Annotated in this window: 56 protein-coding genes and 1 tRNA gene (1 of these 57 cut by a window edge); 34 read left to right on the top strand and 23 right to left on the bottom strand. The window is 70.6% G+C overall.

From position 1 onward, the window contains the following. The 3 genes in view from rsmA to DJ010_RS19060 are tightly spaced (each overlapping or abutting the next) and all read left to right on the top strand, a layout consistent with a single transcriptional unit that may run on beyond the window. Positions 1–463, top strand: partial view of a 16S rRNA (adenine(1518)-N(6)/adenine(1519)-N(6))-dimethyltransferase RsmA gene (gene rsmA / locus DJ010_RS19050; RefSeq protein WP_109696750.1) — the 3' portion only. It extends 419 nt beyond the left edge of the window; 463 of the gene's 882 nt are visible here — the last part of the coding sequence; the start codon falls outside the window, past its left edge; the stop codon is at positions 461–463. Then, the gene (locus tag DJ010_RS19055; RefSeq protein ID WP_245927712.1) at positions 460–1,398 is read left to right on the top strand and encodes a 4-(cytidine 5'-diphospho)-2-C-methyl-D-erythritol kinase; all 939 of its coding nucleotides are present in this window, start codon (positions 460–462) and stop codon (positions 1,396–1,398) included. Before rsmA ends, DJ010_RS19055 begins: the two co-directional genes overlap by 4 nt. Beyond that, positions 1,395–3,236, top strand: a complete 1,842-nt coding sequence (locus DJ010_RS19060) for an ABC-F family ATP-binding cassette domain-containing protein (protein ID WP_109696752.1) — start codon at positions 1,395–1,397, stop codon at positions 3,234–3,236. Before DJ010_RS19055 ends, DJ010_RS19060 begins: the two co-directional genes overlap by 4 nt. 110 nt (positions 3,237–3,346) lie before the next feature. Here DJ010_RS19060 and DJ010_RS19065 read toward each other — a convergent pair whose 3' ends face one another. Continuing rightward, the gene (locus DJ010_RS19065) at positions 3,347–3,841 is read right to left on the bottom strand and encodes a MarR family winged helix-turn-helix transcriptional regulator (protein ID WP_109696754.1); all 495 of its coding nucleotides are present in this window, start codon (positions 3,839–3,841) and stop codon (positions 3,347–3,349) included. Positions 3,842–3,908: 67 nt separating this feature from the next. Here DJ010_RS19065 and DJ010_RS19070 point away from each other — a divergent pair, with 67 nt between their 5' ends. The 3 genes from DJ010_RS19070 to DJ010_RS19080 all read left to right on the top strand — a co-directional run bounded on the left by DJ010_RS19070 (position 3,909) and on the right by DJ010_RS19080 (position 6,381). Then, entirely contained in the window at positions 3,909–4,841 is a 933-nt protein-coding gene (locus DJ010_RS19070; protein WP_109696951.1) for an alpha/beta fold hydrolase, read from the top strand. Continuing rightward, entirely contained in the window at positions 4,838–5,614 is a 777-nt protein-coding gene (locus DJ010_RS19075) for a methyltransferase domain-containing protein (RefSeq protein ID WP_109696756.1), read from the top strand. The genes DJ010_RS19070 and DJ010_RS19075 overlap by 4 nt, the downstream gene beginning before the upstream one ends. Positions 5,615–5,904: 290 nt before the next feature. After that, entirely contained in the window at positions 5,905–6,381 is a 477-nt protein-coding gene (locus tag DJ010_RS19080) for a hotdog fold domain-containing protein (protein ID WP_109696758.1), read from the top strand. A gap of 4 nt (positions 6,382–6,385) precedes the next feature. On the opposite strand, the gene DJ010_RS19085 is transcribed toward DJ010_RS19080, so the two are convergent. From DJ010_RS19085 to DJ010_RS19110, 6 genes are all read right to left on the bottom strand, one after another. Beyond that, positions 6,386–7,252, bottom strand: coding sequence for an amino acid ABC transporter permease (locus DJ010_RS19085; RefSeq protein ID WP_109696760.1), 867 nt, complete (start codon positions 7,250–7,252; stop codon positions 6,386–6,388). Next, the gene (locus DJ010_RS19090; protein WP_109696762.1) at positions 7,249–7,944 is read right to left on the bottom strand and encodes an amino acid ABC transporter permease; all 696 of its coding nucleotides are present in this window, start codon (positions 7,942–7,944) and stop codon (positions 7,249–7,251) included. The genes DJ010_RS19085 and DJ010_RS19090 overlap by 4 nt, the downstream gene beginning before the upstream one ends. Before the next feature lie 13 nt (positions 7,945–7,957). Beyond that, positions 7,958–8,851 carry a glutamate ABC transporter substrate-binding protein gene (locus DJ010_RS19095; protein WP_109696764.1) on the bottom strand — a complete coding sequence of 298 codons (894 nt, stop codon included), beginning with the start codon at positions 8,849–8,851 and terminating at the stop codon, positions 7,958–7,960. A 30-nt stretch (positions 8,852–8,881) separates the two neighbouring features. After that, entirely contained in the window at positions 8,882–9,610 is a 729-nt protein-coding gene (locus DJ010_RS19100) for an amino acid ABC transporter ATP-binding protein (RefSeq protein ID WP_211318888.1), read from the bottom strand. Positions 9,611–9,749: 139 nt separating this feature from the next. After that, entirely contained in the window at positions 9,750–9,923 is a 174-nt protein-coding gene (locus tag DJ010_RS22815; protein ID WP_245927714.1) for an N-acetyltransferase, read from the bottom strand. A gap of 301 nt (positions 9,924–10,224) precedes the next feature. Beyond that, positions 10,225–11,499 carry a phospholipase D-like domain-containing protein gene (locus DJ010_RS19110; RefSeq protein ID WP_245927721.1) on the bottom strand — a complete coding sequence of 425 codons (1,275 nt, stop codon included), beginning with the start codon at positions 11,497–11,499 and terminating at the stop codon, positions 10,225–10,227. Positions 11,500–11,745: 246 nt separating this feature from the next. Here DJ010_RS19110 and miaB point away from each other — a divergent pair, with 246 nt between their 5' ends. From miaB to DJ010_RS19125, 3 genes are read left to right on the top strand one after another with little or no spacing between them, the layout of a single operon-like run. Then, a complete protein-coding gene (gene miaB, locus DJ010_RS19115) occupies positions 11,746–13,290 on the top strand; it encodes a tRNA (N6-isopentenyl adenosine(37)-C2)-methylthiotransferase MiaB (RefSeq protein WP_109696769.1) in 1,545 nt (514 codons plus the stop codon). A gap of 14 nt (positions 13,291–13,304) precedes the next feature. After that, the gene (locus DJ010_RS19120; RefSeq protein WP_109696771.1) at positions 13,305–14,036 is read left to right on the top strand and encodes a Type 1 glutamine amidotransferase-like domain-containing protein; all 732 of its coding nucleotides are present in this window, start codon (positions 13,305–13,307) and stop codon (positions 14,034–14,036) included. Beyond that, positions 14,036–14,935: a phosphotransferase family protein gene (locus DJ010_RS19125; RefSeq protein ID WP_109696773.1), complete on the top strand. Its 900-nt coding sequence runs from the start codon at positions 14,036–14,038 to the stop codon at positions 14,933–14,935. Before DJ010_RS19120 ends, DJ010_RS19125 begins: the two co-directional genes overlap by 1 nt. Positions 14,936–15,145: 210 nt before the next feature. Here the strand turns inward: DJ010_RS19125 and DJ010_RS19130 are convergent, their stop codons facing one another. Then, positions 15,146–16,270 (bottom strand): helix-turn-helix domain-containing protein, encoded by a 1,125-nt coding sequence (locus tag DJ010_RS19130; protein WP_109696775.1) that lies wholly within the window; start codon positions 16,268–16,270, stop codon positions 15,146–15,148. 211 nt (positions 16,271–16,481) lie between these two features. Here DJ010_RS19130 and DJ010_RS19135 point away from each other — a divergent pair, with 211 nt between their 5' ends. Beyond that, positions 16,482–18,038 carry a sigma-70 family RNA polymerase sigma factor gene (locus DJ010_RS19135; protein ID WP_158283066.1) on the top strand — a complete coding sequence of 519 codons (1,557 nt, stop codon included), beginning with the start codon at positions 16,482–16,484 and terminating at the stop codon, positions 18,036–18,038. Between the two features lie 12 nt (positions 18,039–18,050). On the opposite strand, the gene DJ010_RS19140 is transcribed toward DJ010_RS19135, so the two are convergent. Beyond that, positions 18,051–18,542, bottom strand: a complete 492-nt coding sequence (locus DJ010_RS19140) for an NUDIX domain-containing protein (RefSeq protein ID WP_245927715.1) — start codon at positions 18,540–18,542, stop codon at positions 18,051–18,053. After that, positions 18,539–18,742 carry an antitoxin gene (locus DJ010_RS19145; protein ID WP_109696778.1) on the bottom strand — a complete coding sequence of 68 codons (204 nt, stop codon included), beginning with the start codon at positions 18,740–18,742 and terminating at the stop codon, positions 18,539–18,541. Before DJ010_RS19145 ends, DJ010_RS19140 begins: the two co-directional genes overlap by 4 nt. 85 nt (positions 18,743–18,827) lie before the next feature. On the opposite strand from DJ010_RS19145, the gene miaA reads away from it, so the two are divergent. The 8 genes from miaA to DJ010_RS19185 all read left to right on the top strand — a co-directional run bounded on the left by miaA (position 18,828) and on the right by DJ010_RS19185 (position 28,232). Beyond that, complete coding sequence (miaA, locus tag DJ010_RS19150) at positions 18,828–19,748, top strand: tRNA (adenosine(37)-N6)-dimethylallyltransferase MiaA (RefSeq protein ID WP_109696780.1); 921 nt, start codon at positions 18,828–18,830, stop codon at positions 19,746–19,748. 348 nt (positions 19,749–20,096) lie between these two features. Next, positions 20,097–21,023 carry a helix-turn-helix domain-containing protein gene (locus DJ010_RS19155; protein WP_109696783.1) on the top strand — a complete coding sequence of 309 codons (927 nt, stop codon included), beginning with the start codon at positions 20,097–20,099 and terminating at the stop codon, positions 21,021–21,023. Continuing rightward, positions 21,020–21,598: a dihydrofolate reductase family protein gene (locus DJ010_RS19160; RefSeq protein ID WP_109696784.1), complete on the top strand. Its 579-nt coding sequence runs from the start codon at positions 21,020–21,022 to the stop codon at positions 21,596–21,598. The genes DJ010_RS19155 and DJ010_RS19160 overlap by 4 nt, the downstream gene beginning before the upstream one ends. A 33-nt stretch (positions 21,599–21,631) precedes the next feature. Beyond that, positions 21,632–23,488 carry a gamma-glutamyltransferase gene (gene ggt / locus DJ010_RS19165; RefSeq protein WP_109696786.1) on the top strand — a complete coding sequence of 619 codons (1,857 nt, stop codon included), beginning with the start codon at positions 21,632–21,634 and terminating at the stop codon, positions 23,486–23,488. 179 nt (positions 23,489–23,667) lie between these two features. Further along, the gene (locus DJ010_RS19170; RefSeq protein ID WP_109696788.1) at positions 23,668–24,294 is read left to right on the top strand and encodes a pyridoxamine 5'-phosphate oxidase family protein; all 627 of its coding nucleotides are present in this window, start codon (positions 23,668–23,670) and stop codon (positions 24,292–24,294) included. 18 nt (positions 24,295–24,312) lie between these two features. Continuing rightward, positions 24,313–25,155, top strand: a complete 843-nt coding sequence (dapF, locus tag DJ010_RS19175; protein ID WP_109696790.1) for a diaminopimelate epimerase — start codon at positions 24,313–24,315, stop codon at positions 25,153–25,155. Between the two features lie 132 nt (positions 25,156–25,287). Beyond that, on the top strand, positions 25,288–27,408 hold the full coding sequence (locus DJ010_RS19180) for an EAL domain-containing protein (RefSeq protein ID WP_109696792.1): 2,121 nt from the start codon (positions 25,288–25,290) through the stop codon (positions 27,406–27,408). A gap of 47 nt (positions 27,409–27,455) precedes the next feature. After that, positions 27,456–28,232 carry an SDR family NAD(P)-dependent oxidoreductase gene (locus tag DJ010_RS19185; RefSeq protein WP_109696794.1) on the top strand — a complete coding sequence of 259 codons (777 nt, stop codon included), beginning with the start codon at positions 27,456–27,458 and terminating at the stop codon, positions 28,230–28,232. A 127-nt stretch (positions 28,233–28,359) separates the two neighbouring features. Here DJ010_RS19185 and DJ010_RS19190 read toward each other — a convergent pair whose 3' ends face one another. The 3 genes from DJ010_RS19190 to DJ010_RS19200 all read right to left on the bottom strand — a co-directional run bounded on the left by DJ010_RS19190 (position 28,360) and on the right by DJ010_RS19200 (position 30,734). Beyond that, a complete protein-coding gene (locus DJ010_RS19190) occupies positions 28,360–29,022 on the bottom strand; it encodes a vWA domain-containing protein (RefSeq protein ID WP_109696796.1) in 663 nt (220 codons plus the stop codon). Positions 29,023–29,058: 36 nt separating this feature from the next. Then, a complete protein-coding gene (locus tag DJ010_RS19195) occupies positions 29,059–29,466 on the bottom strand; it encodes a hypothetical protein (RefSeq protein WP_109696798.1) in 408 nt (135 codons plus the stop codon). Positions 29,467–29,528: 62 nt separating this feature from the next. Beyond that, complete coding sequence (locus tag DJ010_RS19200; protein WP_211318885.1) at positions 29,529–30,734, bottom strand: oxygenase MpaB family protein; 1,206 nt, start codon at positions 30,732–30,734, stop codon at positions 29,529–29,531. A gap of 63 nt (positions 30,735–30,797) precedes the next feature. Here DJ010_RS19200 and DJ010_RS19205 point away from each other — a divergent pair, with 63 nt between their 5' ends. From DJ010_RS19205 to DJ010_RS19230, 6 genes are all read left to right on the top strand, one after another. Beyond that, complete coding sequence (locus tag DJ010_RS19205) at positions 30,798–31,454, top strand: TetR/AcrR family transcriptional regulator (protein WP_109696801.1); 657 nt, start codon at positions 30,798–30,800, stop codon at positions 31,452–31,454. A gap of 69 nt (positions 31,455–31,523) precedes the next feature. After that, the gene (gene hflX, locus DJ010_RS19210; RefSeq protein ID WP_109696803.1) at positions 31,524–33,035 is read left to right on the top strand and encodes a GTPase HflX; all 1,512 of its coding nucleotides are present in this window, start codon (positions 31,524–31,526) and stop codon (positions 33,033–33,035) included. A gap of 10 nt (positions 33,036–33,045) precedes the next feature. Further along, positions 33,046–33,945, top strand: a complete 900-nt coding sequence (locus tag DJ010_RS19215) for a calcium-binding protein (RefSeq protein WP_109696805.1) — start codon at positions 33,046–33,048, stop codon at positions 33,943–33,945. A 41-nt stretch (positions 33,946–33,986) separates the two neighbouring features. Further along, entirely contained in the window at positions 33,987–34,679 is a 693-nt protein-coding gene (locus DJ010_RS19220; RefSeq protein ID WP_109696807.1) for an SGNH/GDSL hydrolase family protein, read from the top strand. Next, positions 34,661–35,155 carry an anthrone oxygenase family protein gene (locus DJ010_RS19225; protein WP_170124667.1) on the top strand — a complete coding sequence of 165 codons (495 nt, stop codon included), beginning with the start codon at positions 34,661–34,663 and terminating at the stop codon, positions 35,153–35,155. The genes DJ010_RS19220 and DJ010_RS19225 overlap by 19 nt, the downstream gene beginning before the upstream one ends. Before the next feature lie 56 nt (positions 35,156–35,211). Further along, positions 35,212–37,218 (top strand): ATP-dependent DNA helicase, encoded by a 2,007-nt coding sequence (locus DJ010_RS19230; RefSeq protein WP_109696809.1) that lies wholly within the window; start codon positions 35,212–35,214, stop codon positions 37,216–37,218. 31 nt (positions 37,219–37,249) lie between these two features. Here DJ010_RS19230 and lexA read toward each other — a convergent pair whose 3' ends face one another. After that, on the bottom strand, positions 37,250–37,945 hold the full coding sequence (lexA, locus tag DJ010_RS19235) for a transcriptional repressor LexA (protein WP_109696812.1): 696 nt from the start codon (positions 37,943–37,945) through the stop codon (positions 37,250–37,252). Between the two features lie 246 nt (positions 37,946–38,191). Here lexA and DJ010_RS19240 point away from each other — a divergent pair, with 246 nt between their 5' ends. Continuing rightward, the gene (locus DJ010_RS19240) at positions 38,192–38,548 is read left to right on the top strand and encodes a LysM peptidoglycan-binding domain-containing protein (RefSeq protein ID WP_109696814.1); all 357 of its coding nucleotides are present in this window, start codon (positions 38,192–38,194) and stop codon (positions 38,546–38,548) included. Between the two features lie 310 nt (positions 38,549–38,858). Here DJ010_RS19240 and DJ010_RS19245 read toward each other — a convergent pair whose 3' ends face one another. Further along, complete coding sequence (locus DJ010_RS19245; RefSeq protein ID WP_109696816.1) at positions 38,859–39,626, bottom strand: PKD domain-containing protein; 768 nt, start codon at positions 39,624–39,626, stop codon at positions 38,859–38,861. Beyond that, on the bottom strand, positions 39,626–40,162 hold the full coding sequence (locus tag DJ010_RS19250) for a DUF6318 family protein (RefSeq protein ID WP_109696818.1): 537 nt from the start codon (positions 40,160–40,162) through the stop codon (positions 39,626–39,628). Before DJ010_RS19250 ends, DJ010_RS19245 begins: the two co-directional genes overlap by 1 nt. Positions 40,163–40,772: 610 nt before the next feature. Between DJ010_RS19250 and DJ010_RS19255 the strand changes: the two genes are divergently transcribed. After that, entirely contained in the window at positions 40,773–41,711 is a 939-nt protein-coding gene (locus tag DJ010_RS19255; RefSeq protein ID WP_109696820.1) for a DUF559 domain-containing protein, read from the top strand. Between the two features lie 64 nt (positions 41,712–41,775). On the opposite strand, the gene DJ010_RS19260 is transcribed toward DJ010_RS19255, so the two are convergent. Together DJ010_RS19260 and DJ010_RS19265 are read right to left on the bottom strand one after the other, a co-directional pair. Next, the gene (locus DJ010_RS19260) at positions 41,776–42,105 is read right to left on the bottom strand and encodes a hypothetical protein (protein ID WP_146207407.1); all 330 of its coding nucleotides are present in this window, start codon (positions 42,103–42,105) and stop codon (positions 41,776–41,778) included. A 121-nt stretch (positions 42,106–42,226) separates the two neighbouring features. After that, a complete protein-coding gene (locus DJ010_RS19265) occupies positions 42,227–42,733 on the bottom strand; it encodes a hypothetical protein (RefSeq protein WP_109696825.1) in 507 nt (168 codons plus the stop codon). Positions 42,734–43,174: 441 nt separating this feature from the next. Here DJ010_RS19265 and nrdR point away from each other — a divergent pair, with 441 nt between their 5' ends. Beyond that, a complete protein-coding gene (nrdR, locus tag DJ010_RS19270; RefSeq protein WP_109696827.1) occupies positions 43,175–43,645 on the top strand; it encodes a transcriptional regulator NrdR in 471 nt (156 codons plus the stop codon). Positions 43,646–43,766: 121 nt separating this feature from the next. Beyond that, a complete protein-coding gene (locus DJ010_RS19275) occupies positions 43,767–46,721 on the top strand; it encodes a vitamin B12-dependent ribonucleotide reductase (RefSeq protein ID WP_109696829.1) in 2,955 nt (984 codons plus the stop codon). A gap of 72 nt (positions 46,722–46,793) precedes the next feature. Here the strand turns inward: DJ010_RS19275 and DJ010_RS19280 are convergent, their stop codons facing one another. From DJ010_RS19280 to DJ010_RS19295, 4 genes are all read right to left on the bottom strand, one after another. Next, entirely contained in the window at positions 46,794–47,237 is a 444-nt protein-coding gene (locus DJ010_RS19280; protein WP_109696831.1) for an RtcB family protein, read from the bottom strand. Between the two features lie 99 nt (positions 47,238–47,336). Further along, positions 47,337–48,143, bottom strand: a complete 807-nt coding sequence (locus tag DJ010_RS19285; RefSeq protein WP_245927717.1) for an RtcB family protein — start codon at positions 48,141–48,143, stop codon at positions 47,337–47,339. 67 nt (positions 48,144–48,210) lie between these two features. Next, positions 48,211–48,284, bottom strand: a tRNA-Arg gene (locus tag DJ010_RS19290). Between the two features lie 67 nt (positions 48,285–48,351). Beyond that, a complete protein-coding gene (locus tag DJ010_RS19295; RefSeq protein WP_109696833.1) occupies positions 48,352–49,320 on the bottom strand; it encodes an MOSC domain-containing protein in 969 nt (322 codons plus the stop codon). A 167-nt stretch (positions 49,321–49,487) separates the two neighbouring features. Between DJ010_RS19295 and DJ010_RS19300 the strand changes: the two genes are divergently transcribed. From DJ010_RS19300 to DJ010_RS19325, 6 genes are all read left to right on the top strand, one after another. Beyond that, entirely contained in the window at positions 49,488–50,321 is an 834-nt protein-coding gene (locus DJ010_RS19300; RefSeq protein ID WP_109696835.1) for a nuclease-related domain-containing protein, read from the top strand. 126 nt (positions 50,322–50,447) lie between these two features. Continuing rightward, complete coding sequence (locus DJ010_RS19305; RefSeq protein WP_158283067.1) at positions 50,448–51,158, top strand: thermonuclease family protein; 711 nt, start codon at positions 50,448–50,450, stop codon at positions 51,156–51,158. A gap of 62 nt (positions 51,159–51,220) precedes the next feature. After that, positions 51,221–52,402: a hypothetical protein gene (locus tag DJ010_RS19310; RefSeq protein ID WP_109696838.1), complete on the top strand. Its 1,182-nt coding sequence runs from the start codon at positions 51,221–51,223 to the stop codon at positions 52,400–52,402. A gap of 392 nt (positions 52,403–52,794) precedes the next feature. Continuing rightward, the gene (locus tag DJ010_RS22520; protein WP_211318886.1) at positions 52,795–52,980 is read left to right on the top strand and encodes a hypothetical protein; all 186 of its coding nucleotides are present in this window, start codon (positions 52,795–52,797) and stop codon (positions 52,978–52,980) included. 25 nt (positions 52,981–53,005) lie between these two features. Beyond that, a complete protein-coding gene (locus tag DJ010_RS19320) occupies positions 53,006–53,983 on the top strand; it encodes an ERCC4 domain-containing protein (RefSeq protein WP_109696840.1) in 978 nt (325 codons plus the stop codon). 157 nt (positions 53,984–54,140) lie between these two features. Then, positions 54,141–54,746, top strand: coding sequence for an AMIN-like domain-containing (lipo)protein (locus DJ010_RS19325; protein WP_211318887.1), 606 nt, complete (start codon positions 54,141–54,143; stop codon positions 54,744–54,746). A gap of 152 nt (positions 54,747–54,898) precedes the next feature. Here the strand turns inward: DJ010_RS19325 and DJ010_RS19330 are convergent, their stop codons facing one another. After that, complete coding sequence (locus tag DJ010_RS19330; protein WP_109696842.1) at positions 54,899–55,345, bottom strand: MarR family winged helix-turn-helix transcriptional regulator; 447 nt, start codon at positions 55,343–55,345, stop codon at positions 54,899–54,901. Between the last annotated feature and the right edge of the window lie 14 nt (positions 55,346–55,359).

The following is a 55,359-nucleotide window of genomic DNA, read 5'->3' on the forward strand; positions in this document are numbered from 1 at the left end:
GCCGGTGCTGCTGCACCTGCTCGCGCTGCTGCCGACGCTCGAGCACGGACTGGTGATGGTGCAAGCAGAGGTCGCCGACCGGCTCGCAGCCCCGCCCGGCTCGAAGACCTACGGCGTGCCGTCGGTCAAGGCCGCCTGGTACGCCGACGTACGACGCGCCGGCGCGATCGGGCGCAACGTCTTCTGGCCCGCGCCGAACGTCGACTCCGGGCTGGTCGCCTGGACCCGGCGGGACCCGCCGACCACCACGGTCAGCCGCGAGCAGGTGTTCGCGGTCGTCGACGCCGCGTTCTCCCAGCGCCGCAAGGCCCTGCGCGGCGTGCTGCGCGGGCTGGCCGGCTCCGGCGAGGCCGCCGAGGCGGCGCTGGTGGCTGCCGGCATCGACCCGCTGGCGCGGGGCGAGTCGCTGACGGTCGACCAGTTCGTGCGGATCGCCGAGGAGTTGGCAGGATCGGTTCCGTGAGTGCTGCGCTGTTGCCCGATCCGGTGTCGGTGACCGTGCGCGCGCCCGCCAAGATCAACGTCTACCTGGGCGTCGGCAAGCCCCGGCCCGACGGTTTCCACCCGCTCGAGACCGTCTACCAGGCCGTGTCGCTCTACGACGACGTCACGGTCACCAGCGCCGATGAGTGGTCGGTGACCACGGTCGTCGACGTGCCGCACGTCGACGGGAGCTCGGTGCCCGACGACGAGACCAACATCGCGATCCGCGCCGGCAAGGCGCTGGCGGCGCACCACCGGCTCGATGACCGCGCGGCGGCGATCGAGGTCCGCAAGAGCATCCCGGTCGCCGGCGGGATGGCCGGCGGCTCCGCCGACGCTGCCGCGACGCTGGTCGCCCTCGACCGGCTGTGGAACCTCGACACCTCCGACGACGAGCTGCTCGCCCTCGCGGCCGGGCTCGGCTCCGACGTACCGTTCGCGCTCGTCGGCGGCACCGCCACCGGCACCGGTCGTGGCGAGGTCGTCACCCGGGTCGAGGACAACGGCGCCTGGTGGTGGGTCGTGGTCTTCGACGACGAGGGCCTGTCGACGCCGTCGGTCTACGGCGCCTACGACCTGCTCGAGGGCGGCGGCCACGACTACCGGATCCGCCCGCAGATGCTCGAGGCGATGCGCACCCCGCACCGCGGTGTCGAGATCATGGTCCACCTCTACAACGACCTCGAGGACGCGGCCTTCTCGCTGCGACCCGAGCTGCAGACCGTCGCCGAGGTGGCGCTGGAGTGCGGTGCGGTCTACTCCCTGATGTCCGGCTCCGGTCCGACGATCCTCGCTCTGGCCGACGGCGCCGACGACGCCCGCGCGATCGCCGGCCGGCTCGCCGAGCGCGGCTACGAGCGGACGACCGTCGTGCACGGCCCGGTCGCCGGCGCGCACGTGGTGGCCTATTCATGAGCAACCTGCTGAACCTGGAGCGCGTCTCCAAGTCCTACGGCGTGCGCCCGCTCCTCACCGACGTCTCGCTCGGCGTCGGGGCCGGTGAGCGGATCGGCATCGTGGGGCGCAACGGCGACGGCAAGACCACGCTGCTGCGGGTGATGACGGGGGAGGAGGAGCCCGACGACGGCCGGGTCTCCCGGCAGCGCGGGCTGCTCACCGGCTACCTGCGCCAGACCGACGACTACTCCGATGCCCACACCGTCCGCGAGGTGGTGCTCGGCGGCCGGTCCGACCACGAGTGGGCCGCAGACGCCGCGCTGCGCGAGATCGTCGAGGTGCTGCTGGCCGGGGTTGAGCTCGACCGCGCGGTCTCCGGGCTCTCCGGTGGCGAGCGCCGCCGCTGCGGGCTGGCCGGTCTGCTCATCGGCGAGCACGACCTGATCGTCCTCGACGAGCCGACCAACCACCTCGACGTCGAGGCGGTCGCCTGGCTGGCGTCGCACCTGGCGGCGCGGTCCTCGGCCCTCGTCGTCGTCACCCACGACCGCTGGTTCCTCGACGCGGTCTGCCAGCAGACGTGGGAGGTCCACGACGGGGTGGTGGACGCCTACGAGGGCGGGTACGCCGCGTTCGTGCTCGCGAAGGCCGAGCGCCAGCGCCAAGCCGCCGCCTCGGAGGCGCGGCGGCAGAACCTGGTCCGCAAGGAGCTGGCCTGGCTGCGTCGCGGCGCCCCGGCCCGCACGTCGAAGCCGAAGTTCCGCATCGACGCGGCCAACGCGCTGATCGAGGACGTCCCGCCGCCGCGGGACCGGCTGGAGCTGCAGCGCTTCGCCACGCAGCGGCTCGGCAAGGACGTCGTCGACGTCGAGGACGTCGACTTCTCCCGCGGCGAGCGGAAGCTGCTTGACCACGCCACCTGGCGGCTCGGGCCCGGCGACCGGGTCGGCATCGTCGGCGTCAACGGAGCCGGCAAGACCTCGGTGCTGTCGCTGCTCTCCGGTGAGCTGGCGCCGCAGCACGGGCGGGTGCGGCACGGGCGCACCGTCGTACTCCGGCACTTGTCGCAGAACGTGGAGGTCGAGGACCCCGACGCCCGCGTCCTCGCCACCGTCGAGTCCATCCGCCGCATCACCCGCACCCTGGACGGGGAGGTGTCGGCGTCCTCGCTGCTCGAACGGTTCGGCTTCACTGGCGACAAGCTGACTGCCCGCCTCGGCGACCTGTCCGGCGGCGAGCGTCGCCGCTTCCAGCTGCTGCGGCTGCTCCTCACCGAGCCCAACGTCCTGCTGCTCGACGAGCCCACCAACGACCTCGACATCGAGACCCTCAACGTCCTCGAGGACTTCCTCGACGGCTGGCCCGGCACCCTCGTCGTCGTCTCCCACGACCGCTACTTCCTCGAGCGCGTCACCGACTCCGTCTGGGCCCTCCTCGGCGACGGTCAGATCTCGATGCTGCCCCGCGGGGTCGACGAGTACCTGGAACGGCGGTCAAGGGAGCAGCAGGCCGCGAGGAACGAGCGGACCGCGTCGCGAGACGAGGTCGAGCAAGCCTCGCGACCGAGGGACGAGGTCGCGACGGGCGCGTCGAGACCCGGTGACCTTCCCAGCGCTCCTCAACCCAAGGCGCGCGCCGGCTCCGCCGAGGAACGCTCCGCGCGCAAGACGCTCGCCCGTCTCGACAAGCAGCTCGAGCGGCTGTCGGAGCGGGAGGCGGAGCTGACGGCGGCGCTGGCCGAGCACGCGACCGACCCGGAGCGGCTCACCGAGCTCGGGAACGAGCTGACCGCGCTGCTGGCGGAGAAGGAGACGGTCGAGCTGGAGTGGCTCGAAGCGGCCGAGGTCCTGGAGTGAGGCGGGTCCGGCCGGACGTCCTCGAGGTGGATAGTCCCTGACGAAAAGCACCCGGAATCGTCCGTTCGAGGTGCTTTTCGTCAGGGACTATCGCCCCCAGCCGACCAGGCTCAGTCGGCGAACGGCACCAACAGCTGGCGGAGCAGGCCGGCCAGCACCTTCTGGTCGGAGGCGGAGAGGTCGGCGAGCAGCTCGCGCTCGGCGTCGAGGAGGGCGGAGAAGGCGCCGTCGACGGCGTCCTTGCCCTCGGGGGTGAGCCGCACCAGCACGCCGCGGCGGTCGGACGGGTCGGGGTGGCGCTCGACGAGGCCGCGGGCGGCGAGCCGGTCGACCCGGTTGGTCATGGTGCCGCTGGTCACGAGGGTCTCGCGGAGCAGTCGCCCCGGCGACAGCTCGTACGGCGTGCCGGCCCGGCGCAGCGCGGCCAGCACGTCGAACTCCCACGGCTCGATGTCGTGAGCGGTGAACGCCGCGCGGCGGGCGCGGTCGACGTGGTGGCCGAGCCGGGAGATCCGGCTGAAGACGGCGACCGGCCCGAGGTCGAGGTCGTCGCGCTCGCGCGCCCACGCCTCGAGCAGCGCATCGACCTCGTCGCGTCCCGCCATGACAGGCACGATACCGGACCTGTCGAGAATCTTGACGTCAAGATAACTGCGGCCTAGGGTGGGCGACGTGGACCAGCTCACCACCGACCTCGACCAGCTCCGGCTCGCGTCCCTGGCCTGGGGCCCGGTCCACGACCCGACGGCGCCGCTCGCCGTGCTGCTTCACGGCTTCCCCGACACCGCCCACACCTGGCGCCACCTCGGCGCGGCCCTCGCCGGAGCCGGCTACCGCGTGGTCGCGCCGTTCACCCGCGGCTACGGACCGTCCGGCTTCCCGGCCGACGGCAGCTACCACGTCCCCGCCCTGATGAGCGACGCGCTCGAGCTGCACGCCGCCCTCGGCGGCGACGAGCGCGCCGTGCTCGTCGGTCACGACTGGGGCGCCATCACCGCCAACGGCATCGGGGCGTACGACGCAAGCCCGTTCCGCCGGGTCGTCTCCCTCGCCGTACCGCCGTTCGAGGCGATGAACCCCCGCCCCGGCGACATCGGCCGCTGGGCGCGGATCCTGCCCCGCCAGGCGCTGCTGAGCTGGTACACCGTCTACAACCAGCTCCCCGGCCTTCCCGAGCGGCGGTTCGACGACTACGTCGCGCGGTTGTGGAGCCGCTGGTCGCCCGGGTACGACGCCGCCGATGACCTCGCGCACCTCGCCAGCTCGCTCCCGACCAGCGAGCACCGGTCGGCCGTGCTCGGCTACTACCGCGCCGCGGTCCGGCCGTGGCAGGTCCCGTCCCGCTACCGCCACCTCGGCCGCGCGGCGATCGGCATGCCGCGGGTGCCGTTCCTCTTTCTGCACGGCGCCGACGACGGCTGCCTCGACCCGCGCTGGGCGGCCCAGGTGAGCGGCCGCCTCGACGGCGTCCGCGGCAGCCGCGTCGCGGTGGTCGCCGACGCCGGCCACTTCCTGCAGCTCGAGCGGCCCGCCGTGGTCAACGCCCTGATCGTCGAGTTCCTCGCCGAGCTCGACGGCACCGATGGCACGGAGGAGGCCGGATGAGCCACACCTGGGACCCCGACCGCTACCTGACGTACGCCGACGAGCGCGGCCGGCCGTTCGTCGACCTGATCACCCGGATCGACGCCCACGACCCGACCACCGTCGTCGACCTCGGCTGCGGCCCGGGCAACCTCACCGCGCTGCTGGCCGAGCGGTGGCCCGGCGCCGCGGTCTCCGGGGTCGACAGCAGCCCGGAGATGATCGCGAAGGCGGGGACCACCATCGCCGGTGTCGACTTCGCGGTCGGCGACGTCCGCGACTGGGTCGCGCCCGACGGCGGCGTCGACGTGCTCGTCTCCAACGCCACCCTGCAGTGGCTGCCCGACCACCTCGAGCTGCTGCCGCGCCTCGTCGACCAGGTCCGCCCGGGCGGCTGGTTCGCGTTCCAGGTGCCGGGCAACTTCGACGAGCCCAGCCACACGATCCGCACCGAGCTCGCAGCGCAGGAGCCGTACGTCGCGCACACCGCCGGCGCCGCCGTACCGTCGTCGTACGACGCCGCGACCTACCTCCGCGCGCTCCAGGACCTCGGGTGCGAGGTGGATGCGTGGGAGACGACGTACCTCCACGTGCTGCGCGGCGAGGACCCCGTGTTCACCTGGGTGTCCGGCACGGGTGCCCGGCCGACGCTGCAGGCGCTGCCGGACGGTCTGCGCCTCGAGTTCGAGGGGGAGCTCAAGGAACGCCTGCGCGCGGCATATCCAGACGACGGCCGGGGGGTCGTCCTGCCGTTCCGCAGGATCTTCGCCGTCGCGAGGAGAGCCGAGATATGAGATTCCGAGATACCGGGCGCCCCATGACGCCCTTGTCACAACGCTTGCGTGGTCACGAGCGTTGGAGCCGCCCATGTTCACGCGGTCTTGCTGCTTGCTGACGTTAGCGAGACTTGTTGCCCGGAACAACAAATTGGCCGTTGATCGGTTTCACATTCGGTAACCACGCGAACCCGCCGTGTTCACCCCCGATCGCGACGGATTTCGTCGTCCGACGCCGCTAACGCAACGTTAGCGACCGCCGGATGCAGGGCTTGCCGCCGGTTGTTACCCGCAAGTAATATGACGGCATGAGCCAGGTCCACACCCTCTGGAAGACCGCCTCCGGCCTGCCGGTCATCGGCGGGGTCGGCAAGCGCGCGTTCTCGATCGCGTTCACGCAGAAGGCGCCGTACTTCGCCTCCATCCACCCGCGGTTCACGATCGTCGAGCCCAACCACGTGGAGCTGGTGATCCCGAAGCGCCGCAGCGTCCAGAACCACATCGGCACCGTGCACGCCATTGCGCTGTGCAACGGCTTCGAGGCCGCCATGGGGGCCCTGGCGGAGGTGACCATCCCGAAGGACAAGCGCTGGATCCCCAAGGGGATGGAGGTCGCCTACACCGCCAAGGCGAGCAGCGACATCACCTGCATCGCCGAGACCGACCAGGAGCAGTGGGACAACGCCGACGGCGACCTCGCGGTCCGGGTCCGGGGCGTGCGCGACGACGGGGTCGTGGTGGGCGAGGGCGAGATCCGACTCTGGGTCACGCCGAAGAGCAAGTAGCTCCTCACCGCGGCGCGCGGGCGCTCGGATCGTCCTCGCCGACCATGGACACCTCGAGCACCTTCTTCTCACCGACGAACCGCTTCTGCACCCAGGTGGCGATCGCCGTCAGGATCAGGTTGAGGATGATGTAGATCGTCCCGACGACGAAGACGGTCGGGATCTGGTTCTGGCCGAACTGCGGGTTGCTGTAGATGAGCCGGGCGACGTAGGTGAGTCCCGGGGCCAGGACGACGTACCCGAGCGCGGTGTCCTTCAGTGCGACGACGCACTGGCTGATCAGCGCCGGGAGCATGATCTTGACCGCCTGCGGCAGCAGGATCGTGAGCATCACCTGCGTCTTGCGCATGCCGAGCGCGTACGCCGCCTCCGCCTGTCCCTTCGGCACGGCGTTGATCCCGGCCCGGAAAACCTCGGCCAGCACCGCGCCGTTGTAGAGCATCAGCGCGAGCACGACCGCCCAGTAGGGAGAGGAGTCCTTGTCGGTGCCCAGCAGGTTCCAGATGAAGATCATGGCCAGCAGCACCGGCACGGCACGCCAGAACTCCACGACCGCCCAGCACGGCCACCGTGCCCAGGCGTGCTCCGAGAGCTTCCCGATCCCGAAGACGACGCCGAAGCCGACCGCCAGCAGGATCGCGGAGAACGCCATCTTGAGGGTCTCGAGGACGCCGTCCACGAGGATCGCCTCGATGTAGACGGGGCTGACGAACGGCTCCCACTTCTGGTACTCGAACTGGCCGTTCTGCTCGAGTCGGACCACGACCCAGACGACCGAGGCGACGAGAAGCACGCCCGCGAGCACCGTGTAGATCCGTTGCCGCGCCAGGGCCCGCGGCCCGGGTGCGTCGAAGAGGACGCTGCCGCTCATGAGACCCGCACCCGTCGCTCGAGCCGGTGCGAGATGAAGGAGAGCACCTCAACCAGGATCACGAAGATCAGTGCGAACCCGATGAAGAGGGTCCAGAGCTCGGCGGGGTTGTTCTTGATGAGGAGCCGCATCCGGACGAAGGCCTCGGCCACCCCGAGGGCGCCGGCCACCGTCGTGTTCTTGAGGAGCGCGATCTGCACGTTCGCGAGCGGCGGGATCGTCGCCCGGAACGCCTGGGGCAGGACGACCTGGGTCATCACTCCCGAGAAGGGGAGACCGATCGCGCGGGCTGCCTCGGCCTGACCCAGCGGGACGGCGTTGACGCCCGAGCGGAGCGCCTCGCAGACGAAGGCGGCGGTGTAGATCGTGAGGCCGACTACGCAGGCGGTGAAGATGTTGTTGAGCCGGACGTCGCCGACGCCGGTCGGGATCACGACGTCGACGAAGTTGAACTTGAGGTCGATCTTCGGCGCCGCGATCCGGAAGAAGATGATGACGATGACCAGCGGCGTGTTCCGGACCAGGTGGACGTAGAGCGTGCCCGCCCACCGCAGCACCGGGATCGGCCCCACCCGCATCGCTGCGAGGACGGTCCCGAGGACCATCGAACCGATCCCGGCGAAGAGGAACAGGAGCACCGTGTAGGCGAACGCGAGGGCGATCGCCTCACGGTGCTCCCAGAACAGCTCCACTTGTCGCGATGCCTCAGCTAGCCGCGCACTCGTCGAGCGCCGGCGGCTCGGGGGCCTCCTCGCCCTCGGCGCCGAGGTGGGCGTTGAACGACTCCTCCCAGGTGCCGTCCTCGAACGCCTCGGTGAGCACGTCGTTGATCCACTGGCACATCTCCGGGTAGTCCTTCGAGTAGCCGATGCCGATGCGCTCCTCGGAGAACTCCGGTCCGACGACCTTCACCTCGCCGTCGTACTGCGCCGCGAGGCCGAGGAGGATCGAACCGTCGGTCGACATCGCCGGCACGGTGCCGTTGACAACGTCCTCGGCACACTGCGCGTAGCTCGCGGACGGGACACCCACAGCACCCTCGGCCTCGATGTTCTCCAGGGACGTCGAGCCCTCCTGGGCGCAGACCTCCTCGCCCTGGAGGTCGGCGATCGACTCGACGTCGGAGTCGGCCGGGACCAGCACCTGCTGGCCGGTGAGCATGTAGGGCCCGGCCTGACCGACCAGCTCGCGCCGCTCGTCGGTGATCGAGTACGACGCTGCCACCAGGTCGACGACGCCGTCCTGGAGGAACGTCTCCCGCTGCTCGGACGTCGCCTCTGTCCACGTCACCGAGTCGGACTCCGGGTCGATGCAGAGGTCCGCGATGAGCAGCTTCGCCATGTCGATGTCGAAGCCGACCGGGACCGAGTCCGGGGTGTCCTGCTGGCCGAGGCCCGGCTGGTCGACCCGGTTGCCGATCGCGATCTCACCGGCTTCAGCCAGCTCGGCCATCCGGGTGCCGTCGTCGAACTTGCCGTCACAGTCGTCCTCGGCAGAGACCTCGGGCGAGTCGTCGTCCTCGCCCGCGTCACCGCACGCCGTGAGTGAACATGCCAGGAGGGCTGCCGCAGCAGTCATCCCGAGCTTCATCCTGCGCATTGCTGAATCTCCTCTGTCGTTGCTGATCGGTCAGTGCTTGAGGATCTTGCTGAGGAAGTCCTTGGCCCGGTCGCTCTCCGGATTGGTGAAGAAGGTCTCGGGGTCGGCCTGCTCGACGATCGCCCCGTCGGCCATGAAGACGACCCGGTTGGCCGCCGTACGTGCGAACCCCATCTCGTGGGTGACGACGATCATCGTCATGCCGCGCTCGGCGAGGTCGACCATGACGTCGAGGACCTCCTTGATCATCTCCGGGTCCAGCGCGGAGGTCGGCTCGTCGAAGAGCATCACCTTCGGCTCCATCGCGAGCGCGCGGGCGATGGCGACGCGCTGCTGCTGGCCGCCGGAGAGCTGCGCGGGGTACTTGTCGGCCTGGTGGCCGACACCGACCCGGTCGAGCAGCTCGCGCGCGCGCTTCTCGGCGTCCGCCTTCGACTTCTTGCGGACCTTGATCGGGCCGAGGGTGACGTTCTCGAGAATCGTCTTGTGGGCGAACAGATTGAAGCTCTGGAACACCATGCCGACGTCGGCGCGCAGCCGGGCCAGCGCCTTGCCCTCCTGGGGGAGCGGCTGGCCGTCGATGGCGATCTCACCCTCGTCGATGGTCTCGAGCCGGTTGATCGCCCGGCAGAGCGTCGACTTGCCCGCGCCGGAGGGGCCGATCACGACGATGACCTCGCCGCGGTCGACCTCGAGATCGATGTCGCGAAGGACGTGCAGGCTGCCGTAGTGCTTCTGCACCCCGGTCAGGCACACCAGCGCCTCGCCGGGACCTGCCGACGGAGCGGGTGGTGATGCTTCCGAGACCGTCATGCCTCGGCACGCTAACGGTCACTAGACCATTCGGCTAGACCACCACTCCGGGCGCGACCAATCTGTGACCCGAGTGCGGCGAGCCTCAGAGGTCGCGGACGTAGCGGTGGCACGGTACGGCGATCGGCCCGTCCGGTCCGTCCGCCTGGTAGTCGAACGCGCCGTCGTCGGTCCACCCGGCGCGCTCGTAGAACCGGCGCGCGCGGGCGTTGCCGGCCGCGACGGCGAGCCAGATGCGGGGGTGGCCGGCGGCCGCCACCTGACGCTCGGCCTCCTCGAGCAGCAGGCCGGCGACGCCGGAGCCGCGGGCCGCGGGCCGCGGTAGACCTGCTCGGCCTCGTCGCCGTGGACCACGACGAACCCGACGACCCGGCCCTCGAGGGTCGCGACGGTGGTGAGAGGCAGCCGCTCCGTCGTACGACCGTCGAAGGACTCGTCGGTCCGTGCCTCCACCAGGACGTCGGGCGTGTGGCCGAGGTGGCCGTCGCGCCAGCCCTCGCGCCAGATCCGTGCGATCGCGGGGGCGTCGTCGGCGGTCGCGGGGCGGAGCCGGGGGTCGCTCATTCCAGGAGGCTAGGCGGACCCGCCGACCGTCGCAGCGACGGCAGCGGGTGGCAGGGGCTGAGCCGGTCCGGCTCGTGCGCGATCTGCGGAGCGAGCAGCTTGTTGAGCCGGGTGAAGGCCCACTCGTTGTAGAGGCCGATCGTCACCTGGTCCGACTGCGAGCCGCCGCCGCCGTTGCCCCAGTCGTCGGAGCCGAGCCACGCGGCGTAGTGGGTCTCGCCGTCCTTCACCCAGGTCGCCGTCATCTCCTTGTCGTGGGTGTAGGCGTACGGCCGCTTGCGATTCCCGGTCTTCCAGCAGCCGTCCTCCATCTTCGCTCCCGCCCGCCGGACGGTGCGGACGACGGACCGGTCGACGTCGGGGCCGACCACGACCCGCAGCTTCGAGCCGGCGCGCACCATGGCCGCCAGCTTGCGGGCGATCCAGGCGCCGCGGCGGCCCTGCCAGGAGTACATCGAGACGACCATCCGGGTCTCGGGGGCGGCCGGGATGGCACGGAGCCGGTCCATGACCGGGTCGTTCTCCTTGGTGATCGGCAGCGACGGCATGAAGTAGAGGTCCCAGCCGTCCCCGGACGCGCGTCGCTGCGGGTTGCCCGGCGGCTTGCGGTCCTTCCTCGACTGGAGGAAGACCTTCTGCACCTCGTCGTACACGCGCGGCAGGGCGACCGTCACCATCGCGGAGTACGCGCGGGCGTCCGCGGCGTCGCTGTTGTTGTAGGACCCGATCATCGTGACCTTGCGGGTGGTGCCGACCTTCGAGAACTGCCAGACCTTGGCGTGCATCGTCGTCTTGCCGGCCTTGCCGCGCGCGGCGTTCGTCGTCCACACCACCCACGAGCCCCGGCGCCCGCGTGAGCGTCCCTCGCGGATCAGCTGGGTGAGCTTGACGCCGCCCGAGGACACACCGGAGAGCGGCTTGCCCTCAGGCCCGCCGTAGAAGATCGCGCGGATGTCGACCCCGCGTTGGTACGCCGCCTTCAGCGCCGGCCACGTGATCGAGGAGGCCATGTAGAAGGACATGATCGAGATCGTCGCCCCGCGCGGGGTGTGCTTGATCAGCGTCCGCAGCTGGCGCGCCACCTGCCCCCGGTTGCGGGTCGGGTCGTTCATCGACATCAACCGGTTCACGCTGAACGCGCGCCGCTCACCCACGTCGTCGCCGTCCCGGGCGACGGCGGCGGGATCGGCCGCGTCCGCCGGGTCGCCGGAGGCCGACGGCAGCGTCGTACCACCCAGCAGGACGAGGAGTGCCACGACCGTCGCAGCCATGCGGATCACAGCCCGGAGCCTAGGGCGCACCGCGGTCCCCGCGGACCGAAATCTGATGTGTTGATTCCTCCCCCGTGGCTCGTTGAATCGTCGGTCGTGGTGTGTTCATTCGTCCCTCGTGGCGCGCGACCTCGCCACGAGGGACGATTCGAGTGACCACGAGGGACGATTCGAGTGACCACGAGGGAGGAATCAACCTCCTTGGGATTCGGGGAGCCCGGCCGTCCGCCGTACGATTTCGGGGCCATGACTGCGACGCCGCGCACCTACGAGGTCCGCACCTACGGGTGCCAGATGAACGTCCACGACTCCGAGCGACTCTCGGGGCTGTTGGAGGGTGCTGGCTACACGGCGGCGGCGGACGGCGAGACGGCCGACGTGGTGGTGTTCAACACCTGCGCGGTGCGGGAGAACGCGGACAACCGGCTCTACGGCAACCTCGGGCACCTGGCGCCGATCAAGGCGGCGCGCCCGGGGATGCAGATCGCGGTGGGTGGCTGCCTGGCGCAGAAGGATCGCGCGACGATCACGCAGCGGGCGCCGTGGGTGGACGTCGTGTTCGGCACGCACAACATCGGTGCCCTGCCGGTGCTGCTGGAGCGCGCGCGGGTGCAGGAGGAGGCGCAGGTCGAGATCCTCGAATCGCTCGAGGTGTTCCCGTCGACGCTGCCGACCAAGCGGGAGAGCGCGTACGCCGCCTGGGTGTCGGTCTCGGTCGGCTGCAACAACACCTGCACGTTCTGCATCGTCCCGAGCCTGCGCGGCAAGGAGAAGGACCGCCGACCGGGGGAGATCCTCGCCGAGGTCGAGGCGCTGGTCGCCGAGGGCGTCTCAGAGATCACCCTGCTGGGGCAGAACGTCAACAGCTACGGCGTCGAGTTCGGCGACCGGCAGGCGTTCTCCAAGCTGCTGCGCGCGTGCGGCGACGTCGACGGCCTGGAGCGGGTGCGGTTCACCAGCCCGCACCCGGCGGAGTTCACCGACGACGTCATCGAGGCGATGGCCGAGACGCCCAACGTGATGCCGCAGCTGCACATGCCGCTGCAGTCGGGGTCGGACCGCATGCTCAGGGCGATGCGCCGGTCCTACCGGCAGTCGAAGTACCTCGGCATCATCGAGCGGGTCCGCGCCGCCATGCCCGAGGCCGCGATCACCACCGACATCATCGTGGGGTTCCCGGGCGAGACCGAGGAGGACTTCCAGGCCACGCTCGACGTGGTGCGGCAGGCGCGGTTTGCGAGCGCGTTCACCTTCCAGTACTCCAAGCGCCCCGGCACTCCCGCCGCGGCCCTCGACGACCAGGTCCCGCCGGAGGTCGTCCGCGACCGCTACGACCGGCTCGTCGAGCTGGTCAACGAGATCGCCTGGGACGAGAACAAGCGGCTCGTCGGCCGCGAGGTCGAGTTGATGGTCGCCGAGGGCGAGGGTCGCAAGGACGCCGAGACGCTCCGGCTCTCCGGTCGCGGGCCCGACAACCGGCTGGTGCACTTCGAGGCCGACTACTCGCTGGTCTCGACAGGCTCGACCACCGGGGTGGGCTCGACCACCGGGGTGGGCTCGACCACCGAGGGCGGGCCGCGGCCGGGCGACCTGGTCACCGTCGGCATCACGTACGCCGCCCCGCACCACCTGGTGGCGGACGGACCGGTGCGCGCGCTGCGTCGTACCCGCTCCGGCGACGCGTGGGCCTTGCGGCAGGGTCAGGGACCGGCCGCGGCCGGTTCGGTCGGGCTCGGGATGCCGAGCGTCGGCGTGCCGGCGCCGCTCCCGGACGCCCCGGTCTGCGGCTGACCTAGGATCGCCGGGTGCCTGCCGACGCACCCACCATCCTGGCCACCTCCGGCGGCGTCGTCCCCGCGCCACGCCTCCGCTGGGGTGCCGGTCCGCTGACGGACTACGCGGTGGAGCTGTCGGGCGTCTCCGGCCGGGCTCCGAAGGTCTGCTTCCTCGGGACCGCCTGCGGTGACAGCCCGGCGCTGATCAAGGAGTTCTACGACGCAGCGCAGGCGGCCGGCTACGAGCCCAGCCACCTCCAGCTGTTCACGATGCCCAACGTCGACGACATGCGGGAGCTGCTGCTCGGCCAGGACGTCATCTGGGTGTTCGGCGGGAGCGTCGCCGGCCTGCTCGCGATGTGGCAGCTGCACGGTGTCGACGAGCTGATGCGCGAGGCGTGGCAGGCCGGCGTGGTGCTGACCGGGGTCTCGGCCGGGTCGATCTGCTGGCACGTCGGCGGCACGACGGACTCGTTCGGGCCGGACCTGCGCCCGATCACCAACGGGTTGGCCCTGGTGCCGTACTCCAACGGCGTTCACTACGACTCCGAGGAGCAGCGCCGGCCGCTGTTCCAGTCGCTGATCGCCGACGGAACCCTGCCGACGGGCTACGCGACCGACGACGGCGTGGGCGTGCACTACCGCGGCACCGAGTTCGTCGAGACGCTCACCGAGCGGAAGGGCAAGGCGGCCTACCTGGTCGAGCGCGGGCCCGACGGCGGCGCGGTCGAGACCCGGCTCGAGACCCGCCTGCTGGGCTGATGGACTCCTTCCTCGCGCCGGGCGTCTCCCTGACGCCGCTCGAGGGCGGGTGGTCGGGCGAGACGTTCCTGGCCGAGGCTGGCGGCGAGCGCACGGTCGTGCGGATCTACGCCGATGGCCGGCACCCCGAGCACGCCGCCGAGATCACGGCGTCGCTGCTGACGCTGGTGCGCGGGCTGCTGCCGGTGCCGCAGGTCCTCGAACTGCGCAGACGCGCCCCGGACGGGGAGATGCCCGCACTGCTCGTGACCGAGCTGCTGCCCGGCGTACGCGGCGACCTGCTGCTGCCCACCCTCGACGAGGACGGCCTGCGCCGCGCGGGCGAGGCGATCGGGACGGTGGCTGCCACCCTGGCCGGGATGCCGATGCTGAGAGCGGGACTGTTCGCCGACGGCGAGCTGACGGTCGAACCGTTCGACGGCGACCTGCCCGGGTGGGTCGAGCAGCACCGCGAGGAGCTGAAGCGGCAGGACTGGTCCGCCGGCGAGCTCGCCGACCTGGCGGCTCTCGCCGAGCGCGCGCAGGGACTGCTCGACACCGTCGATCGGGTCAGCCTCGTCCACTCCGACCTCAACCCGAAGAACCTGCTCCTCGACCCGGAGACCCTGACCGTCACCGGGGTGCTCGACTGGGAGTTCGCACACGCCGGCCACCCCTACACCGACCTCGGCAACGTGCTGCGGTTCGACCGCGAGCCCGTCTACGACGCGGCCGTGCTGGCGGCCTGGGAGGCACGGCACGGCACGCCGGCCGAGACGGCGCGGACCCTCGCCCGATGCGCGGACCTCCCGGCGCTGGTCGACCTCGCGGCCCGCAGCGGCGCCAATCCGGTCGCCACCCGTGCCGAGGGGCGGCTGCGCGCGATCGTCGCCGACGGCGACTGGCACGCGGCGCCGTAGCGAGTCGTCATCGCCAGCGTGGCGCATGGCCCGCGCTCGCAATGACGACTCATCGAAGAAGGACCACCCCGCCCGAGCGACCCCCCGATCAGCTCGGACGGGGTGGCGTCTTCTCCCATCCCCGGACCCGCCCGACCGAGCGACCCCCCAGGACGCTCGGTCAGGCGGTTTCCCGCTCCCTGATATGTGGCTTGTGTCGGTGGCGGTGCGCTACACCGCCGAGAGGTGCGACCGCTCCCGGCCGAGCGAGCCCGAAGCTCGCTCGGCCGGGTCGGCCGCCCCACCGGTCCCCCTGTCCCCGTCGGCCCCCTCGCCGTCGACTGCCGCCCGAGCGGCCCCCCAGCTCTGCTCGGACAGCGTCAACGGGGCAAGTGGCACGTCTCGCTCTTGGAGCAAGCGGGAGGTCCTGGCCATCCGCAGCATCAGTGACGCCGAAGGAGTGACGGATCCCGAGACGTAGGTGGAGAGTCGCGACGGCGAGGTGCCGACCCACTTCGCGAACTCCCGTTGCGAGATGCCGCTCGCAGAGATGAGCCGGCGCACCTCTTCGGCGACCTGCTCGCGCTCGTGCTCCTTGTTGCGGTCACGGCACAGCTCGGTGAACCGCTCGACGACGGCGGCCACCTCGGGCCGCTCGACGCCCGCCGCGAGCTCGACGAGGTGCCGGGCGTACGGCGACCACGGGCTGGCGACGATCATCGACAGGTGGTGGCGCCACTCGAGCACGCTCCCGCCGTCGACCACGCCGAGCAGCTGGGCCTGCGTCGTGATGACCGGCAGGAACTCGTCAGGGTCGACGCCCACGTGCAGCAGGGCGACGGCGGCGTCGACGTGCGCGGCAGCCACCATCCGTCGTACGGCGAGGGTGGTGAGCGGCGAGGTCGGGTCCGGCTCGACGAACCGGGCCGTGCGGTGCTGCACCGCGGCGACCCGCTCGCGGCCGAGCCGGTCGGTGAGGGTGTCCAGCGCGGCGAAGTCGGCGGCGTCGCCGAACGCGGCGATGCCGACCAGGTTGGCCAGGACGCCGCAGCTGAGCGCGGCCTTCGGGTTGGTGCGGTGGCGCTCGAGCAACCCCAGCATGCGGTTCCACTCGTGGGTCACGGCGACGTCGATCCGCTCCGCGCGGTCGAGGACGCCGGCGACGACGTGGTGGAAGTCGGCGCCGTGCGGGTCCTTGTTGGCCGCCGCCGCGTAGAACGCCCGCATGCCGCGGACGGTCGTGGTCGGGCCGGTCACAGCGAGCAGCGCGTCGCTGCGGCTGCGGGCCCGGTAGTCGGCGATGGACGTCGGACGCTCGGGAACGGCCGCGGGTGTGCGGTGCGTCTTCGTCGTCATCGTGGCCGTCCTCGTCGGGTTGCGGGAGCTCTGCTGGCTTCCGCGCTCACCTACCAAGACGGGGGCGGCACGCGAACATCACGCGATTCGGAAAGTTTTTCCGAGAATATCTTTTGACGGCATGATGTTGGCCTGCCCGCCTCGTTGGACCGGGTGTGCATCGGGGGGTGCATCGCCGGTTCCCTCCACCATCCGACCGAGGTTGAACCCCATGAGCCAGCTCCCTCCCGACCGCGGGGACGACGCGCTGCTGCTCGAGCGCGCCCGGGCGGGGGACAGCGAGGCGTTCGGGGAGATCTACAGCCGCGAGGTCGACTCGGCCACCCGGCTGGCGCGCGTGCTGGTGGGCAACGACGGCGCCGACGAGCTGGTCTCCGAGTCGTTCGCCAAGGTGCTCACGCAGCTGCAGGCCGGCCGCGGGCCGACCGACGACTTCCGGGCCTACCTGCACGTGACGATCCGCAACGGCTTCCGCGACGGGCTGCGGGCCCCTCGGGAGTCACCGTCCTCGGACCAGCCGTGGCTGCTCGACGACGTGCTCCCGCCCGTCGAGGAGCTCGTCGACGACCTCGACCGCGACGTCGCGGTCACCGCGCTCGCCACGCTGCCGAAGTCGTGGCAGCAGGTGCTCTGGCACCTCGAGGTCGAGGGCCGCAAGCCGGCCGAGGTCGCCACCATCCTCGACATGGAGGCCGGTGCGGTCTCCTCGCTCGCCTACCGCGCCCGCGAGGGCCTCAAGCGCGCCTACCTCGACCAGCAGTTCCGGCCGGCGACCGCGGGCCACTGCGGCTGGGCCCAGAGCCGGATGAGCCAGTACGTCCGCGGCGACCTCAGCCCGCGAACCCAGCAGAAGGTCGCCGACCACATCGACGGCTGCGCCGACTGCGCGGCCGCGTTCGCCGCGGTCGACCGCGTCAACCGCAAGCTCGCCGCCTGGCTGTTCCCGGTCGTCCTCTGGGGTGTCGTCGGTGCCAAGAAGGGCGGGCTGCTCTGGTTCGCAGCAGGCGGTGCGGGCGCCGCCGGCGCAGGGAGTACGACGAGTGGTGGCTCCGGCGGCACCGGCGCCACGGGCGCCACCACCAGCGGGGTGGCGTCCAACCCACTCGTGCTGGGTGCCGCTGCGGCCGTGGTCGCGGCCGGGGTCGTCGGCGGCATCGCGCTCGCGCTCGCGTCGGACGACGACAAGAGTCGCGACACCGCCACCGCCGAGGGCCCCGCCGACCCGGGCTCGCCCTCCGGCGACCCGGGTGGCCCGGGCGACGGGAAGGACCCGGACGGCGAGCCCGATCCCACCACGACCTCCGACCTCCCGGTGATCGCACCGACCCAGCCGACCAGTGACCTCCCGACGAACGAGCCCCCGGCCGTCGTACCGACGGAGCCGACCCAGCCCACCCAACCGACCGAGCCCAGCGGGCCGACCCAGCCGACGAACCCGCCCACGAATCCGCCCACGAGCCCGCCGACCAGTCCGCCGACAAGCCCGCCGCCCACGTCGGAGCCGCCGGTCGTCGTCGTGCCGCGGCCGCCGCTGGTCATCTCGATCAACGTGTGCGGCGTGGTCGGCTCGATCAGCATCGGCGGCATCGCGATCAACGCCGGCAACCCGATCATCGAGTTCGGCGGCATCCGCTACGAGCTGCGCGGGGACGGCCATGAGGGCGTCTTCTCGATCAAGGCGACCGCGCTGCTGGGCTACGTCATCAAGGACGGCGCGCGGACGCTGTTCGCGGGCAACCTCGGCCTCTACCTCCCGTGCCCCAGGTGAGCCGGTGACGTCCTAGAACCCGAAGTGGGTCAGCGGCGGTACCTCGCCCGAGCGCAGCGCGTCGAGCACGAGCCGCTCGTGCGGAACCACCGGGTCGGGCAGGGCGTCCAGCGGGAACCACTCCATCGCCGCGCACTTGGTCTGCTCCACGATCCGCGGCTCGCCGCTCCACGAGCGGGCCGCGAAGAAGAAGTCGATGCGCTCGTCGATCGGCAGGTCGTGCGCCGTACGTTGCATCGCGGTGAGGAACTCCAGGCCGACGTCGGTGACGTCGACCTCCTCGAGCGCCTCGCGCCGCGCGGCGACCTCGGCGGTCTCTCCGCGCTCGACGTGACCGGCGGCGGCCGCCGCCCAGTGCTCGTCCATGTAGCCGGTGCCGCGCCGCAGCTGGAGCAGCACCTCGGTGCCGCCGGTGCTGCCAGGACGCTCGCGCAGGAAGAAGACGTACGACGCCGGGACGACGACGAAGCGATCGACGCCCGTCGCCGGGTCCTGCACCGTCACTTGATGTCGTCGTCCTTGCCGTCGAGGGCGTCGAGGGCGTCCTTGGCCTTGTCGGCGCAGGCGTCGATCTTGTCGCCGAACTTGCCGCCGGTCTTGTCGTCGACGAGGTCCGCGGCCTTGTCGATGCCGTCGGCGATCTTGTCGCCCTGGCTGTCGACCGCGTCGGTCAGCTTGTCCTTCGCGCTGTCGAAGAAGCCCACGGGAACCCCCTGTGTCGACTGATGGAAACCGCCGTCCGGCGCGGGCCGGTGGGCACCACCTTAGTCCTGTTGAGAGACTGCGCCCATGGCGTCCGGCACCCCGATCATCGCGATCGTCGGGCCCACCGCCGCGGGCAAGACCGAGCTGTCGCTCGACCTCGCGGAGCGGCTCGGCGGCGAGATCGTCAACACCGACGCGATGCAGCTCTACCGCGGCATGGACATCGGTACGGCGAAGCTGCCGGTCGCCGAGCGGCGCGGCATCCCGCACCACCTGCTCGACCGCCTCACCGTCAGCGAGCCGGCCACGGTGGCGGAGTTCCAGGGGTGGGCGCGGACGGTGATCACGTCCCTGCGGGCGGCGGGCCGACCGCCGGTGCTGGTGGGCGGGTCGGCGCTCTACACCCGGGCGGTGCTCGACCGGTTCGAGTTCCCCGGCACCGATCCCGCGCTGCGGGCGAAGTGGGAAGCCGAGCTCGTCGCCCGCGGCCCGGCGGCGCTGCACGCCCTGCTGGCCGAGCGCGACCCCGCCGCGGCCGAGCGGATCGAGCCGGACAACGGCCGGCGCATCGTCCGCGCTCTGGAGGTCGTCGAGCTCACCGGCCGGCCGTTCTCGGCGACCCTGCCGCAGCTGGAGTACGTCGAGCCCGCCACCGTGCAGATCGGCGTCCGGATCGACCGCGACCTGCTGGAGCGGCGGATCGAGCAGCGAGTGGACGCGATGTTCGAAACCGGGCTTGTCGACGAGGTGCGCCGCCTGCTCGACGAGGGTCTGGCCGAGGGCCGCACCGCCTCCCGCGCCATCGGCTACCAGCAGGTGATCGCCCATCTCGCCGGCGACCTCAGCCTCGCCGAGGCCCGCGAGCGCACCGTCATCGCCACCCGCCAGTTCGCCCGCCGCCAGCTGGCGTGGTGGAAGGACGACCCGCGGATCGCCTGGGTCGAGCACGACGACCCGCGCCGGGTCGAGCGGGCGCTGGCGGCCGTCGCCTTGGTCGTCGAGTAGGCCGAGCGCTCTGCGCGAGGCCGTATCGAGACGCCGTACGCAGGGTTGCGGCGTCTCGATACGTCGCTCGCTGCGCTCGCTCCTACTCGACGACCTGGGTCGGGCACGACCCGGACCGGGCCGGGCGGGCGCTGGCCGCGGTCGCCTTGGTCGTCGAGTAGGCCGAGCGCTCTGCGCGAGGCCGTATCGAGACGCCGCACGCAGGGTTGCGGCGTCTCGATACGTCGCTCGCTGCGCTCGCTCCTACTCGACGACCGGATCGGTTCGCTGCGCTCGCTCCTGCTCGACGACCGGAGGGGCGCAAGAACGGTCAGGCGCCGTACGACGGATCCGGGCGAGACTGGTCCCATGACCGAGACCCCGCGCGACCGGTTGCGTGAGCTCCTCGACGCGGTCCTCGACGAGGACAACCGGACGCTGGACGAGATGGCGGGCGATGCCTACGCGTCGCCGTACCACTTCAACCGGCTGCTGGCGAAGAACGCCTACGAGACGCCGGTCGCGATGCGTCGGCGGGTGATGCTGGAGCGGGCGGCGTGGCAGCTCCGGCAGGGCACGACGGTGACGGACGCGGCGTGGGCGGCGGGGTACGAGTCGGTCGAGGGCTTCAGTCGCGCGTTCAGCCGGGCGTTCGGGCACCCGCCGAGCACGCCGCCCGCACAGTCCGCCAGCCACTGGCTGCCCGCGAAGAACGGGATCCACTTCCACCCACCGATGTCGCTGTGGGTGCACAGCACGGAGCAACCGATGAACCCACTGACCGAACAGCTGGTCCAGCACGACCTGGACGACACCCGCGACCTGATCGAGGTCGCGAAGGGCCTGCCCGACGAGGCGTACCGTCGCGAGCACTTCCCCCAGGACACCGTCCTGCGCTGGGACGGCGAGGACTCCTCGATCGCCAACGTCCTCGAGCACCAGGTCTTCACCAAGGAGGTCTGGCTCGCGGCGATCGAGGGCAGCGACTTCCCCGACCAGCGCGGCGACGACCCGGCCACGCTCCTCGAGCGGCACGACGCCGCAGCCGCGCGATGGCTCGGGTTCGTGCGCGACATCGAGAGCAGAGGGGCCTGGGACGACCGGCTGATCGACGCGCTCTGCGACCCGCCCGAGAGCTTCCAGATGGGCAGCGTGGTCGCGCACGTGCTGACGTTCGCCGCCCACCGCCGCCAGCTCGTGCGGCAGATGCTGCGCGGCAGCGGCGTCGAGACCGACCACGGTGACCCGATCGAGTGGCTCCGTGACCGACGAGGGGAAGGACACGCCCACCCATGACCCGCCTGATCTACTACACGGCCACCACGCTCGACGGCTTCATCGCGGACCCGGACGACTCGCTCGACTGGCTGCTGCGACAGGACATCGACGAGCAAGGGCCGTCGAACTACGACGAGTTCATCAAGAACATCGGGGCGATCGTGATGGGCCGGACGACGTACGACTGGATCCGAGCGCACGAGCCCGACAAGTGGTACTACGACATGCCGGCCTGGGTGATGACCAGTCGCGACCTCGAGATCCCGAAGGTCGACGGCGTCAAGCCGGACCTGCGGGTGGCGTCGGGCAGCGTGCGTGAGGTGTACGACGACATGGTGGCCGCTGCCGGCGGCAAGGACCTGTGGGTGGTCGGTGGGGGAGACCTGGTCGGTCAGTTCGCCGACGAGAGACTGCTCGACGAGGTGATCGCCAGCATCGCTCCGGTCACCCTCGGCGCCGGCCGGCCGATCCTGCCCCGCCGCTACGACCTCGAGCTGCTCGAGGTTGAGCAGAACAAGGCGTTCGTCACCGCCCGCTACCGGTTCGTCGGCCCGCTCAAGGAGGACCTGCCTGCGGCGGACGCCGCTGGGTAACGTGGCAGCACGGTCTCTATCTCGGGAGCAACCATGTCCACTGCACTCCGTCGTGTCCCCACCCTCCTCGCCGCCGGTGTGCTGGCCGTCGCCCTGACCGGTGCCCCCACCGGGACCAGCGCCACCGCCGAGGGGAGCGACCAGAGCAGCCCGCTCGCGCAGCGCCCGGCTCCGCCGAAGACCCCGGTCGCTGTCGGTCGCGGCGGCGCTGTCAGCTCGGTCGACCCCTACGCCTCCCAGATCGGGCTCGACGTGCTCGCCGACGGCGGCAACGCCGTCGACGCGGCGGTCGCCACCGCGGCCGCGCTCGGTGTCACCGAGCCGTTCAGCGCCGGCATCGGCGGCGGCGGCTACTTCGTCTACTACGACGCGAAGTCCGGCAGGGTGCGCACGATCGACGGCCGCGAGACCGCTCCCGCCGGCATCGAGCAGGACGCGTTCATCGACCCCGCGACCGGCGAGCCCTACCCGTTCACTCCCGACCTGGTCACCAGCGGCGTCTCGGTCGGCGTGCCGGGCACCCCCGCCACCTGGGACGAGGCGCTCGACCGGTGGGGCAAGCTCTCCCTGCGCAAGGCGCTCGCGCCTGCGGCCCGACTCGCGCAGCGCGGGTTCGTCGTCGACGAGACCTTCAACCTGCAGACCAGCGAGAACGAGCAGCGGTTCCGCACGTTCACCCCGACCATCGACCTCTACCTCGAGGACGGCGTGCCCGAGGTCGGCAGCACCTTCCGCAACCCCGATCTCGCCCGCACCTACCGGCTGCTGGGCGAGCGCGGCACCGACTGGCTCTACCGGGGCGGTCTGGCCGAGGAGATCGCCGCGACGGTGCAAGAGCCGCCGGTCAGCGGCGAGACGGACCTGCCGGCCCCGCCGGGAAGCATGACGCCGCGCGACCTCAAGCGCTACCGCGCGCTGCTGCAGCGCCCGACCCGCCTGTCCTACGAGGGCTACGACGTCTTCGGGATGGCGCCGTCGTCGTCGGGCGGCACGACCGTCGGTGAGTCGCTCAACATCCTGGAGCAGGCCGGCGTGCACCACATGGAGGAGCCCGACGCGCTGCACCACTACCTCGAGGCGACCGCGCTTGCGTTCGCCGACCGCGGCGCCTACGTCGGCGACCCCGCGTACGTCGACGTCCCCACCCGCGCGCTCCTCGACGACGACTTCGCGGCCGAGCGGTCCTGCGAGATCGACCCCGACACCGCAGCCACCAAGCCGGTGCCGGCGGGCGACGTGACGTCGTACGACGGCGAGTGCGACGCGACCGACGACGAGGGCAGGACCGACCCCGACACCGAGAACCTCTCCACCACCCACCTCACGACCGCCGACCGTTGGGGCAACGTGGTGGCCTACACGCTCACGATCGAGCAGACCGGCGGGTCCGGGATCGTGGTGCCCGGGCGCGGGTTCCTGCTCAACAACGAGCTGACCGACTTCTCGACCGAGTACGACGAGGCCGACCCCAACCGGATCCAGCCGGGCAAGCGGCCGCGGAGCTCGATGTCCCCGACGATCGTCCTGCGCGACGGCAGGCCCTTCCTGGCGCTGGGTTCGCCGGGCGGCTCGACGATCATCACGACCGTGCTCCAGGTGCTGCTCAACCGGCTCGACCTCGGGATGAGGCTGCCCGCTGCGGTGGCCGCGCCGCGGGCCTCGCAGCGCAACACCGCCAGCGTCACGGCGGAGCAGGCGTTCATCGACGCCTGGGGCGCCACGCTGGAGGAGTACGGCCACACCTTCACCGTCGCCGGCCCGCCCGGCAGCAGCGCGTCGCAGATCGGCGCGGTCGCCGCGATCGAGATCCGGCCGCGCGGTCGGATGATCGCCGCGGCCGAGCCGGTCCGTCGAGGCGGCGGAGCGGCGTACGTCGTCCGCCCCCGCTAGCCGTGGTCGTCGAGTAGGAGCGAGCGCAGCGAGCGACGTATCGAGACGCTTCCGGTCGTCGAGTAGGAGCGAGCGCAGCGAGCGACGTATCGAGACGCTTCCGGTCGTCGAGTAGGAGCGAGCGCAGCGAGCGACGTATCGAGACGCGGTGAGACGGACGCCCGCCGTACCCTGGGCGAGTGACCTGGACCGAGATCGACAACCTCGACGAGCTCACCACGCTCCTCGGCGAGCCCGCCGCGGCGGCGCGCAGCAAGGAACGCTCGGCGCTGGCCGACGTCGACAAGGACTGGCTCGCGGCGTCGCCGTTCTGCGTGCTCGCGACCTCCGACGCCGAGGGCAACGTCGACGTGTCGCCGAAGGGCGACCCGGCCGGATCGCTGGCGCATGTCATCGACGACGTGACGATCGCGATCGCCGAGCGGCCGGGCAACCGGCGGGCCGACGGCTACCGCAACATCCTGCAGAACCCGCACGTCGGCCTGAACTTCCTCATCCCGGGTCGCGGCGACACCCTCCGCGTCAACGGCCGCGCGCGGCTGGTCAGCGACGCTCCGTTCTTCGACGCGATGGTCGTCAAGGGCCACCGGCCGCTGCTCGCGATCGTCGTCGACGTCGACACCGTCTTCTTCCACTGCGCGAAGGCGTTCCTGCGCTCGCAGCTGTGGGAGCCGGACACCTGGGACCCGACCGGCGTGGTGCCACGGCGCGCAGTGATCTCGCACGCGATGGAGAAGAAGGACAAGTCGATCGAGGAGCTCGACGAGTACTACGGGCCGAGCTACGCCGCAGGCCTCTATGCCTGAGACCTCTACCCTGGAGGCATGACCGCGTCCTCGTCGTACCCGTTCCTCAAGGGGCACGGCACCGAGAACGACTTCGTCCTGCTGCCCGACCACGACGGCACGGTGCACGGCGACCTGGGTGCCGAGCGGGTGCGGGCCCTGTGCGACCGGCGGGCCGGCATCGGCGGCGACGGCGTGCTCCGCGTGATCCGCACGGCCGCGATCGAGACGGGTGCGGGGCAGGACGCGGAGTGGTTCATGGACTACCGCAACGCCGACGGCTCGTTCTCGGAGATGTGCGGCAACGGGATCCGGGTCTTCGGCCGCCACCTCGCGCTCGAGGGGCTCGTCGACGCCTCCGGGCCGGTGCTGATCGCGACGCGGGACGGTGTGAAGACGCTGACGTTCGCGGACGGCGCGGCCGACGGCGAGATCACTGTCGACATGGGCACCCCGCGGGTGCTCGAGGAGACCAAGGTGTCGGTCGGCGACCACACCTGGCCGGCGGTCAACGTCGACATGGGCAACCCGCACGCGGTGGCGTTCGTCGACGACCTGGCCGACGCGGGACGGCTGCTCGACCCGCCCCTGCACGATGAGGCGACCTACCCGGACGGGGTGAACGTGGAGTTCGTCGTACGGCGAGGCCCCGGCCACGTCGCGATGCGGGTCCACGAGCGCGGATCGGGCGAGACCCGGTCCTGCGGCACCGGCGCCTGCGCGGTCATGGTCGCCGCGGCGCTGGCCGACGACGCGGCCCGCGACACCGACTACCTCGTCGACCTGCCCGGCGGCACCCTGCGGATCCGCTGGACCGACGACGACCGGGTCCTGATGAGCGGCCCAGCCGTGCTCGTGGCCTCCGGCAGCACCTCGCTCTGACCTGGCGGGGGCTTCCCGGCGACCAGGGTGGTCCGCACCGTTGTCAGGACAGATAACACTCTGGTATGTGACCATGGGGATGCTCGAGCAGGTGTGGGGGTGACTGCGATGGGTGCCGGAAGAGTCCGCACCATGGGTGATCGGCCGAGCGCTCGCGCGACGTACGTCGCGGGCGGCATCGGCCTGGCGTTGATCGTGGGTTACGCGCTCGTGGCCGACCGCGACGTCCTCGGGTCGGTGGCCTACTTGGTCGGCGCGGCGTACGCCACGGTGCTGGGGTGCGTCGGCGCGGCACGCCTGCCGAGCTCGCAACGCCTGGTGTGGTGGGGTTTCGCCGCCTCGCTCCTGCTGTTCCTGGTGGGAGACGTGCTGTGGATCGTCTCCGACGACGTGTTGCACATCGACCCGTTCCCGTCGGCCGCAGACGTGGCCTACCTCGCGTTCTACGTCGTCCTGGCCGTCGCCGTGGGCGCCCTCGTCCGCGCCCGGCGACGCGGTCGCGACCGCGCCGCCTTCCTCGACGCCGCCATCCTCGCCACCGGCGTCGGTGTGGTGGCAGCGGTCTTCCTGATCGAGCCTGCCGCCGAGGCGGCCGGCACCTCCACGCTGACCCAGGTGGTGGCAGCCGCCTACCCGATCGGTGACCTGCTGGTCCTGGCGGTCGTCGTGCGCCTCTTCTCGGTCCGGATCGCAGGCAACCTCGCGTTCTGGGCGCTGGTCGGTGGCATCGTGATCCTCCTCGTCGGTGACCTCGGCTACGTGGCCGCGGAGGTCTACGGAGACGTCTACCCGCAGTGGATCGACATCGGCTACCTGCTGTCGTACCTGCTGCTCGGTCTAGCGGCACTGCATCCCTCGGCCCGGGAGCTGTGCGAACCCGCGCCGGAGCGCAGCGGCAGCCGCTTCACCGCTACCCGACTCGTCGTGCTCTGCGGTGCGCTCGTGCTGGCCCCGGCCACCGACCAGGCTGCCCACCTGGCCGGCGTGCACCACGGGTCGTGGGTGGTCCTGATCGGCGGGTGCCTGTCCGCCGTCCTGGTGGTCCTGCGGCTCGGCGACCTGCTGGTCGAGTCCCAGCGCACCGCTGTCCAGCTCGCCGCCCTGGCCCGGAAGGACCCCCTGACCGGTGTCCCGAACCGGCGGACCTGGGACCACGAGCTGTCGAGAGGTTGTGCAATCGCTCGTGCTGACGAGACGCCGCTCTCGGTGGCGATCCTCGACATGGACCACTTCAAGCGCTTCAACCAGGAAGAAGGCCACCTCAAGGGCGACCTGGTGCTGAAGGAGACCGCGGCCGCCTGGTCCCACCTCCTCCAGGGTGTCGGCATCCTGGCCCGGATTGGTGGGGAGAGGTTCGCGGTGCTGCTGCCGGACCTGGTGGCCTCGCAGTCGACCGCCGTCCTGGACCCCATGCGGCGAGCGGTCACCCACGACCAGACCTGCTCGATCGGCGTGGCCACCTGGGACGGCCGGGAGAGCCCTGCCGAGCTCCTCGCGCGCGCCGACCGGGCCCTGTACCTCGCCAAGCACGCGGGGCGGAACCGCGTCGCTGTCGACGACGGGGTGGCGCCCGCGGTCGTCGACCGGCTCGAGCCCGGCGACCTGCTGGCCTCGCTGCGCTCGGTCTACCAGCCGATCGTCAAGCTGCGGTCGGGCGAGGTCGTCGGACACGAGGCGCTGAGCCGGTTCGACGGGGTGGGGGCGCAGGAGGCCTTCGATCGGGCTGCGCGCAACGGCACGTCGGCCCTGCTCGAGGCCGCGGCGGTCCGGGTCGCGCTCGCCGGGTGGGACCGCGACGGTCTGCTCGCCCTGAACGCGAGCCCCGCAGCGCTGACCAGCCCGCACCTCCAGGAGGTGCTGCCGGCCGACCTCACCGGCCTGATCATCGAGATCACCGAGCAGGCGCTCGATGGCAACCCCGTCGAGGTCATGATGGTCGTCGACGACCTGAGGGACCGGGGCGCCCTGATCGCGATCGACGACTACGGCGCGGGGTTCTCCAACCTGGCGCGGGTGCTCGCCCTTCGTCCGGACATCGTGAAGCTCGACATCTCGATCATCCGGGGCGTGCACGCCGACGCCACCCAGCAGGCGCTGGTCGCTGCGGCGGTGCACTACAGCAAGCTGACCGACGGGCGAGTCTTCGCCGAGGGCATCGAGACCGTGGAGGATCGGGACTGCCTCGTCGACCTGGGAGTCATCTTCGGCCAGGGCAACCTGCTGGGACTGCCGGAGGCGCTGGCAGCGCACTGAAACGGCCCGGCGCCGGCGGGAGCGTCGCGCTCGCTAGAGTCCGCGGCATGGAACTCACCGGATCATCCGCCATCGTCACCGGCGGCGCGTCGGGCATCGGTGCCGCCTGCGCCCGCCAGCTCGCCGCGCGCGGCGCGACCGTGGTCGTCGCCGACCTCCAGGCCGACAAGGGCGAAGCCCTCGCCGAGGAGATCAAGGGCGTCTTCGCACAGGTCGACGTCACGAACACCGAGCAGATCGGCGCCGCGGTGAAGGCCGCCGCCGAGATCGCCCCGCTCCGCGCCGTGGTCAACTCCGCCGGCATCGGCTGGGCCCAGCGCACCATCGGCCGCGACGGCACCCTCGAGTCGGCTCACTCGCTGGAGGCCTTCCAGAAGGTGATCGCGATCAACCTCGTCGGCACTTTCGACATGGTCCGCCAGGCCGCGACCGTGATGAGCCAGAACGAGGGCGACGCCGACGGCTGCCGCGGCGCGATCGTGAACATGGCGAGCGTGGCTGCGTTCGACGGCCAGATCGGCCAGGCGTCGTACTCCGCCTCCAAGGGTGGTGTCGTCGGCATGACCCTTCCCGTCGCCCGCGACCTGTCGGCGGCCGGCATCCGCCTCAACACCATCGCCCCCGGCCTGATCGACACCCCGATCTACGGCGAGGGCGAGGCCTCCGAGGCGTTCAAGGCCAACCTCGGCCAGAACGTGCTGTTCCCCAAGCGCCTCGGCACCGGCGACGAGCTCGCCTCGATGGTGATCGAGTGCCTCACCAACTCCTACATGAACGGTGAGGTCATTCGGGTCGACGGCGGCATTCGGATGCCTCCGAAGTAGCGGCTCGGCGGGGCGCGGGATACCCGGTCGACCGGGTATCCCACGGGTTGTCAGCCTCTGCAATGGCTGACAACCCGTGGAACACCCGGCCGACCGGGTATTCCACGGACCCCACCCGCCACCCGCCTCAGTCCGCCAGCTCGGCCCGCTCCTCGGCGGTGTAGGCGTCCATCATCGGAGCCGGCGCGGCCGAGCCGCCGGCGAAGTGGGCGGCGCGGTCGCGGCGCAGCTTCGCCATCTTCTTCGAACTCACGGCCATCGCCTCCCGGGCCTTGCCGCGGCCGTAGGTGACCGAGGCGGCGGCGCTGACGCCGAGCGAGGTGCCGACCTCGATGGCGTCCTGGTCGGCGCCCATGTACTGGAACTGCCAGGCGTAGTCGCGCACCTGCTGCTCGACGAGCGCCTTGATGGCGGGGTGCGTCCACTCCCGGCTGGCGTTCTCGAGACCGTCGGTCATGATCGCGACGATCACCGTGCCGGGCCGCTCGTCCTCGGGCAGCGCGGCGAGCTCGTCACCCGCGGAGATGATGAGCCGGCCCATCGCGTCGAGCAGCGCGGTCGTGCCGCGGGGCTGCAGGTCCAGAGGGGGTACGGCGGACAGGGGCCGGCTGGCGTACACGACGTCATAGGTGTCGTCGAACTGCGCCAGCGTCACCCGGCACTCGCCGGACTCCTTGCGCTGCTCCTCGATGAACGCGGCGAAGCCGCCCTCGGTGTCGGTCTTGATCGACTGCATCGACCCGCTGCGGTCGAGCAGGAAGTAGAGGTGGGTGAGGTCCGCTCGCGTCATCGTCGCTCCGTCCCGGGAGCGGACACCCGCTCCCTGCTAGGTGGACCGACGCGGCTTGAACCGCATCGGTGCCGGTGCCGCCGCCGGTTGCCGCGGCACCCCTGACTCCAGGTCGTACTTCGCCCGCTCGACTCCCGAGGCGGTCACCCGGCCACGGTCGTCGGCGTAGGCGCCGAGGGCTCGGGTCCGGGCCAGCCGGGGTCCGACGGCGTTCTCCGTCAGCCCGGCCTGTGCCCCGGCACTCCGGAGCGACGCCTGGCCCGTCAGCACGGCGGCCGCCATCGACTCGTCGATCAGCTCGGTCAGCCGGTCGGCCGCTTGCCGAAGGTAGGGGAGGGCTCCGACGGAATCCTTGCGCTCGGCCTCGCTGAGGGCGCGGCGTACCTCCGCCAGACCCTCCTTGCTCGGCCCCTCGTCCACGTCGACCGGTCGATCCTGGGTCATGTCGGCAACGGTACCGCACAAACTGCGGACACGCAAGAAATGTGGATGCGCACTTCGTGCGGTCAGCTGTAGTTCGGGTTGTTCCCCGTCGGCAGCGTGATGTCGATCCGGCGGCCCTCGTTGAGGAAGAACAGCACGCCCAGTCGCAGGAACTCGTCGAGCACCCAGTAGAGGTTCGGGACCAACGGCAGGTTGACCAGGCCCTCCTTGAACCGGATGAACGCCGGCCAGCTGTTCTTGATCATGCGGTCCATCGGGGAGCGCTTGATCTGCAGCCAGTCGGCGATCTGGTCGCCCAGTGTGTAGCGGGTGAAGCCGTTGAGGACCGGCTTGGTCAGGCCCTTGTCGTACTCCGCCGCCAGATTCAGCAGGATGTCGGCGAGCTTGATGCCCTCGGGGGTCGGCCGCAGGATCGGGTCGAGCACCTGCCGCGACTGGACGTTCGCCTCGTCCCAGCTCGCGGGGATGTACTCGTCCTTCACGCCGAGGAAGTGCGCGGTGATCTGCCAGAGGTGGAGGAACGCCGCGGAGTCGGCGGCCGGCATCCGGATCTTCCAGGCGACCAGCTTGTTCCTGCTGAAGGTCGCCAGGCTGTGCCAGGTGACCATGATGTCGGCCTGACTGATCGGCAGCGACTCCTCGGCGCCGGACTTCCAGTGGCTCGACCTCGGCAGCAGGTAGCGGACCGCGGAGTGGGTGAGCCGGGTCTTCAGGCAGGTGACGACCATCTGGCCGCCGGGCCCGAACGCGCGCCGGTTGCCGATGTCGTAGCCGAGCTTCGCGGTCTTGGCGATCCGGTCCTTCATGTCCGCGCCGCCGGCGGAGTAGTAGACCGCGCGCGCCTCGCGCGGGATGACGCAGCTCATCATCCCGCTGCCGAGGCCGTAGAGGACGCCGAGGTAGGTGCCGCGCCGCTCGTAGAAGTCGAAGGCCTGGGTCAGCTTGGCCTGGTCGATCCAGCTCGGGAGCTGCCGGTTGCGCTCGAGGAAGGCCGCGAGGTCGGCGGGCAGCCCGGCCGGCAGCGCCTCGTCGTTGTGGGTCCAGTCGGCCAGCAGCTCGTTGACGAGCTCGACCTCACCGCGCTCGAAGAGCCGCGCGACGAGAGCGTCGCACTCGTCGTCCCAGAGGTAGCGAGGGTCCATCCCGGTGCCGGCACCCGCGATCGACCCCGCCGGCTGCCATGTCCAAGCCTCGGCCGGCGCCACGAGGCCGAGCGCTCCGACCGCGCCCAGCGCGGTGCCGCCGAGGACCACTCCACGCCTGCCCACCTGCCCCATGGCCGCCTCCGAAGATACATTGATACGCAGCACGTATCTTTGTATCATCACGTCATGGCCGCCGCAAGCAGTGACGTCGCAGCAGGGCCGCCCTCGCTCCTCGAGCGCGCGTTCGCCGACGCCCTCGACGGCGCCGAGGTCGAGGACCCCAACAGCGCGATCCTCGACGCGGCGTACGACCTGTTCTGCAGGCAGGGCATCCAGCGCACGACGATGGAGGACGTCGCCCGCCGCGCGCGCGTCTCCCGGATCACCGTCTACCGCCGGTTGGTGTCCAAGGAGGCGCTGGTCGAAGCGGTGCTGCTCCGCGACTTCCGGCTGTACGTCGACCGCTTCCTCGCCGATCTCGCCGGTGCCCAGACCGTGGCCGATCGCGTCGTCACGGGCTTCGTCAGCTCCTTGCGCGCAACCCGGAGCAACCCGCTGATGACCGGGCTGATGCAGGCCGAGCCCGGCGCCGTCGCTCCGACCATCGTCGGCGAGGACGGGCGGGTCCTGGCGGCCGTGGCACGCTTCCTCGCCGGTCAGCTTCGGATCGAGCAGCAAGCCGGCAACGTCGGCCCCGACGTCGACGTCGGCGTGGTTGCCGAGCTGATGGTCCGGCTCTCGGCGTCGTTCTTCCTCACTCCGAGCGAGGTCGTCGACCTCGACGACGACGAGCAGGTGGCGGGCATCGCCCGGCGCTACCTGGTGCCGATGCTCCAGGCGTGAGCCCCCGCCCGGTCCGCCGGGTTAATCGGGAAGCCTTCGGCGCGGTCGGTGGTTACATTGGACGAACCTATGACGAATCCTGCAGAAGACTTCACCCTCGACGCCGAGCTCGCGCAGACCGCTGCGTGGGAGGCCGACGACTCCGACTCGGACGACACCGGCGACACCGACTGGGAGTCCGGCTACGCCGACTTCGACCCCGACGACCCGGAAGAGGTCACCACCGGTGACCTCGACCTCGCCGCGCGCCACGAGCTGCGCCGCGTCGCCGGACTGCGCACCGAGCTCGAGGACATCACCGAGGTCGAGTACCGCCAGCTCCGCCTCGAGCGCGTCGTGCTCGTCGGCGTCTGGACCGAGGGCACCGCGGAGGACGCCGAGAACTCGATGGCCGAGCTCGCCCTGCTCGCCGAGACCGCCGGCTCCGAGGTCCTCGACAACGTCTACCAGCGGCGACAGAGCCCCGACCCCGCGACGTACGTCGGACGCGGCAAGGTCGACGGCATCCGCGAGATCGTGCAGGCGACCGGTGCCGACACCGTCATCTGCGACGGCGAGCTCGCGCCCAGCCAGCTGAGGAACCTCGAGGACCGGCTCAAGGTCAAGGTCGTCGACCGCACCGCGCTGATCCTCGACATCTTCGCCCAGCACGCGAAGTCCAAGGAGGGCAAGGCGCAGGTCGAGCTGGCCCAGCTCAACTACATGATGCAGCGGCTGCGCGGCTGGGGTGGCAACCTCTCCCGTCAGGCCGGTGGTCGTGCGGCCGGCGGTGTCGGCATCGGTGGCCGTGGCCCCGGTGAGACCAAGATCGAGACCGACCGGCGCCGCATCAACGACCGGATCGCCAAGCTGCGGCGCCAGCTCAAGGCCAACGCCGGCACCAGAGCCACGATGCGCCAGGAGCGGCAGCGCAACGCCGTACCCTCCGTCGCGATCGCGGGCTACACGAACGCCGGCAAGTCCTCCCTCCTCAACCGGCTCACCGGCGCGGGCGTGCTCGTCGAGGACGCGCTGTTCGCCACCCTCGACCCCACCACGCGCCGGGCCCAGGCCTCGGACGGACGGGTCTACACGCTGAGCGACACCGTCGGTTTCGTGCGGCACCTGCCGCACCAGCTGGTCGAGGCGTTCCGCTCGACGCTGGAGGAGGTCGCCGACGCCGACCTGGTCGTCCACGTCGTCGACGGCTCGCACGCCGATCCCGAGGGCCAGATCAGTGCGGTGCGCGAGGTGCTGGCCGAGATCGGCGCCGCGTCGATCCCCGAGCTGATCGTCATCAACAAGGCCGACATCGCCGACCCGATGGTCATCACGCGGCTGCGCCAGCGCGAGCCCCACTCGGTCGTCGTGTCCGCCCGCACCGGCGAGGGCATCGCCGAGGCGCTGGCCGCGATCGAGTCCGAGCTGCCGAAGCCTCAGGTCGAGTTCGACGCGCTGGTGCCCTACGCCCGCGGCGACCTCGTCGACCAGATCCACCGGCTCGGTGAGATCGACTCGCTCGAGCACACCGCCGACGGCACCCGGATCGCCGGCCGGGCGACCGAGGCGCTGGCGGGCGAGCTCGCCGACTACGCGGTCTGAGCCTGCCGGCATGGCTCGCGCTCGTGCCCGTGTCGCGATCCTCGCTGCCGTGCTGGTCGCTGCCGTCGTCCCCGCGGTTGGTCCGGCGTCGAGCGTCGCGTCGGCGGTGCGTCCGACCTGCGCCGGCCGCGCCGTCACCATCGACCTGAAAAAAGTGCACCACCCGAACCCGCTTCGCAGCTTCCCCGACGTCATCCTCGGGACGCCGGGTGCCGACCGGATCCGGACCGGCGGGGGTGACGACGTCGTGTGCACCGGCGGCGGCAACGACCACGTGATCTCCGGGCGCGGGAACGACGTGCTCCGCCTCGGCGCGGGCAACGACGTCGCCATCGGTGGCGGCGGGTACGACGTGATCTACGGCGGCGCCGGCGACGACCGGCTCGAGGGCCGGGTCGGTGGGAGCCGTCTCTCCGGCGGGCGCGGCGACGACGTGGTCCTCGGTGGCCGGGACGTCGACCTGCTCCTGGGCGGACCCGGTGCCGACCGGGTCAGCACCGGAGGGGAGCGCGCGCTCAGCGAGCAGGTCCACCTCGGTCCGGGCAACGACCTCGTCGAGGCAACCTGGGGCGACGAGCTCCTCGACGGCGGGCCGGGGATCGACACGGTCTCCTACAACGGCACCGCGCATCCCCTCGTGCTCGGCCTGACCGTCGACCTGTTCCTGGGCGGCCCCCAGGACGCCGGCGGGGGCGGGATCGACGAGCTGCGCTCGATCGAGCGCCTCGTGGGTTCGCCGTACGACGACGTCATCCTCGGCTCCGACTCGGACGACGTCCTCCTCGGCGACCTGGGCGACGACGTCATCGACGGCCGCGGCGGGCACGACCTCTGCTACGGGGGCGGCGGCGCCGACACGTTCACCTCCTGCGAGCTCGCCGTCGAGGACCGTGAGGTAACGGTTCGGTAATTTGCCGGACAACGGTGGTCTAGACACCGCACTATCTCCCGGTGCGCATCCGGGGAGCATGGCTGGTCGCGGTCGGTCTGACCGTTGCCGTCGTGTCGGCGGGACTCCTCGTGATGACGCACGCAGGGGCGGACACCGACCGGTGCGCCGGGTTCCGCGCGGCGGCGAGGGAGCGCGCGGAGCTGGTGACCGGGTCGGGGTCCGACGTGCTCGTCATCGGCGACTCCTATTCGGTCGGCCTCGGCGCGCACGCCTGGCTGAGCTGGCCGACCCGGCTCGACGGTCGGGTGCAGGTCGAGGGTTTCTCGGGGTCCGGGTTCAGCGAGGGCGCGAGCCCGTGCGGTGCGGTGGCCTACGCCGACCGGGCCCCGGCTGCGCGGGCCTACGACCTCGTCGTCGTCGAGGGCGGGCTCAACGATGTCGACCAGCCGCGGTCCGCCGTACGGCGTGGCTTCGAGCGGCTGATGGACCGCCTCGCCCACGACCGGGTGCTGGTCGTCGGACCGGCGTCGGCGCCGGCCCGGGCGGGCGGCGCCGTCGCGGTGGACGCGCAGCTGGCACGGCTCTCGGAGAGGTACGGCGTCGCCTACCTCTCCATGCTCGACGCCGACCTGTCCTACCTGGAGGACGACCTCCACCTCACGCCCGAGGGTCACCGCCTCTTCGGCGATCGCGTCGCCGAGGCGCTGTCGGACGGCGCCGTTACCGTGACCGGGTGGACGACCTCGCGCTGACCGCGCTGGTGCTCGCGACGGTGACGACCGGCCTGGCTGCCGGCGTCTTCCTGCTCTACGCTCACACCGTGATGCCGGGGCTCAGGGCGACCGACGACCGCACGTTCGTGCTGGCCTTCGCCGCGATCGACCGGGCGATCATCAACCCGCTGTTCATGCTGACCGCCTTCCTCGGCGCGCTGGTCTCCACCGTGGCCGCGGCGGCGCTGCAGTGGGGCGAGGACGCGTTCGGCTGGACGGTCGCGGCGCTGGTGCTCTACCTGGTGGTCGTCGGCATCACCCCGACCGTCCACCTTCCCCGCAACGACGCGCTCAAGGCCGCCGTCGCCGAGGGTGAGCCGGTCGCCCCGGGGGCTGTCCGCGCGGCCTTCGGCGAGGAGACCTGGGTGCGCTGGAACTGGGTCCGCGTCGTCCTCAACCTCGCCGCGTTCGTCCTGCTCTGCTGCGCGCTCGTCGTCGCCGGCGCCGCCCGCTGACCGGGACCTGTGGACCGCGACTTCTCGTGTCGTACCCCCGGTCTAGGGTTCCGGGCATGTCCGGGGCCGATCACGAAGCGCTGCGCGCGACGCTCGCCGCGGCCGTCGAGGCTCTCGGCGGCAGCGAGCGCACCGGACAGATCGCGATGGCCGAGGCGGTCGCCGAGTCGATGGCCGAGCAGCGCCACCTGCTCGTCCAGGCCGGCACCGGCACCGGCAAGTCGCTCGGCTACCTCGTCCCCGCGCTCCGGCACGACAAGCGGGTGGTCATCGCCACGGCGACCCTCGCGCTCCAGCACCAGCTGGTCGAGCGCGACCTGCCGCGACTGGTGAAGGCGGTCGAGAACCGCGCGGGGGTCGACACGTCGTACGCCGTCCTCAAGGGCCGCTCCAACTACGCCTGCCTGCACCGGATCCGCGAGGGCGTGCCGGACGAGCAGGGAGAGCTGATCCAGGCCGAGGCCGCGCTCGGCGCCATGGGCAAGCAGGTCATGAAGCTGCGCGAGTGGGCCGAGGAGCAAGTCGAGTCCGGTGGCACCGGCGAGAAGGACACCGCCCCGCGGCACACCGACCGCGAGTGGCGGCAGGTCAGCGTCACCGCGCGCGAGTGCGTCGGCGCTGCGAAGTGCCCGTTCGGCGAGGAGTGCTTCGCCGAGCGCGCCCGCGAGAAGGCCCACAAGTCGCACCTCGTCGTCACCAACCACAGCGTGCTCGCGATCGACGCGATCGAGGGGGTGCCGCTGATCCCCGACTACGACGTCGTGGTGATCGACGAGGCCCACGAGCTCACTGCCCGGGTGACCCAGGCGGCCACCGACGAGCTGTGGGCGTCCGAGGTGGAGCGCGCCGCCCGCCGGGCGGCGCGACACACGAAGACCGACAACGGCGACCCCGCGGGCGACCTCGAGGACGCCGCCGCCGTGCTGCGCGGCGCGATCGGGGAGGCCCGGCCCGGACGGCTGGAGGCGCTGCCCGACGACCTCGCCGACGCGCTCTCCCTGGTGCGTGACGCGGCCCGAGCGCTGGTGAGCGCGTTCCCGAAGGCGGACCCGTCCGACGAGGCGGACGCCGGCCTCACCCAGGCCAAGGGCAACGTCCAGGAGCTGTTCGCCACCGCGGACCGGATGGCCGCCAACGCCGACTCCGACGTGCTGTGGCTGACCGAGGGCACCGACCGGCTGCCCCCGCGCCTCTGCGTCGCGCCGCTCCAGGTCTGGGGACCGCTCCGCGACAAGCTGCTCGCCGACAAGACCGCGATCATGACGTCGGCGACGCTGATGCTCGGCGGCGACTTCACGACGGTGGCGACCTCCGTCGGACTCAAGCCGAGCGAGCGGGTGCCGCTCGGGTCGGTCGAGGAGACCGAGCCCGATGCCGAGCCGTGGGTAGGTCTCGACGTGGGCAGCCCGTTCGACTACGGCAAGCAGGCGATCCTCTACGTCGCCCGGCACCTGCCCCAGCCCGGACGCGACGGCCTGGGCAAGGCCCAGCTCGACGAGATCACCGAGCTGGTCGATGCGGCGGAGGGCCGCACTCTCGGGCTGTTCTCGAGCCGGCGCGCGGCCGAGACCGCGGCCGACCACGTCCGCGAGAAGCTTCCGCACCTCACCACGCTGGCGCAGGGCGACGCTCAGCTGCCCGAGCTGGCGCGGCAGTTCGTGGAGGACCCGCACACCTGCCTCTTCGGCACCCTCGGTCTGTGGCAGGGCCTCGACGTCCCCGGCGACACCTGCCAGCTGGTGATCATCGACCGGATCCCGTTCCCCCGACCCGACGACCCGCTGATGAGCGCTCGCCAGCGCGCGGCCGACCAGGCCGGCGGCAACGGGTTCATGCAGGTCGCCGCCACCCACGCGGCGCTGCTGCTCGCCCAGGGCGCCGGTCGGCTGATCCGCACCCACGCCGACAAGGGCGTGGTCGCCGTCCTCGACCCGCGCCTGGTCACCGCCCGCTACGGCAGCTTCCTCAAGGCGAGCCTGCCGCCGATGTGGACGACGACCGACCCGGCCGTGGTGCGCAAGTCACTCGCGCGGCTCGCCGCCTCCGCCTCGGTCGCGGAGTAGCGCCTGGTGGTCGAGCTTGTCGAGACCCCGCCTACACCCGCCGCAGGACCGCGGTGACCTTGCCGAGGATGGTGGCGTTGGTGCCGTCGATCGGCTCGAACGCGTCGTTGTGGGGAAGCAGCCAGACCTTGCCGCCCTTGCGCTGGAAGGTCTTGACCGTCGCCTCGCCGTCGATCATCGCGGCGACGATCTCGCCGTTCTCGGCGGTGGGCTGCTGGCGGATGACGACGTAGTCGCCGTGGCAGATGGCCGCGTCGATCATCGACTCGCCAGTGACCTCGAGCAGGAACAGCTGACCGTCGCCGACGAGCTGCTTGGGCAGCGGGAAGACGTCCTCGACGCGCTCCTCGGCGAGGATCGGACCGCCGGCGGCGATCCGGCCCACGACGGGCACGTTCGTCGGGGTGGGGTTGCGGTCGCCGTACCCGGTCGCGCTGTCGGTCTGCTGCATCGACTCCGGCAGCACGACCTGGAGCGCACGGGGGAGGCTCGGGTCCTTCTTGAGGTAGCCCTTCTCCTCCAGCACCCGCAGCTGGTGGGCGACGCTGGACGTGCTGGTGAGCCCGACGGCGCTGCCGATCTCCCGCATCGACGGCGGGTAGCCGCGCTGGTCGATGCTGTCCTTGATGTGCTGCAGCACCCGCTGCTGGCGCGGCGTGAGGCCGGTCGCGTCGGCAGGGCCGTCGGGAAGCTCGCTGACCTTCTTGTCCGCCTGGTGGTTGGGCATGTGTCGACGGTAACGCCGATCACGTCCGGGTTTCAAACATCTGTTCGAACCGGCGTGTCGCGACACGCCGTCGAACAAAGTTTCGAAGGGTCCTTGATCCGTTCGAACAGGTGATCTAACCTCGTACACGTGTTCGATCGAACTGTTGATCGAACGGTTTCCGTCGGAAGCCCCCGATATACATCGGTCGAACACAGATCGCCAGGGCTTCGAGAGCCGGAGCCACTTCCCCCGGAGGTCACCCAGATGAGCACCATGACTTTTGCCCCGCACCAGCTCCCGACGGTCGAGCGCGTCCAGACCCGTTCGGTGCGGCTCACCCGCCGCGGCCGGCTCGTGGTCTTTATGTTCGGGGTGCTCCTCGCGTTCGCACTCGGCGTCTGGTTTGCGGCCGGCTCGGTCGCCACTCAGGAGGCCGGCGTCGAGCAGGTCGAGGTGGTGACCGTCGCTCCGGGTGAGACCCTCTGGGACATCGCGGCCGACGCCGCCGCGGTCACCGGCGAGGGCGACGTGGGCGACATGGTCGCCCGCATCCAGGACATGAACAGCCTCGACTCGAGCATGGTCTACGCGGGCCAGGACCTCCGCGTTCCCGCCGAATAGCCCGAGCTAGTCGGTCGTCGAGTAGCCCGAGCTCGTCGGTCGTCGAGTAGCCCGAGCTCGTCGGTCGTCGAGTAGCCCGAGCTCAACGGTCGTCGAGTAGCCCGAGCTCAACGGTCGTCGAGTAGCCCGAGCTCAACGGTCGTCGAGTAGCCCGAGCCGCTAGGCGAGGGCGTATCGAGACGTCACAACTGAAGACATTCGTCCGCGGTCGACCCCCGCAGACGAAGGGCCCGCTGCCCGGGCCCACGGGGGAAGACGAAGGGCGGACCCATGACCCCGGGTCCGCCCTTCGCACCTTTTCGGTGGTCGCTTAGCTCCCGTAGCCCACCAGCGTCGGCCGCGCCTCGATCGCCCTCAGCTGTGCTGCCGCGCCTTCGATCGTCACGCTCCCGGGCACCGGCCGCCATGCCCCACCGTTGACCCGGTAGTCCGCCACCCAGGTGGTGTCGAGCGCCGGGCCGTACCGTCCCGTCTGCAGGTAGTTGTGCGTGATCTGCAGCCGTGGGTACGGCGCACCCGGCTCGCTCGTCGTGATCGTCTCGCCGTCGTCGAAGTGCCAGGTGTAGGAGTGCGCCTCGATCCGCAGGTCCACCCGCTGCCCGAGGAGCCGGACGGTTCGGTTCAGCGTCTGATCGCTGCGGGTGAAGAAGTTGGTCTCGAAGTTCACCAGGGTGCGGCCGCCCGGAGGCTGGATCTGAAAGGTGGACGGTGGGAGCGGGATGCGCTGGAACGCTGTGGCGACCAGGCTTTCAGTGACCTGCGGCGGGGCGGCTTCGGACGGACACCAGTACGCGTTGTTGATAACGTCCCCATTCGGCAGCACGTACCACGAATGAGTCTTGAACGTCCCGTCTGGGCAGGTCAGCTCTCCCGTGCAGACGCCAACGCAGGCTGGCTGTTGGTGGTACTCGCCGATCGGCTGAGACGTGTCACCAACTCGATCGATCCCTCCATCTGTCGCCTCCTCAACCCATACGCCGAACTGGCCCGGGTCGGAGTCGACATCGACCTCGTCGACTACGGCCGTGCCGGTGAGACTGGCCAGCAATGCCAAGCACAAGGCGTAGAGCCGCCACATCACAGAACCTCGAGCGTCGTAACACTCCAATCGCCGCGTACGCGCGCGATCGAAACCAGCCATTTGGCCTTGCCGCCCTCAAAGGACCTATTCATGTCCCCTGCGCCGATGGTGCGCTGCTCGCCGAGTCGCGTATGGGTCACTACCGCCCAGTGCTCAGAATCCGATCGCGTTGGTTCGAGTCTCGCGATGGTGTAGTCACTGCCGACGATGCGCCCCCCGCGCCCATATACGCGTTTAATCCCCTCAACTCCGGCCTCGCAACCGGCACACGACGGCTGATGCAGTCGAGCGAGCAAGTCGACGTCGCCAGACTTCGTGGCATAGTTGATGACCGAAAAGTAGAACCGCACGAATGCTTCAACCCCAGCCTCCGACTCCTTCTTTGCCTCTGCGGGAAGCGTCGGCTCCACGGGTCCAGTCTCGGTCGCCGTCGTCGTCGGCTCGTTCGGCAAGCTCGACTCCGGGACGCTCGGAGTGTCCGAGGGCGCAGGGCTGGTCGGCCGGTCCTCCTCCTCGCACGCGGCGAGCGCCATGACAACGGCCAACGTCAGCGCAGCGATCGTGGCTCGTGAACCAGCCAGTCTCATGCAGGCCTCCCGAGATCGTGCTCCGCCCAGACCTGGTGGCGGTGGCCCGAACGTACCGCGCACAGCGTCCTCACCGCGACCGTCGATCGAGGCTGTCACCCGCGAGCTTTGACGCCGACCCCTGCAAGCCACGCTCTCCCTCTCCGGGTGACGCCGGCGCGACCGTGGGGTCGCCCTCGAGCCCACCGGCATCCGGCGTGCCCGACGCCGGCCGGTCGACTCCCGGCGCGAACAGGTCTGCGGGCGGCGGCTCCTCGCCGCAACCGGCGAGCAGGACTACGAACAGCAGCGCGGCGACACCCACCGCCCGAGAACGAGGTGACGACATCGAGACCTCCCGAGAGTTGGAGCCGCCCGAACCCAGGCGGCGTTGCGAACGTACGCCCGGAACCGCCCGCTCCGGCACCCCTCGATCCGCCGCTGTGGATAACCCGCCACGTCCTACGGACGGGGTCGTCGACGGCCCCGTCCGTAGGACGTACCGAGCCGACACGCGTCATCCACAGCGCGACCGACGCTCGTTGGCTGTGAGCGCCGAACATCGCATCCTCAACGGATGGTGAGCATTCCGGACCGCCGATTCGCCGCCGCCCACGCTCTCGCGGCCAAGCAGGGCGGCGTCGTCTCGCGACGCCAGCTGTACCGGCTGGGGGTGACGCGTTACGAAGTGCGCGGTCAGGTGCGGGCGCACCGGTGGCAGCTGGTCTGCGACCAGGTCGTGGCCCTCCACAACGGCGAGGTCTCGGAGCGGGGGCATCGGTGGGCGGCGGTCATCAGCGCGGGCCCGCGCGCCCAGCTCGATGGCGTCGCGTGTCTGGTGGAGACAGGGCTCGAGCGGGTGGAGTACGACCGCATCCGTGTGTCGGTGCCGAAGGGCGCTCGGGTTCGAACGCGCCGGACCCAGCGCTATGACATCCGCGAGACCCGACGGTGGTCGCGGGAGGATCGCCAACCCGGCGGCGGGATTCCGCGGACCCGGCCGGCCGTGGCGGCAGTTCGAGCCGCGATGTGGGCGCGGACCGATCGTGAGGCGGCGTTCCTGCTGACGGTCGCTGTTCAGCAAGGTGTCACGCTTCCGACCGACATCGCTTTCGAGCTGCTGCGGATCAAGCGGCACCGTCGACGGCTCTTCGTGCACAGTGTCGTCAACGACCTCCTCGACGGTGCCCGTGCTCTAGGGGAGCTTGAAGTCGTACGAGAGCTCAGGCGACGAGGATTGCCGGCGCCGGCCCGCCAAGTGCTCCGCAAGGACCGGCGCGGTCGCTACTTCCTGGACCTCTACTGGCCCGATCTCAGGTTGGTCGTCGAGATCGACGGCATCCACCACTCGTGGGCCGAGAACGTGGTCGGCGACGCCCTTCGCCAGAACTCCCTGGCGATCTCCGGCGACACCGTCCTGCGAGTGCCGCTCCTCGGCCTCAGGCTGGCGTCCGACGAGTTCTACGCGCAGATCGGCGAGGCGATCGACGCGGCCCGGCAGCGCACCGCCGCCTGACCCCGAGACGTCCTACGGTCGGGGCCACCGGCGGCCCCATCCGTAGGACGCAACGCCGCCAACTTCAGCGAGCCGCCCGCTTGCCACCCTTCGGCGCAGCAGGGTCCCGCTTGGGCTTGGGCGCCGGCGCCTGGGTCAACCCCATCGCCCGCGAGAACCGTGCGACGAGCATGAAGCCGAGGAACAGGCATGCCACGGCGCCGACGGCTGCGACGCCGAGGTAGGCCCACGCCTGCGAGTCGTTGTCGTGACGGGCCTCGGAGCCGAAGTCGATGGCGGCGTAGACGAGGTAGCCCCAGGCCACGACACAGAGCGTGATGCCGAGGGCGAGGAGCAGCAGCACGGGACGAAATCCCTGCTTCTGCCGCGCTCCTGCGCGCTTGCCGCCGCTCACGGCGCTCATTCTGTCCGACGCACCAAGGTCCTGTTGCCAGGACATGCCAACCGGCCGGGGTCCGCTCGATGTCCCCACAACGAAGAGCGGTCCCCGGCCGGAAGTCTGGCGCTGCTCAGGCCTACTTCGGGCTGATGGTGTAGTTGACGACGATGCCGTTGGAGTCGGTGACGGCAAGGATCACGGTGTAGCTCGCCGAGGTGTACGTGCCGGTGATCGACGTGCCGTTGTCGATCGGCTCCTGCACGACGTCGAGGCCGAGGGTGGCCGCCGCGTCGTCGTACGCCGCCTGCTTGTCGCCGCCGGCGGGGCCGACCTCGATGGTGGCGTTCCAGGTCGAGGGGTTCTTCGTCGACGTACCGCCCAGGATCTCGCCATCGACGACGGACACCTCGTCGGTCGGGAAGTCCTTCGGCAGCTTGCCGGTGGTGACGCCGCCGTCGGTGGTGTCGATCTCGATGTTGCCGTTCTCGGCGTCGTCGAGGTTGAGGTCGACGCCCTCGCTCTTGGCAGCGTCCTCGACCGCGTCCTTGGCAGCGTCCTCGGCCAGGCCGCAGCCGACGAAGGACGTCGCCGCGAGGAGCGCGGCGGGTACGGCGAGGAGCAGGCGGGTGCGGGTGTGCTTCATGAGAGCCTCCGGACTCTGGAGCAGGGGGTGGTTTGACCCTGCGTGTCGTTGATGTCGGTCGGCCCCGAGGCCTGGTCGAACGTTAGCGACGAGATGCTTCCTTCGAATCGGTCCGACGAACCATTTGGACCCCATCTGAGACGGTCGTGAGACCACGACCGGCCACCGACACGCCGTACTCCACGCTCAGAAAATGCCCCTGACCTGCGCAAACGTGACGCAGGCGACACAGTTCGAAACTCATCGACCCCACCACTTGCACCCCTAGTGGCAGAGGCGTAAGGTCACCACTACATCTAGTACTTACAACGATGTAGTTCTCCACAGGCGATGCACAGTCAGATGGAAGAACTGCACAGCCGGAAGCGTTGTTATCCACAGGGGGAAAGCGGCCCGAACGGGGGTCTGCTTCGCCATGCCCAGGGGAGAGGAGGACCGACGATGCACTGCCCGTACTGCAAGCACAGCGACACCAAGGTCCTCGACTCCCGGGTGGCCGACGACGGCTGCTCCATCCGCCGCCGCCGGGTCTGCCAGGACTGCGAGAAGCGGTTCACCACCGTCGAGCTCATGCAGCTGACCGTGCTCAAGCGCTCCGGCGCCACCGAGCCGTTCAACCGTGACAAGGCGATCTCCGGCGTTCGCAAGGCGTGCAACGGAAGGCCGGTCAGCGAGGACGCGCTCGCCCTGCTCGGCCAGGAGGTCGAGGACCAGCTGCGGCTGGCCGGCAGCCCCGAGGTCGCCGCGCACGAGGTGGGGCTGGCGATCCTCGCCCCGCTGCGCCGCCTCGACGAGGTGGCCTACCTCCGTTTCGCGTCGGTCTACCGCGGCTTCGAGTCCGCGGCCGACTTCGAGAACGAGATCGCCCTCCTCCGCGCCGAACGGGCGCTCACCACAGCCGACAGCGGCTGACCCACAGACGGCCCGGGCAGGCGTGGGGAAGCGCCTGTCCGGGCCCCCAAAGCTCCGGTGCCGAAGTGTCGGTACCACCAGCAACACTCGAATCCGCTACCAAACCCCGCATGGGAGAGTCATGACTGAGACGGCCGCCAGCTCCGCACCGACCGCACGCAAGGGCCGGAAGGGACTGAAGATCAACCGGGTCTTCAGCACCGCCGGCGTGCACCCCTACGACGAGATCACCTGGGAGCGGCGCGACGTCGTCCAGCAGAACTGGAAGACCGGCGAGACGGTCTTCGAGCAGCGCGGCGTGGAGTTCCCCGACTTCTGGTCGGTCAACGCGAGCACCATCGTCACGACCAAGTACTTCCGCGGCGCGGTCGGCACTCCCGAGCGCGAGACGGGCCTCAAGCAGCTCGTCGACCGTGTCGTGAAGACCTACACCAAGGCGGGCATCGAGCACGGCTACTTCGCGACCCCGGCTGACGCGGAGACCTTCGAGCACGAGCTGACCTGGCTGCTGGTCAACCAGTACTTCTCCTTCAACTCCCCGGTGTGGTTCAACGTCGGCACCAAGTCGCCGCAGCAGGTCTCGGCCTGCTTCATCCTGTCGGTCGACGACTCGATGGACTCGATCCTCAACTGGTACAAGGAGGAGGGCTTCATCTTCAAGGGCGGCTCCGGCGCCGGCCTCAACCTCTCCCGGATCCGGTCGTCCAAGGAGCTGCTGTCGTCGGGCGGTACGGCGAGCGGCCCGGTCTCCTTCATGCGCGGCGCCGACGCCTCGGCCGGCACCATCAAGTCCGGAGGCGCCACCCGCCGCGCGGCGAAGATGGTCGTGCTCGACGTCGACCACCCCGACATCGAGGAGTTCGTCGAGACGAAGTGGCGCGAGGAGGACAAGATCCGCGCGCTGCGTGACGCCGGCTTCGACATGGACCTGGGCGGCAAGGACATCACCTCCGTGCAGTACCAGAACGCCAACAACTCCGTCCGTGTCACCGACGAGTTCATGCGCGCGGTCGAGGAGGGCACCGAGTTCGGCCTGCGTGCCCGCAAGACCGGCGAGGTCATCGAGACCGTCGACGCCCGGGCGCTGTTCCGCAAGATCAGCGAGGCCGCGTGGGCCTGCGCCGACCCCGGCCTGCAGTACGACGACACGATCAACGACTGGCACACCAACCCCGAGACGGGGCGCATCACCGCGTCGAACCCCTGCTCGGAGTACATGAGCCTCGACAACAGCTCCTGCAACCTGGCGTCGCTGAACCTGCTGAAGTTCCTCAAGGACGACGACACCTTCGACGCCCCGCTGTTCGCGAAGGCGGTCGAGCTGATCATCACCGCGATGGACATCTCGATCTGCTTCGCCGACTTCCCGACCGAGGCGATCGGCGACACGACCCGCGACTACCGCCAGCTCGGCATCGGCTACGCCAACCTCGGCGCGCTGCTGATGGCGATGGGCCTGGGCTACGACTCCGACGGCGGTCGCGCGATGGCGGCCACCATCACGAGCCTGATGACCGGCACGTCGTACCGTCGGTCGGCGGAGCTCGCCGGCATCGTCGGCCCCTACAACGGCTACGCCCGCAACGCCGAGGCGCACCAGCGGGTCATGCGCAAGCACCAGGCGGCCAACGACCTGGTCCGCACGCTGCACATCGCGGACGCGCAGACCCACAAGCTGGCCACCGAGGAGTGGGCCAAGGTCGTCGAGCTCGGCAAGACCAACGGGTTCCGCAACGCGCAGGCCTCGGTGCTCGCGCCCACCGGCACCATCGGCTTCATGATGGACTGCGACACGACCGGCATCGAGCCGGACTTCTCGCTGGTCAAGTTCAAGAAGCTGGTCGGCGGCGGCTCGATGCAGATCGTCAACCAGACGATCCCGCGGGCGCTGAAGAAGCTGGGCTACGACGAGGAGAAGATCGAGGCGATCGTCGCCTACATCGCCGAGCACGGCCACGTGGTCGACGCACCCGGCCTGAAGACCGAGCACTATGAGATCTTCGACACCGCGATGGGCGAGCGGGCCCTCAAGCCGATGGGCCACGTGAAGATGATGGCGGCGACCCAGCCGTTCCTGTCCGGTGCCATCTCCAAGACGGTCAACCTGCCGGAGTCGGCGACCGTCGAGGAGATCGAGGACATCTACCTGCAGTCGTGGAAGCTCGGCCTCAAGGCCACCGCCATCTACCGCGACAACTGCAAGGTCGGCCAGCCGCTGTCCGACGGTGGCGGGAAGGCCAAGAAGGACGCCGCCGACGCGGCGTCGTCGGTCGAGACCAAGGTCGTGGAGAAGGTCGTCTACGCCCCGACCCGCAAGCGCCTGCCGAAGTCCCGCCAGGCCCGCACGACGTCGTTCACTGTCGGGGGTGCCGAGGGCTACATGATCTCCGGCGCTCACGACGACGGGCAGCTCGGCGAGATCTTCCTCAAGCTCGGCAAGCAAGGCTCGACCCTCGCCGGCGTGATGGACGCGTTCTCGATCGCGGTGTCGATCGGCCTGCAGTACGGCGTGCCCCTGGAGACCTACGTCTCGAAGTTCACCAACCTCCGCTTCGAGCCCGCCGGCCTCACCGACGACCCCGACGTGCGGATGAGCCAGTCGATCATGGACTACATCTTCCGCCGCCTGGCCCTCGACTACCTGACGTTCGAGGAGCGGAGCATGCTCGGCATCTACTCCGCCGAGGAGCGCCAGCGCCACCTCGAGACGGGCAGCTACGAGCCCCTCGAGGAGACCGGGAGTGCGTCCGAGCTCATCGACGCCGCCCCGGCCGGTGGTCGAGACGCCGCTCCCGGTGGTCGAGACGCCGCCTCCGGTGGTCGAGTAGCGCCGAGCGCTAGCGAGGCGCGTATCGAGACCCCGGAAGCCGACAGCGGGCCTGACGCCGAGGAGCCCATCGTCATCACCGACAAGGCCCCCGACGCCCCCCAGGCCCGCACCTCCGCGGAACTCCTCGAGCAGATCACCGGCCACGCCGTCGACAGCCCGCTCTGCATGACCTGCGGCACCAAGATGCGTCCCGCCGGTTCCTGCTACGTCTGCGAGGGCTGCGGGAGCACCAGCGGTTGTAGCTGAGTCAGCGACAACGCAGTACGTCGAAGGGCGGTCACCCTGATGGGGCGGCCGCCCTTCGCGCATGATCCGCGCTCAGCTGGCTAGCATCACGGCGCGGTTGCGGGAGGCGTACTCCTGCGCCCAGTACAGGTCGCTGAGGTAGGCGTCCATCTCCGCGGTGTCGGACAGGAACACCGCCAGGTCGCGGTCGGGCAGACCCAGGTTGTGCTCCAGACCCTTGGCCTTGTAGATGTGCCGCTCGGCGATCTCCTTGCCGATGTTGCGCGAGCCGGAGTGCAGCATCAGCCACACCTGGCCGTCGTCGTCGGACGTCAGCTCGATGAAGTGGTTGCCGCCGCCCAGCGAACCCATCTGCTGCTTGGCCCGCTTCTCCCGGTCCTGCACGTCGTCGTGCAGCGCGGCGAAGCGCTTCCAGAAGCGGTCCCAGCCGGCGTACTGGCCGTGGTTGAGCTTGAGGCGGCGTACGTCGGGCATCGACTTGTGCGCCGAGAAGCCCACCGGGATCGCCGCACGCATACGATGTGCGTGTCATTGCGTCGTGACCAAGGGAGTTCGAGCCCCGAAGGCGCAACGGATGCGATCCACTTCGGGGTCGCAGGCCGCACACCTTAGCTTCTAGTTGCCGATGCCTACGAAGTCGAGCGAATGTGGCGCTTTCATCACGGCGCGGTTGCGGGAGGCGTACTCCTGCGCCCAGTACAGGTCGCTGAGGTAGGCGTCCATCTCCGCGGTGTCGGACAGGAACACCGCCAGGTCGCGGTCGGGCAGACCCAGGTTGTGCTCCAGACCCTTGGCCTTGTAGATGTGCCGCTCGGCGATCTCCTTGCCGATGTTGCGCGAGCCGGAGTGCAGCATCAGCCACACCTGGCCGTCGTCGTCGGACGTCAGCTCGATGAAGTGTTTGCCGCCGCCCAGCGAACCCATCTGCTGCTTGGCCCGCTTCTCCCGGTCCTGCACGTCGTCGTGCAGCGCGGCGAAGCGCTTCCAGAAGCGGTCCCAGCCGGCGTACTGGCCGTGGTTGAGCTTGAGGCGGCGTACGTCGGGCATCGACTTGTGCGCCGAGAAGCCCACCGGGATCGCCTCCTCGACGGCCAGCCGCAGGGCGCGCAGGTCGTCGGGAAGGTCCGCGGTCCTCAGCGAGGTGCGCACCGCCTGCATGCCGCAGCCGATGTCGACGCCGACCGCCGCCGGCGACACCGCGTTGCGCATCGCCACGACCGAGCCGACCGTCGCGCCCTTGCCGAGGTGGACGTCGGGCATCACCCGGACGCCGTGGACCCAGGGCAGCCGCGAGATGTTGCGCAGCTGGTCGAGCGCCTGCTGCTCGACGTCCTCGACGCGCGCCCACATCAGCGTCTCCGCGGCAGCGCCGGGCAGACGCACGGGCAGGGCGTCGGTCTCGGTCATCTGCAGAGTGTCCATCGTTGTCATCCTCCTTGGTCTCGAGACGGTCGCTAGCGCGACCTCCTCGACCACCGGTGTCAAAGAGCACCCCTTGCAGGAGTCGAACCTGCGGCCTCCGCGTTCGTAGCGCGGCGCTCTGTCCCGCTGAGCTAAAGGGGTCTGGTGGCGAGGAGGGACGGTACGGCGAGCGCGCCGGCTCGACCTAGCGACTTTCCTCCGCGGGGAGCTACTTCGGCAGGATCTTGTTGCCGGTCCTAAGCGTGTTGCGCTTGATGCGCTCGGACATGCGGCCGAAGGACGCGGCAAGGGCTTTCTGCTCCGGAGGTGCCTCGAGCTCGACGGAGTCGCCGACCCGCAGCGTGCCGCCCGAAGCGATGTCGGTGTAGACGCCGAGGCACCGGTCGCCCTCACGGGACACGACCTTCATCACCTGAGGGTCGGCGGGGACGCCGCCGGCGTGCTCGCGAAGAGGAATGGTGCAGCGGACCGTCGGGATCGCGACCGGCAGGGCCACTCCGCCGGAGCGGAGGGTGCCGCCGAGCCACTCCTGCTCGGCCAGCCCGTCGGCGGGAGTGTCGATGACGACGTTGGGCCGGAACCGCCGTACGTCGAAGTCCCCACCCTGGGCCGCCATCGTGCGCAGGCTCGCGGTCGTGAGGACGTGGACGGCGTAGGCGTCGGCGAAGATGCCGACCGGCGTCGCGTAGACCGCCAGCCTCGCCAGCTTGCTGAGCGGGAACATGGACAAGTCCGGCAACGGCTCGTCCTCAGCGATCCCGAACTGCTGGCGAAGGTCCTTCTTCGACGCGACGACGCCGCGGTAGGCCGCCTTGTCGCGCACCGGCGGAAGCGGGACGAGGGAGACCGGCTTTCCGGCGAGTTCGCTCAACCGAGCGTTCATCGCCGCGCGGTCCGTGCTCGTGACCTCGGCGCCGTCGGGGAAGGTGACAATCACGTCCGCGACGTCGCCGGGGCCGACTCCTGCGGGCGGTTCCTCGACGAAGCGCGCGGTGCAGCGGAGCAGGGCGGGCAGCCGCCGTGCGGTCGTGACGGCGTCGAGCTCGAGGTCCCGCACCGCCCACATCCGGTCGCCGTGGAGGGCGCGGGTGTCGAGCGTCGACGACGCGACCTGCTCGCCGCCCATCGACTTCACCGGGTACCGCCACAGCGAGGCGATGGTGCCGACCTCGATCATCGCTGACACCTCCTGATCGGTGACGGTAGTGGATCCTGCCCTGCGGCTGGCTCGGCCTGCTGTTGGCTGGTCCTGGGACCGTCCCGATTCAGCCCGATCCCACCCGCAGCCGACCGGACGTCTTTTACCTTCGGTGCAAGGCCACGTCTGGCTTGGGAGGGCGACGGATGGCGGGAGAGTCGGCGGAGCACGCAGCGCGTCGGATGAGGGAGCGGGCCGAGCGGCTGCACCGCGCTGCGGACCTGTGGGAGCGTGGGGCCGAGGGTGAGCGTCGTACGGCGGAAGCGCTCGCGGCGCTGCCGGCGCACGAGTGGACGGTGTTCCACGACGTGCCCTGGCCGGGGCGGGCGAGGGCAAACATCGACCACGTGGCGGTGGGGCCGACCGGCGTGTTCGTCATCGACGCCAAGCACTGGTCGGGGTCGGTCACGGTCCGCGACGGCGTCCTGCGGCAGAACGGGTACCGGCGGGACAAGACCGTGAGCGGTGCCGTCGACGCCTCGACCGCGGTGCACTCGCTGCTGCCGGCGGTACGACGCGAGGACGTCCGTCCGGTGCTCTGCTTCGCCAGGGACGAGCCGCTCAAGGAGCTAATCGGCAGTGTCGTCGTGACCTCCACCGCCGCTCTCGCCGACGAACTGCACCGGCGGCCGTTGGTGTTCCCGCCGGAGGGTCGTCAGCGAGTCGCGTGGGAGCTGGAGCTTCGGCTTCGCGGAGAAGCACGGCGGCCGGCCACTGCCGGTGCGGGGTCGCGGCGAGCAGCGCCACCCTCGCGCACGAACCGACGTCGTCGCCGGGGCAGCCAAAGCCTAGTCTCGGCAGTCGTCGGGGGCTCCCTCGCCATCGGCGCAGTCGGCATCGGGTTCTCGCGTCCGGAGGTGTTCCAAGAGTTCGGGCACGCGTTCGTGAGCCTGATCGGTGACGACGCCGAGCAGCGTGACGACGAGCCGGTGAAGAAGAGGAAGGGCAGCGAACGGAAGAAGGACCGGCAGGCGAAGTAGCCGGTATCAGTGCCGACCCAATGCGCGGAAACGCCTGCGGTCCGTCCAGCCCGGGGTTACGGTTCGACGACTCGTTGGGAGGCGGGTTTCGGAGGGGTTGTCGTGGATCACCTGGGTGCTCGACGCGTGCGCGCGATCGCTGGCGTCGTGCTGGCGGCGGTGCTCGTCGGAGGCTGCGGCCTCGCTGACGCCATCGAGGACGCGCAGGCGAAGGAGCAGGAGCGGCGCGAACGCACGGCCGACGGGCCGACCAAGAAGTACAAGGTGGTTCGCGTCGTGGACGGTGACACGGTCGAGCTCGCGAACGGCGAGCACGTCCGCCTGATCGGCATCGACGCACCCGAGGACGGGGTGTGCGGGGCTGTGGCGGCTACCAAGAAGCTCACCCGGCTGGTCGAGGGCAAGAAGATCGCGCTTGTCCGAGGCACCGACAACCGCGACCGGTACGGGCGCCTCCTGCGGTACGTCGACAGGGGCGCGACCGATGTGGGTCTGGTGATGATCCGCAGTGGGCTGGCCATCGCGCGGTACGACTCGCGCGACGGCTACGGGGCGCATCCGCGGGAGCGGAGCTACCTCAAGGCGGACCGGAAGGCAGCGGAGGTGGGGTGTACGGCGAAGCCGGCCCCTCCCGAGCCGAAGCCACCGGTCTCGCCCAAGCCCAAGCCCAAGACCTTCGTCGACGCGCCCTCCGGCTGTGCGCCCGGCTACTCGCCGTGCGTCCCGGCCTACCCGCCGGACCTCGACTGCGCCGACACCGGGCCGGTCACGGTGACCGGTCCCGATCCGCACGGGCTCGACGGCGACGGTGACGGCCTGGCCTGCGGCGGCGACTGAGTTATCCACAGACTGCGATTGGCGGGTAGCGCACCGGCGGGCTGCTTGACGAGAGTCGAGGCATGCCCAAGTCTCGGAAACGACGTCCCAAGAAACAGTCGCGTCAACCCGCCCGGCGCGACCTCAGGCCCCCGACCCCGGAAGAGAAGCTGGGTGGCCTGGCGCCCTACATCGCCCTCACGTTCGACGTCGACGCGGCCGAGCGCCGCGGCGACGCCCGCGGAGCCCTCGACCTGATCGAGCAACGGCTGTTCGGGCCGGACGGCGAGCTGTACTGGCGCCCGTGGCGGATCACCCGGCTCTCGCAGATGGCGAACTTCGGTCCGTGGCTGCCGCGCTGGGCGACCTCGCGGTGGCTGCTCGAGCAGGCGCTCCAGGACCTCCCCTCCTCGCGCCACCCTGGGGTCGCCACGGCGTTCGCGACGGTGGCCGCCGTGCTGGGCGGGCTCGACGGGGTGCCCCGGCCGGACGGGGAGGACCCGCACATCAAGGTGATGGACCACGACTGGATGTTCCGACAGTGCCTGCTCTACGAGTACGGCGGGCTCGCGTCGTACCTCCGTCGCGCTGCGCCAGACCTCGTCGTCGGCGCCGACCACATCCACGACTGGGTGCGCGCGCCGATGGGCGGCTTCCGCTATGAAGCGCGTTCGCCCTCGACAACCACGTGGGTCGATCTCGCCACGGACGAGCGGGTCGAGATCGCCAACATCGGCAGCGCGGCGATGCTCGTCGAGGGCGAGCACGCGATCGGCCGGATGGTGCCGATCGAGAACGGCCGGATGTTCGAGACCATGCCGCTCGGGGTCCCGGAGGCGGTAGCCCGAGCAGTCGCCGCTGCGCCGACGGACTGGATCGACATCCTGAAGGACGCACGGGCGCGAGGCGAAGAGGTCGAGACCGGCGGCTTCCGGTTCGGCTTCCTCACCGACGTGCGCATGGAGATCGCCGCCATCACGCTGTACGACGACCTCGACCTGCTCGACAAGTACGAGCAACGCGTCGACGCCTTCATCGACACCGTGCGCCGCGCCTTCCGCCAACAGCCCACCGACGACCCTGAAGTGATCGACGTGTGGGCCTGCATCGCGGCAGAGATCCTGAACTGGAACGTGTTCGCCACGCTCGCCAGGAAGCCGCGGCCGGGTCAGGAGGAGTTGTTCGCGCAGCTGGGCAAGGTCCTCGCCGAGCCGGCCGCCCGGTTCTGTCGTGACCTCTCTGTTGTGGCAAGAGAAGCGGCGTGAGCGCGGTGCTACCGTGCAGGCGTGGGCGTCGTGAAGAGGTCCGTCTCCCTCGACGAGCGTGTCGCCGAGCAGATTGAGGCGGCCGCCCGCGAGGACGGAACGTCCTTCTCAGACTGGCTGTCAGCCGCGCTGGAGGAGCAGCTGACCCCTTCGCGAAGGGCGCCGGGCCATGGCGGAGTGGGAAGCGGAGCATCCGATCCCCGACGACGTTCGTGATTGGGCGCGCGCGGAGCTCGACCGTGCTTTCGGCCACCGGCCGAGCTCTGGTGACTAGCCCCGGTATCACCTACGACGCCGGTGCCCCGATCGCTGCAAAACGAGGTGACGGCAGGTTGAGCGGCGGCCCACAACCTGGTCCGTCCCGGGTGCTCAAAGAATGTCGGGTCGAGCCATTGACCGAGGTGCAGGCGCGCGCGGTCGGCCGCCTTGCCGCCCATGCAGATCACGGCGATGCCGTCGACCTCGCCGTCGTCGAGGGTGCGGCCCGGCGCACCGACGTCGTCGTCACCTCCGACCCGAGCGACATCGAGCGGACCGCCAGCGTCGTCGGGATCGAGCTGCGCGTCGTCGTCGTGTAGTCGTCACCGCTGGCAGACTGCCGCCATGCCCGACGACTTCGTCATCGCGCGCAACCCGGAGGAGGGGTCGACCCTTCCCTACATCCTTCGCATCCCACTGGGCGACGGCGTCCTGCTGAAGTCCAAGGAGACCTGGCCGCGCACGGCGAAGGTCTACTGCCACCGGTTCGAGGAGTGGCCCGAGGACGCGGAGATCGTCGAGCGGGTGCCGGTCCGGTCCTGCGTGCGGCGCGGGGCCGCGGTCGACCTCGTGCTCGACCGCGGGCGGGAGAACCGCTCGCAGTTCGTCGCCACCACCATCAAGGGCGGGCGGCAGGTGATCTTCTGGCAGACGTCGCGCACGGCGAAGCAGGCGCGACCGCGCGTCGACGTCTCGCACGCGCGGGCCCAGGGGATCAGCGGGCTGGAGATCGTGGTCGACACCAAGGAGCGGTACGCGTGGTCGTTCGCCGAGCAGCAGGCGGTCGTGCGGCGACAATCCCTGCCGGTCGGCGACTACGCCGTGCTCGTGGACGGCACCGCGATCGCGGCCGTCGAGCGCAAGAGCCTGCAGGACCTGGTGTCGTCGCTGACGACCGGCAAGCTGAAGTACCAGCTCACCGACCTCGCCGCCGTACCCCGCGCCGCCGTCGTGGTCGACGAACGCTACAGCCGGGTGCTCGCGCACGAGATGGTGCGCGCGTCGGTCATCGCCGACGCCCTTGCCGAAGCGCAGGTCGCGTTCCCGACCGTGCCCATCATGTTCTGCGAGACCCGCAAGCTCGCGCAGGAGTGGACCTATCGCTTCCTGGCGGCGGCGCGGGCGGCGTACGACGTCGACCGGTTCGGCGCCGCTGTCGTCGGCGGCCTGGCCGAGGCTCAACCGCTGCCGCCACGCGAGCCGACCGCGGCGGAGATCCGCACCTGGGCGGCGGCCAACGGGCACGTCGTGTCGCCGAAGGGGAAGATCCCGGCAGCCGTGCGGGCGGCGTACCTGGAGGCGCTCGCCAGCCACGACCGCTAGGCCGCAACTACTCTCAGGTCGGGCACCACCCGCCGCAGGTCGTCGAGTTGGGTGGGTGAGCGTGGTCCATAGGTCACTCTCACCCGCCCAACTGCGGCGTCAGGTCAACCTCGGCGTACCCGTCGGCGTCTGACAGGTGTTCCAGAAGGAGAACACCATGTCGACGATCAACACGCGGGGCCGACGCCTCGCCCTACCGCTCGTTCTCGGGATCGCGCTCTCCCTCGCCCCGACCGCAACCGCCACCACCGCCGCCGCACCAGCACCGGCCTCGAGCAAGTCCGCGACGACGCCGGAATGTGCGGTGACGTGGGGGTCGAAGCTCGAGTTTCGCAAGCCGTACTCGCGGCGCCACGTCACCGATGTCCGTGCCGGGAGGCACGCGTGCTTCGACCGGCTCGTGATCGACCTCGACGCGGCCGGCGACGAGAAGCCGGGCTACGGCGTGCGGTACGTGCGGCGGGTGCGGGCCGACGGGTCGGGGAGGGTGGTGCCGGTCCGTGGCGGCGCCCGGCTGCAGATCTGGGTCAACGCCTCGACGCTCGATGAGGACCAGAAGTACGTCTACCGGCCGGACGACCGGCGCGAGCTGGTCGACGCCGACGGGTTCGACACGTTCCGCCAGGTGGCTTTCGCCGGCGACTTCGAGGGGTCGACGATGATCGCTCTCGGCGTGCGGGCGCGGCTCCCGATGCGGGTGTTCCGCCTGTCCGACGGGGCCGGCGGCTACCGGCTGGTCATCGACGTCGCGCACCGTTGGTAGCGACAGCGCTTAGGGGTCTGAGCGGGTTCGTCCGACCGGCCCATTGCGGAGGAGCCGGCCCGGTCGTAGCGTCGTGACCACTGGCATGGGGACATGAACGCGGCGGCAGGCGGGGGTGGGAGCACTCGCTTGCCGCCGGTTCGTTTTTCGCCTCAGCGACGGCCGGGCTCCTCGGCCTCGACGACCTTGCCGAGACCGCGGGAGACCGCCTTCGTCTCGCTGTCGCTGAGGTGGGCCAGGAAGTGGTCGCGCACGGCGGCCAGGTAGATCGGTGCGGCCGCGCGGAGCCGCTTGCGGCCCTCCGCCGTGATCGCTGCGTACGACGAGCGCTTGTCGTCCGGGTTCGGCTGGCGCTCGATCAGGCCGGCCTGCTCCAGCTCGGACACGACGCGGCTCACGCGCTCCCGGCTGACCACCGCCTGGCGGCCGAGCTCGGTCATGCGCAGGCGCCGGTCGGGCGCGGCGTTGGTGACCATCAGCACGTCGTACCAGGTGAGGGGGAGGCCCGTCGGGGCCAGTGCACGCTCGAGCTTCGGCAGCACGGCCGCGTGCGCACGCAGGACGCCTGCCCAGGCGGAGACGGGGTCGAAGTCGGCCATGGCGCAACGGTAGT

It is taken from the genome of Nocardioides silvaticus (genome assembly GCF_003160695.1).
GTDB lineage: Bacteria > Actinomycetota > Actinomycetes > Propionibacteriales > Nocardioidaceae > Nocardioides > Nocardioides silvaticus.

Bases quoted from the DNA above. Each gene is read 5' to 3' on its own strand.
- DJ010_RS19060 (WP_109696752.1), top strand. From the start codon at position 1,395: ATGAGCAACCTGCTGAACCTGGAGCGCGTCTCCAAGTCCTACGGCGTG.
- DJ010_RS19065 (WP_109696754.1), bottom strand. From the start codon at position 3,841: ATGGCGGGACGCGACGAGGTCGATGCGCTGCTCGAGGCGTGGGCGCGC.
- DJ010_RS19075 (WP_109696756.1), top strand. From the start codon at position 4,838: ATGAGCCACACCTGGGACCCCGACCGCTACCTGACGTACGCCGACGAG.
- DJ010_RS19080 (WP_109696758.1), top strand. From the start codon at position 5,905: ATGAGCCAGGTCCACACCCTCTGGAAGACCGCCTCCGGCCTGCCGGTC.
- DJ010_RS19085 (WP_109696760.1), bottom strand. From the start codon at position 7,252: ATGAGCGGCAGCGTCCTCTTCGACGCACCCGGGCCGCGGGCCCTGGCG.
- DJ010_RS19095 (WP_109696764.1), bottom strand. From the start codon at position 8,851: ATGCGCAGGATGAAGCTCGGGATGACTGCTGCGGCAGCCCTCCTGGCA.
- DJ010_RS19110 (WP_245927721.1), bottom strand. From the start codon at position 11,499: ATGGCTGCGACGGTCGTGGCACTCCTCGTCCTGCTGGGTGGTACGACG.
- miaB (WP_109696769.1), top strand. From the start codon at position 11,746: ATGACTGCGACGCCGCGCACCTACGAGGTCCGCACCTACGGGTGCCAG.
- DJ010_RS19125 (WP_109696773.1), top strand. From the start codon at position 14,036: ATGGACTCCTTCCTCGCGCCGGGCGTCTCCCTGACGCCGCTCGAGGGC.
- DJ010_RS19130 (WP_109696775.1), bottom strand. From the start codon at position 16,270: ATGACGACGAAGACGCACCGCACACCCGCGGCCGTTCCCGAGCGTCCG.
- DJ010_RS19135 (WP_158283066.1), top strand. From the start codon at position 16,482: ATGAGCCAGCTCCCTCCCGACCGCGGGGACGACGCGCTGCTGCTCGAG.
- miaA (WP_109696780.1), top strand. From the start codon at position 18,828: ATGGCGTCCGGCACCCCGATCATCGCGATCGTCGGGCCCACCGCCGCG.
- DJ010_RS19155 (WP_109696783.1), top strand. From the start codon at position 20,097: ATGACCGAGACCCCGCGCGACCGGTTGCGTGAGCTCCTCGACGCGGTC.
- DJ010_RS19160 (WP_109696784.1), top strand. From the start codon at position 21,020: ATGACCCGCCTGATCTACTACACGGCCACCACGCTCGACGGCTTCATC.
- ggt (WP_109696786.1), top strand. From the start codon at position 21,632: ATGTCCACTGCACTCCGTCGTGTCCCCACCCTCCTCGCCGCCGGTGTG.
- dapF (WP_109696790.1), top strand. From the start codon at position 24,313: ATGACCGCGTCCTCGTCGTACCCGTTCCTCAAGGGGCACGGCACCGAG.
- DJ010_RS19180 (WP_109696792.1), top strand. From the start codon at position 25,288: ATGGGTGATCGGCCGAGCGCTCGCGCGACGTACGTCGCGGGCGGCATC.
- DJ010_RS19185 (WP_109696794.1), top strand. From the start codon at position 27,456: ATGGAACTCACCGGATCATCCGCCATCGTCACCGGCGGCGCGTCGGGC.
- DJ010_RS19190 (WP_109696796.1), bottom strand. From the start codon at position 29,022: ATGACGCGAGCGGACCTCACCCACCTCTACTTCCTGCTCGACCGCAGC.
- DJ010_RS19195 (WP_109696798.1), bottom strand. From the start codon at position 29,466: ATGACCCAGGATCGACCGGTCGACGTGGACGAGGGGCCGAGCAAGGAG.
- DJ010_RS19205 (WP_109696801.1), top strand. From the start codon at position 30,798: ATGGCCGCCGCAAGCAGTGACGTCGCAGCAGGGCCGCCCTCGCTCCTC.
- hflX (WP_109696803.1), top strand. From the start codon at position 31,524: ATGACGAATCCTGCAGAAGACTTCACCCTCGACGCCGAGCTCGCGCAG.
- DJ010_RS19215 (WP_109696805.1), top strand. From the start codon at position 33,046: ATGGCTCGCGCTCGTGCCCGTGTCGCGATCCTCGCTGCCGTGCTGGTC.
- DJ010_RS19230 (WP_109696809.1), top strand. From the start codon at position 35,212: ATGTCCGGGGCCGATCACGAAGCGCTGCGCGCGACGCTCGCCGCGGCC.
- lexA (WP_109696812.1), bottom strand. From the start codon at position 37,945: ATGCCCAACCACCAGGCGGACAAGAAGGTCAGCGAGCTTCCCGACGGC.
- DJ010_RS19240 (WP_109696814.1), top strand. From the start codon at position 38,192: ATGAGCACCATGACTTTTGCCCCGCACCAGCTCCCGACGGTCGAGCGC.
- DJ010_RS19245 (WP_109696816.1), bottom strand. From the start codon at position 39,626: ATGTGGCGGCTCTACGCCTTGTGCTTGGCATTGCTGGCCAGTCTCACC.
- DJ010_RS19250 (WP_109696818.1), bottom strand. From the start codon at position 40,162: ATGGCGCTCGCCGCGTGCGAGGAGGAGGACCGGCCGACCAGCCCTGCG.
- DJ010_RS19255 (WP_109696820.1), top strand. From the start codon at position 40,773: ATGGTGAGCATTCCGGACCGCCGATTCGCCGCCGCCCACGCTCTCGCG.
- DJ010_RS19265 (WP_109696825.1), bottom strand. From the start codon at position 42,733: ATGAAGCACACCCGCACCCGCCTGCTCCTCGCCGTACCCGCCGCGCTC.
- nrdR (WP_109696827.1), top strand. From the start codon at position 43,175: ATGCACTGCCCGTACTGCAAGCACAGCGACACCAAGGTCCTCGACTCC.
- DJ010_RS19275 (WP_109696829.1), top strand. From the start codon at position 43,767: ATGACTGAGACGGCCGCCAGCTCCGCACCGACCGCACGCAAGGGCCGG.
- DJ010_RS19280 (WP_109696831.1), bottom strand. From the start codon at position 47,237: ATGCGTGCGGCGATCCCGGTGGGCTTCTCGGCGCACAAGTCGATGCCC.
- DJ010_RS19285 (WP_245927717.1), bottom strand. From the start codon at position 48,143: ATGGACACTCTGCAGATGACCGAGACCGACGCCCTGCCCGTGCGTCTG.
- DJ010_RS19295 (WP_109696833.1), bottom strand. From the start codon at position 49,320: ATGATCGAGGTCGGCACCATCGCCTCGCTGTGGCGGTACCCGGTGAAG.
- DJ010_RS19300 (WP_109696835.1), top strand. From the start codon at position 49,488: ATGGCGGGAGAGTCGGCGGAGCACGCAGCGCGTCGGATGAGGGAGCGG.
- DJ010_RS19310 (WP_109696838.1), top strand. From the start codon at position 51,221: ATGCCCAAGTCTCGGAAACGACGTCCCAAGAAACAGTCGCGTCAACCC.
- DJ010_RS19320 (WP_109696840.1), top strand. From the start codon at position 53,006: ATGCCCGACGACTTCGTCATCGCGCGCAACCCGGAGGAGGGGTCGACC.
- DJ010_RS19325 (WP_211318887.1), top strand. From the start codon at position 54,141: ATGTCGACGATCAACACGCGGGGCCGACGCCTCGCCCTACCGCTCGTT.
- DJ010_RS19330 (WP_109696842.1), bottom strand. From the start codon at position 55,345: ATGGCCGACTTCGACCCCGTCTCCGCCTGGGCAGGCGTCCTGCGTGCG.